This window comes from Streptomyces sp. NPDC086549 (assembly GCF_044746205.1).
Classification (GTDB): domain Bacteria; phylum Actinomycetota; class Actinomycetes; order Streptomycetales; family Streptomycetaceae; genus Streptomyces.
On the sequence record NZ_JBIVBS010000002.1, the window covers coordinates 226,646 to 281,956 of the forward strand.

Below are 55,311 nucleotides of genomic sequence, written 5' to 3' on the forward strand. Positions count from 1 at the left end.
CCCGGGTCGAGGCGTCCGGTGCGGATGTGCTCCAGGAGCCGATGGACCAGCCGTACGGGGCGCGGGACTGCGCGTTCCGGGACCCGGCGGGAAACATGCTGCGGTTCATGGAGCGCGCGGACAAGTGACCGGGCAGGTGATGCGCGGAGCCGCCGTGCCTACGATCAACCCATGACGATCCGCTGGACCTACGCCTTCGTCGACCGCCCCACCGCACGCCTCGCCGAGGCCCGCGCGTTCTGGACGGCTGTCACCCACACCCGTCTCTCCGAACTCCGGGGTGACCGGGACGAGTTCGTGACGCTCGTGCCGGAATCCGGCACCGACGCCTGTGTGAAGGTCCAGGGAGTCGTCTCCGGCGAGGGCGGCGCACATCTCGACTTCTCGGTCGAGGACGTGCCGGAGTTCGTGAAGTCGGCCCGGGAGTCGGGCGCGCAGGTGGCCGCCGAGCACGAGGGGTGGGCCGTACTGCGGTCGCCCGCCGGGCAGTTGTTCTGTGCGGTGCCGTGGCACGGGGAGTCGGTGCGGCCGCCGGTGGTGGCGGGCAGCCGGCTGGACCAGGTGTGCCTCGACATCGCACCGTCCGCGTACGAGGCCGAGGCCGCCTTCTGGGCCGGGCTGACCGGCTGGGACCTGCTGTCCGGCTCGCTGCCGGAGTTCCGGGTGCTCAAGCCGCCGCCCGGCCTTCCGGTCCGTGTCCTGCTGCAACGGCTGGGCGACGAGCGGCCCGCCGCCGCACACCTCGACGTCGCCTGTACGGACCTGGAGGCGGTCCGGGCCCGTCACGAGCGGCTCGGGGCCGTCCTCGTCGCCCGTGGCACCCACTGGACGGTGATGCGCGACCCGGCGGGCGGCACGTACTGCCTGACCGGGCGCGATCCGGAGACGGGCGCGCTCCCGTCGTCGGCGGTCAGCGACGCATAGCGAACAGCGACGCGTAGCGGTCAGCGACGCATAGCCGAGTGCGCGCAGACGATCAGCACCGGCGCGTCGGACCGGGGCGTGGCTGACGGCGGGCACCCGCTGTCGTCCACGTCCTGCCCGAACAGCGGCGCCGGCGAGTCGTGGTTCTCCTGCCAGCTGTACGGCCCCCGCGGCTCCGTCGAGTCCTGGAGCCAGAGCGTGAGTCCTCCCCCGACGCCGACGGCCACCGCCCACACCACGACGGCCCACCGCCACGCCCGACGGCGGCTTCCCCCCTGCCCCGTCACCCCCAGGGCTCCACATCCACCACGGCATCCACCGGGACGGGCCCGTACACGTGCGGGAACTCCTCGCCGCCCGGCTCCATCGCCTCGTACTTCACCGGTACGCCGACCTTCACGGGGTCCACGACCAGGACCACCAGGTCGTCCGGGCTGTCGTAGGAGCCGTACAGGAACGCGGCCACGCGCGGGAGCTGGTCGCGGGTGGAGAAGTGGATGAAGCCCACCTCCTGGAGCGTGCGGCCGCGGGTCGCGATCTCGTAGGTGCCGCGGTCGCGGGCCGCGTCCCAGAGGGAGCGTTCGGTGATGTGGAGGATGTACGGCAGTTTCGGCATGCGGCCACGCTACGGCCTCAGCCGGGTCTTCGCGGGCTCGTCCCGGCCTCCTTCGGCTCCGGCCGCCCCGCGTGGGCGACTCTCGCGGAGGGGGCGTCGGAGCCGGTCCGGGACTCTCGACACGGGCTCAGGACTTTTTCGCGGCGGACCCCTCGGGCTGCTGTTCCTGTCGGGTGGCGTGCTCCGCGGCGGCCGGGCACTTGGGGTTGTGACACGGGCCGGGGACCCACCGCGGGACCCAGGCGCCCAGCGTCTTGTGCCGCTTGACGACGGTTTCGACGGGCTGTCCGCAGACGGGACAGACGTGTTCTTCGCTGTCCATGTCCTCAGGGTAGGGCGGACGGGAGGTCAGCGCTTCCTGCCGTACGTCCGTACGAGCACCCCGTTCCCGAACGTGCGCACCGACTCCAGGACGAAGTCGGTGACGGCGAAGCCGCTGCCGAACATCGGCATGCCGGAGCCGTAGACCTGCGGGTAGGTCTTGATGACGAGTTCGTCGATCTCGTCGACCAGTTCGCCGGCGAGCCGGGAGCCACCGCAGAGCCAGATGCCGAGTTCGCTGTCCTCGGCCTTCAACTCACGGACGGCGGCGACCAGATCACCGTCGATCAGTGTCACGGCGGGGTCGGGCGAGGTGCCGAGGCTGCGGGAGGCGACGTACTGGCGCAGATGCCCGTAGGGGCTGGTGACGCCGATGTCGAGGGCGAGCTGGTAGCTTCCGCGGCCCTGGATCATGGTGTCGAAGTGTCTGTTCTCGGCATTCTCGACGCCGAGCGGCTGCCGGGCCTGGGCCGCGATGGTCTCGGGATATGCCGAGGTCAGGTAGCCGAGGAACTCCTCGTCCAGGAAGGTGAACATGGACGAGGCGTCGCCGCCCGGATCCCCGATGAAGCCGTCGATGGAGCAGGCGACAAAGTAGGTGAGCTTTCGCAAGCGGGTCTCTTTTCGTAGGCTGCGCTGCAGTGACCACTCCAGTTGTAGTACTTCACTTGTAGTGGTCGCAAGGACCTTTCCTGAAGCCGGAACAAGTGGGAGAGAGGACTCCGCATGGCCGGAAATCCCGAGCGGCGGGCCGCCCTGGTGGACGCCGGGATCGAGGTGCTCGCGAGCGAAGGGGCGCGCGGGCTGACCTTCCGCGCAGTGGATGCCAGGGCCGGCGTGCCGGTGGGCACCGCCTCGAACTACTTCACCGGGCGCGACGACCTGCTCCGCCAGATCGACACCCGGCTGCACACCCGGCTCGCACCGGACCCCGAGGTGCTCACCGGTCTGATGCGGGCACCCAAGGACCGCGCGCTGGTGACGGCCCTGATGCGCGACCTCATGCGACGCGTGACCCGGGACCGCACGGGCTATCTGGCGCTGCTGGAAATGCGGCTGGAGGCCACCCGGCGCCCACCGCTCCGCGACTCCTTCACCACGTCGGCGCGCGGCGAACTCGAGTACGGCATGGAGTTCCACCGGCAGGCCGGCCTGCCCGGCGGCGACGAGACCGTCGCCGTGCTCTATCTCGCGATGCTCGGCCTGCTCCTGGAGCACCTGACGCTGCCGGGCGTCCTGGACGGCGTACTGCCCGGGGTGGACGTCCCCGACGGGCTGGTCGAGCGGATGGTGGCGAGGATCGTCCCCGCGGAGTAGCCCGCCGGCTCAGCCGCGCGGCTCCCGCCACATCGGCCACATCCGTGGGCCGTCCGGGAGGTCGAGAGGCTCGCGGGTGACGAAGCCGAGGCGCTCGTACAGTCCGCGGCTGCGGGCGTTGCTCGCCTCCAGATAGGCCGGGCGGGCCTCGCGGTCGCAGCGGTCGAGGACGGACCGGACAAGCGCGGTGCCCATCCCCCGGCCTTGGCGGTCCGGTGCCACAGCGATCATCCAGAGGTATTCGTGGGCGCGGCCGCGCGGGTGCATTCCGGCGGTCAGCCGGGTGATCAGCGCAAGGCGTTCGTTGTCCGGATCGACTGCCTCCTGGAGCCGGGCCGCGGCCTCGTCGTCAGGGTGGCCGTCGTCGGGGTGGTTGTCGTCGGGGTGGTCGTCCTCGGGCACGGACAGCCACAGCGCGCAGGCCGAGCCGTCCTCGGTGACGTCGATCCGGCCCTCGTCGAGCACGACCCCGGTGAACTCGGCCATCAGGCGCGGATGCGTCGCCCGGCGGTACTCCGTGCCCGGGAAGATCCAGCCACTGACCGGATCGTCCTGGAAGGCCGCGTCCAGCAGCCGGACCACCGGCTCGCGGTCGTCCTCGCCCGCCGTCCGGATCGCCACGTCCACGTGCGGCCCCTTCGCCTCAACCCGCCTTGTCCGTCCGGCCGTTGAGCCTAGGGCCTGTCGGTGGCATCCCGCGAGTGAGCCGCGGGGACGCGCCCCGGAGCGAACCGGGCCCGCGAGTACCCGCGAGTGAGGGGCGGGCCCCGCACACCGTGGGGATGTGCGGGACCCGCCGGGCCGGAGCCGCCGACGGCGGCCGGGCGGGGTCAGGAACCGCGCGGTCCCGGAGGCTCCGGGGTCTGTGGGGGCCGACGGGCGTCGGCCTCAGGTGCTGCGCCGCGTCACGAACTCGGCCAGGGCGAGCAGGCCGCCCGCCGACTCCGGGTCGGGAACCGCGCGGGCCAGCTCCTGCATCGCCCGGCCCATCCGGTCGGCCGCCTGGGCCTGCGCCCAGTCACGGCCGCCCGCCCGCTCCACGGCCAGCGTGGTGCGTTCCAGGTCCTTCTCGTCGTAGGGCAGTGCGTACAGCTCGGCGAGTTCGGCCGCCGCCGGGGTGCCGGAGGCGAGCGCCGCGACCACCGGCAGCGACTTCTTGCGGGCGGCGAGGTCCGCACCGGCCGGCTTGCCGGTGCGGCTCGGGTCACCCCATATGCCGATGACGTCGTCGATCAGCTGGAAGGCGAGTCCGGCCTGGCGGCCGAACGCGTCCAGTGCCGCCACGTCGGCCTCGTCGGCGCCCGCGTACAGCGCGCCGAGGGCACAGGCGCACCCGAGGAGCGCGCCGGTCTTGGCCTCGGCCATGGCGAGCACCTCGTCGAGGGTGACCTCGGCGGGGCCGCGCTTCTCCAGGGCCGTGTCCGCGTGCTGGCCCGCGCACAGTTCGACGACGCAGTCGGCGAGCCGTGCGGCGGCCGCGCCGGAGGCCGGGTGCGGATCCTCGGCGAGCAGCCTGAACGCCAGCGCCTGGAGGGCGTTCCCGGCGAGTATCGCGTCGGCGTCGCCGAACACGGTCCACGCCGTGGGCCGGTGCCTGCGGGAGGTGTCCCGGTCCATGACGTCGTCGTGCAGCAGCGTGAAGTTGTGCACCAGCTCCACCGCCGCGGCCGCCCGCACGGCCGCCGACCGCGCCCCCGGTCCGCCCAGCGCGGCGGCCGCGGCGAGGACGAGCGCGGGCCTTATCGCCTTGCCCGCGCTGCCCGCCGCCGGGGTGCCGTCCGCGTGCTCCCACCCGAAGTGGTGAAGCGCGATCCGGCGCATCGAGGCGGGCAGCGACTCGACGGCCGCGCGCAGCTCGGGGTCGACGGACGACCGGGCCCGGTCCAGGATCACCGTGGCCTCGTGCCCGTCGGCCGGGCCCGGCCCGCCCTCCCGGGCGGGCCGTCGCCGCTGAGGTGTCTCCAGCACCTCGGTGACCTGCGGTGCCCCCGTGGGGCGCTGTTCCGTCTCCGTCATGAACTCGGTCATGGGTCCCCCTCGCGGCGTCCGCGGACGGTGGCACTTCCTCTCCGGCTGGGCTCGTACCCGGGGGAACTACCCGCCCGGAGGGGCGGAGACACGGCAGCGAAATGCGGAAACGTCACCTCCAGCGGCCGATCTCGACATTCTCCAGCACACCGAGCGCGTCCGGTACCAGCACAGCTGCCGAGTAATAGGCCGTGACCAGGTAGTTGATGATGGCCTGTTCGTTGATCCCCATGAAGCGGACGGACAGGCTCGGCTCGATCTCGTCGGGGATCCCGGACTGCCTCAGCCCGATGACGCCCTGGTCCTCCTCGCCCGTACGCATGGCGATGATCGACGTCGTGCGCTCCGGGGTGACCGGGATCTTGTTGCACGGGTAGATCGGCACCCCGCGCCAGGTGGGGATGCGGTTGCCGCCGATCTCGACGCTCTCCGGGACGAGTCCGCGCTTGTTGAGCTCGCGGCCGAACGCGGCGATCGCGCGCGGGTGGGCCAGGAACAGCTTGGTGCCGCGCCGGCGGCTGAGCAGCTCGTCCATGTCGTCCGGGCTGGGCACGCCGTCATGCGGCTGGAGCCGCTGGTCGTACTCGCAGTTGTTCAGCAGTCCGAAGTCCCGGTTGTTGACCAGCTCGTGCTCCTGGCGCTCCTTCAACGCCTCTACCGTCAGCCTGAGCTGCTGTTCGGTCTGGTTCATCGGCTGGTTGTAGAGGTCGGCCACGCGCGTGTGGATGCGCAGTACGGTCTGGGCGATGCTGAGCTCGTACTCGCGCGGCCTGGCCTCGTAGTCGACGAAGGTGTGCGGGATGTCCGGCTCGCCGCTGTGGCCGGCCGCGAGTTCGACCGCCTTCTCGCCGTACTTGTTGGTGCGCTGTTCGGGGATCGCGCGCAGCCGCTGGACGTGCTCGCGCAGCGAGTCGGCGCGCTCGGCGACCTGCTCGAAGTCCTGGCGGGACAGGACCAGCACCGTGCAGGCGGTGTCCGCGCGGGCCGTGTACTCCCAGATGGCGTCGGGGTCGAGCAGCGCCTGCTCGCCGAAGTACGACCCGTCGGCGAGGACTCCGAGGACCGCGTCGTCGCCGTACGGGCCCGTGCCGATCTTCTCGACCCTGCCGTGGGCCAGCAGATACACCTCGCCGGTCTGGCTGCCGAAGGAGGCGATCATCTCGCCCGGGGCGAAGTCCCGCTGCCGGCAGCGCTGGGCCAGCTCCGACAGCACCTCCCCGTCCTCGTACGACCGCAGGGCCGGCAGCTCGCCCAGTTCGGCCGGGATGACCTCGACGCGGTCACCGGTCTTCACGAAGGTGATACGGCCGTCGCCGACCGCGTACGTCAGTCGCCGGTTCACCCGGTACGTGCCGCCCTGCACGTTCACCCATGGCAGCGTCCGCAACAGCCAGCGGGAGCTGATCTCCTGCATCTGAGGTGCGGACTTGGTGGTGGTGGCCAGGTTCCGCGCGGCCGCCGTGTCCAGAGACTGCTGCGGCTTGCCCTGATCCGTGCGGACCTCTTCGCCTACCGACATAACGACATACCCTCCCGGTCATGCGCTGGTACCGAACTGCGCCAGGCATCGGCACGACACCCACCCTCCCTCACCCAGCGTGCTCACACCATTACCCGAAAGAGCGGGAATGGATCATCGTACGACTGGGCAGAGTGCGGGACCCTGTCCAATCTCGGCCCGTGACGCGGCAGTTGTCCGGATCGGCTCGCACAGCGTACGAATGACCTGGTTCGCGGCGTCCGGCTTGCGATAGAAGCAGCGTTACCAAACGGTCACGCTCAGTGGCCACGGAGTACAGCGCGAAGGAGGCATGCATGGCCTCACCCATGTCCGCGAGCGGCTTTCTGGACGCCTTGAGAGCGGAGGGCATCACGGTCGTCGAGGTAGGCGACTGGGAGCACCACAACCGCAACCACAAGGGGCCGTGGGGTCCCGTCCACGGCGTGATGATTCACCACACGGTGACCAGCGGCGTCGATCGGACGGTGAACCTCTGCCGGGACGGCCGCTCGGACCTGCCGGGCCCCCTGTGCCACGGTGTGATCACCAAGGACGGCACGGTCCACCTCGTCGGCTACGGCCGCGCCAACCACGCCGGCCCCGGCGACGACGACGTGCTGCGCGCGGTGATCGACGAGCGGAGGCTGCCGCCGGACAACGAGAAGAACACCGACGGCAACCGGCACTTCTACGGCTTCGAGTGCGAGAACCTCGGCGACGGGGACGACCCCTGGCCCGAGGCCCAGCTGGAGGCGATCGAGCGGGCGGCCGCGGCGGTATGCCGCCACCACGGGTGGACGGAGCGGTCGGTCATCGGACACCTGGAGTGGCAGCCCGGGAAGATCGATCCCCGCGGGTTCACCATGGCTTCGCTGCGCGACCGGATCGGAGCACGGCTGAACCACGGCCCCGAGGACGGCCGCGCCGGGACCCGGACGGCGACCGAGGCGGGGATCGGAGAACGACTGGCCCGGGGGCTGGAGGGCGACTGATCCGCCGATCGGAACGACGGCTGATCCGACGATCGGAAGACGGCTGATCCGACGACCGCGGAGCGGCTGATCCGGGAACCGCAGAGCAACTGACCCGGAAACCGCACAGCGGCCGGCCCGGGAACCGCAGAGCGGCTGAGGCAGTCGCCGCCGCGCGGCCCGCCCACCCGCGGGCCGGGCGGGCGACAATGGCCGGGTGACCAGCGCCGACACCCCGGATCCCGCCACCCTGCGCCCCCGGCTCCCCTCACCCCTTCAGGAGATCGACGACGACCGTTTCGCACGCAACGGCCTGCGTCTCCTGCTCAAGCGCGACGATCTGATCCACCTGGAGCTGATCGGCAACAAGTGGCGCAAGCTGGTGCCGAACATCGCGGCTGCGGCGGGGCGCGCGCTGGTCACCTTCGGCGGGGCGTACTCCAACCATCTGCGGGCCACGGCCGCCGCGGGCCGCCTTCTCGGCCTGCCCACGGTGGGTGTGGTCCGCGGCCAGGAACTGGCCGGCCGTCCCCTCAACCCCTCCCTGGCCCGGTGCGCGGCCGACGGCATGCGGCTGTATTTCATCGACAGGGCGACATATCGCCGCAAGACCGATCCGGAGACCCTGGACGCCGTCCTGCGCGCCGCCGGCGCCGGGGACGCGTACGTCGTCCCCGAGGGCGGTAGCAACACCGAGGCCGTGCGCGGCTGCCGTGCCCTCGGCGAGGAACTGCGGGGCCACGCCGACGTCGTCGCCCTCGCCTGCGGCACCGGTGGCACGCTGGCGGGCCTCGCCGCCGGACTCGCCCCGGAGCAGAGCGTGCTCGGCATACCCGTCCTCAAGGGTGGCTTTCTGGCCGCCGACATACGGGCACTGCAGGAGCGGGCCTTCGGCGCCCGCAGCGGGACCTGGTCCCTCGACGACCGCTTCCACTTCGGCGGCTATGCGCGCACCACGCCCGCGCTCGACGCCTTCGCCGAGGACTTCGGACAGCGGCACGGCCTGCCCGTCGAACGTCTCTATGTCGCCAAAATGCTGTACGGGCTCGTCACCCTGGCGGACGAGGGGGCCTTCCCGTCCGGCACGACCGTCGCGGCGGTCGTCACCGGCCGGCCCTTCCCCGAACCCCAGGTCCTGGGCCGGCCCTAGGCCGCCTCCCGGTATGCAGCCGCCTCCTCCAGGTCCAGCCTGCGCAGCAGGGTGCGGAGCATCTCGTCGTCGATGTAGCGGTGGTCCCGCAGCCTGACGAACACCTCGCGCTCGGCGCTGATCATTTCCCGGGACAGCCGGCGGTAGGTGTCGTCGACCGACTCGCCGGTGACGGGGTTGACCTGGCCGAGGCGCTCCCAGACGGCGTTGCGGCGGCGTTCCAGGACCATGCGGAGGCGGTCGGCGAGCGGTGGGGGCAGCGCGTTGCGCTCGTCGGTGAGGAGTTCGTCGAGGCGCCGCTCCGCGGCCCTGGAGGCCTGCGCCTGCGCGTTGGCCTCGGCGAGCGTCTCGGCCTGCGCGTCGCGGCCGGGGAACTTCAGCAGGCGGATCAGCGGCGGCAGTGTCAGGCCCTGCAGCACCAGCGTCCCGATGACCGTCGTGAAGGTCAGGAACAGGACCAGGTTGCGCTGCGGGAAGGGGGTGCCGCCGTGCACCGTGAGCGGGATGGAGAAGGCGATGGCCAGGGACACCACACCCCGCATTCCCGCCCACGAGGTGACCATCGCACCCTTCCAGGTGGGGTTCTCCTCGCGCTCCCTGATCCGCGCCGACAACAGCCGCGGCACGAAGGTCGCCGGATAGACCCAGACGAACCGGGCCACGACGACGACGAGGAAGACGGCCACCGCGTACCAGGTGGCGTCGGCACCCTCGTACTCCCCGAGGCCCTTGAGGACGACCGGTAGCTGCAGGCCGATGAGCGCGAAGACCGCCGACTCCAGGACGAAGGCGACCATCCTCCACACCGCCTCCTCCTGGAGGCGGGTGGCGAAGTCGACCTCCCACGCACGGTGGCCGAGGTAGAGGGCGACGACCACGACCGCGAGGACGCCGGAGGCGTGCAGCTGCTCGGCGATGCCGTACGCGACGAACGGGATCAGCAGGGAGAGCGTGTTCTGGAGCAGCGGCTCCTTCAGATGCGTGCGCAGCCAGTGGATGGGGGCCATCAGCACCAGGCCGACCCCGACGCCGCCGACCGCCGCGAGCAGGAACTCGCCGATCCCTCCGACCCAGGTGGCACTCTCGCCGACGGCGGCGGCCAGGGCCACCCTGTAGGCGGTGATCGCGGTGGCGTCGTTCAGCAGCGACTCGCCCTGGAGGATGGTCGTGATGCGGGAGGGCAGCCCCACCCGGCGCGCGACCGCCGTCGCCGCCACCGCGTCCGGCGGCGCCACCACCGCGCCCAGCACCAGCGCCGCGGTCAGCGGTATCCCGGGCACGATCCCGTAGACCGCCCAGCCGACGACGAAGGTCGAGAAGAGCACGTACCCGACCGACAGCAGGGCCACCGGCCGCAGCTGCGCACGCAGGTCGAGGTACGAACTGTCGCTTGCCGAGGTGTACAGCAGTGGGGGCAGCAGGAGCGGGAGCACGACGTCGGGGTCGAGGGTGTAGTCGGGCACCCCGGGGACGTACGAGACCACCAGGCCGACCGCGACCAGCAGCAGCGGCGCGGGCACCGGGGTGCGCCGGGCCGCCGCGGCGACCGCCGCGCTACCCGCCACCAGCAACAGCAGCGGCATCACGTCCATGTCCTCGCCGTCCTCTTTTTCCGCGCGGTCACCCGCACAGCCGTCGTAACCTGGCAATCATGAAACAGTGCACGCACGCCGACGCGCTGCCGCACCCCGAACCGGAGCCGCAGAACGAGACCTGTCCGGAGTGTCTCGCGCGCGGCACGCATCCGGTGCAGTTGCGGTTGTGTCTGAGCTGTGGCCACGTCGGCTGCTGCGACTCCTCGCCGGGCAGACACGCGACGGAGCACCATGAGAAGTCCGGTCACCCCGTGATGCGGACCTTCGAGCCCGGTGAGAACTGGCGGTGGTGCTTCGTGGACCACGTACTCGTGTGACCCTGGTTCCGGAAGGTTCGACGGTCTGACGTCTGGGTACGTCAACCCGGCGCGCGCTCTTCCCATTTGGGCCAGCGGACCCTCTAGACACGGAGCGTATTCACAGCTTTACTGTGAGTGACGCCAGGGGGTTGGGGTCCCGGGGACAGGAAAGTTCAGAGCGCGATAGCGTCACCGCTGAACCACGTTTCGCGTTACCCCGAGGGGCGACCCTCGGCCCCGAAAAGCTTGTACCACCATGGAGGTGAGGGTGTCCCAGATCGCAGGCGAGCCCGCGACCCAGGACTTCGTGGAAGTCCGGCTGCCGGCTGCGGGTGCCTACCTGTCGGTGCTGCGGACGGCCACGGCCGGTCTCGCGGCCCGTTTGGACTTCACCCTGGACGAGATCGAGGACCTGCGCATCGCGGTGGACGAGGCCTGCGCGATCCTGCTCCAGCAGGCCGTGCCCGGCTCGGTGCTCAGCTGTGTCTTCCGGCTCGTCGACGACTCACTGGAGGTCACGGTGTCGGCCCCGACGACGGACGGCCACGCGCCCTCCCGGGACACCTTCGCCTGGACCGTACTGTCGGCCCTGGCGGGCAAGGTCTCCTCGGCCGTCGACGAGGACAAGACCGTGTCGATCAGCCTCTACAAACAGCGCGGCGCGGGACCCGGGCCGGCGTGAGGAACGGGGACGGGCCGGTGCGGGACGAAGAGCGCGGCACACGGGAGCTGCCGACCGAGGGCGCGGACCCTGCGGGCGGCCCCCGACGCATGGCGGACGGCATCGACGGCATCGACGGCATCCCCGAACAGGCCAGGCCGCATCCGGAGGACGACTCCGAGGAGGCCGGCTTCGAAGGTGCCGTGCAGAGCGCGCCTCTGGAAGGACGGAACGGGGGCGTGTCCCCAATCCATGAGGGTCCCCCCGCTCGCGCGAAGCCGAGAGTGGGGGAGGAGGCGAGGGCTCGGGGAAGGGCGACGGGCGGGACGATGAGCGAGCACGAACGGGACGACGAGCAGAGCGCGCCGGGCGTACCGGGTCTGCAGAGCACGCGGCACGACCCGCAGGACCGCAGCGGAGCGCGCGCGATGTTCGTCGAGCTGCGCAAGCTGAAGGACGGCAGCCCCGAGTACGCGGAGCTGCGCAACCAGCTGGTCCGCATGCACCTGCCGCTCGTCGAGCACCTCGCGCGCCGGTTCCGGAACCGCGGCGAGCCGCTGGACGACCTGACCCAGGTCGCCACCATCGGCCTGATCAAGTCGGTGGACCGCTTCGACCCGGAGCGCGGCGTCGAGTTCTCCACGTACGCCACCCCGACGGTCGTCGGCGAGATCAAGCGGCACTTCCGGGACAAGGGCTGGGCGGTCCGCGTCCCCCGTCGCCTCCAGGAACTGCGCCTGGCGCTCACCACGGCCACGGCCGAGCTCTCCCAGCAGCACGGCCGCTCCCCCACGGTCCACGAACTCGCCGAGAAGCTCGCCATCTCGGAGGAGGAGGTCCTGGAGGGCCTGGAGTCGGCCAACGCCTACTCCACCCTTTCCCTGGACGTCCCCGACACCGATGACGAGTCCCCGGCCGTCGCCGACACTCTCGGCGCCGAGGACGAGGCCCTGGAGGGCGTCGAGTACCGCGAGTCCCTGAAGCCGCTCCTGGAGGACCTCCCGCCTCGCGAGAAGCGGATCCTTCTCCTGCGCTTCTTCGGCAACATGACCCAGTCCCAGATCGCCCAGGAGGTCGGCATCTCCCAGATGCACGTCTCCCGCCTGCTGGCCCGGACCCTGGCCCAGCTCCGGGAGAAGCTGCTGGTCGAGGAGTAGCGGGACACAGCCGGACGAGAGCGACCGTCCGTCTCGATCACCCTGTAGGTTCCGCCCCACCACACCACGGGGACAAGCCCAGCCACGGCCGCCACAACCGCCACGGCTGGGCGCCGACAGCCCGGTCACGACCACGACGACCGGCACACGCCGCGGAGAATCACACCGGCCGCCACGACGACACTTCGCGCGCGGCTACGAACGGCCCGGACCCCGGTCCAGCTCCGGGAGAAGCAACCGACGGCGGCGGTCGGCTACTGCTTGGGCTCCTGCGCACGCCCCGGTCCCCGGATCCCCAGGGCCTCGGTCGTGGCCGGGTTCACCAGCAGCACCAGCGCCGCCACCGCGACGACGGCCAGCGCGATGCCGGCCGGGACGGCCACGCTGTCGGCCTGGAGGAGGTTGTAGGCCACGGGGAGGGCCATGATCTGGGTGATCACGGCGGGGCCCCGGCTCCAGCCGCGCCTCAGGAGCAGCCCACGGGCGGCCAGCAGCGGGAGAAGCGCGAGGACGACCAGTGTGACGCCCCCGGTCACAGCCTGCTGCCGGTCGTCAGGGTCGCCGGTGAGGCCGAGGACGAGCATCCACACGCCCCCGACCGCGAGCGCGAACCCCTCCAGCGCGGCCAGCGCCGCCGCGTACGTCAGACGGCGCGGGCGGGGTCCGTCGGCTTCGGCGGTGTCCGGCGTGGGGTTCTGCTCGCTGCTCACCCATGCAGGGTAGCCCTCGCCCCACGGGCCCGAGTGTCCAGGCTCACGGCCCCGTCTCTTACCTGATCCCTAACTCGGTCTGGGCCCAGTACCCCCCAGTAGGTACGCTGCAACCCATGCGTGCACTTCTCGTGGTCAATCCGGCGGCAACCACCACAAGCGCACGTAGGCGTGACGTGCTGATCCACGCGCTGGCGAGTGAGATGAAGCTGGAGGCGGTCACCACCGAGTACCGCGGCCACGCGCGCGACCTGGGCCGGCAGGCGGCCGAGAGCGACGACATCGACCTGGTGGTGGCCCTCGGCGGCGACGGCACGGTCAACGAGGTCGTCAACGGACTGCTGCACAACGGCCCCGACCCCGAGCGCCTCCCCGGCCTCGCCGTCGTCCCCGGCGGCTCCACCAACGTCTTCGCCCGCGCCCTGGGCCTGCCCAACGACCCCGTGGAGGCAACCGGCGCCCTGCTGGACGCCCTGCGCGAGGAACGGGAACGCGTCGTCGGCCTGGGACTCACCTCGGGCACGCCGGGTACCGAGGACGAGGCCGTCCCGGCCCGCTGGTTCACCTTCAACGCCGGCCTCGGCTTCGACGCGGGCGTCGTCGGCCGCGTCGAGCAGCAGCGCGAGCGCGGCAAGAAGTCGACCCACGCGCTCTACGTCCGTCAGGTCGTCCGGCAGTTCTTCGGCGAGCAGCACCGGCGACACGGCACGATCACGCTCGAACGGCCCGGCGCGGACCCGGTCACCGATCTTGTCGTCGCCATAGTCTCGAACACGTCCCCTTGGACCTATCTCGGCAATCGCCCGATGTACACGTCGCCTAAGGCCTCGTTCGATAAAGGCATCGACGTACTCGGTCTCAGCCGTCTGTCCACGGCCGCGGTTGCCCGGTATGGCACCCAGTTGCTCACTTCGTCCCCCGAGCGCGGCCCCCATGGCAGGCATGCGGTCTCCCTGCACGACCTGGACCAGTTCACCTTGCATTCGAAGGCGCCGCTGCCGCTCCAGATGGACGGAGACCACCTCGGACTGCGTACGAGCGTGACGTTCACAGGCGTACGCCGCGCACTGCGTGTGATTGTGTGAGCGGAACGGGCTAAAGTCCTTTCACTCGAACGTTTAGGCCAGGATCCACCCCATGGAAGTACGGCTGTGACCCAGTCGACACCGAGGAATCAAAAAAAACTTTCCGGAAGGGGTTGTATCCGCCGCTGAGGTTTGCGAGTCTCTACGTGGCGATCGGGACGGCCCGCAAGACCGGCCTCCACTGATCACCAGAACCCCTCTTCACATCACAGGACCCACGCTGGCGAACCTGGCGGTAGGCCCTTCACTTGTTGAGGGATTCGTGAAAGCGTTCACATTCACAAGCAACCTGCACGTAATACCAAGGAGAGGTAGCAGCCATGGACTGGCGTCACAACGCCGTTTGCCGCGAGGAAGACCCCGAGCTCTTCTTCCCCATCGGCAACACCGGTCCTGCGCTGCTGCAGATCGAGGAAGCCAAGGCCGTCTGCCGTCGCTGCCCTGTCATGGAGCAGTGCCTGCAGTGGGCGCTTGAGTCCGGCCAGGACTCCGGCGTCTGGGGTGGTCTCAGCGAGGACGAGCGCCGCGCCATGAAGCGCCGCGCCGCCCGCAACCGGGCCCGTCAGGCCTCCGCCTGACAACAACCCACCCCGCTCTGACAGCCTGAGCTTGGCGGCGCGTACAGCGAGTACGCATCTCCCGCCCCCGAGCCGCAGCGCGCAGTACCCCCGATGCGCTTAGCAGTAAACGAGCAGCAACGAGCACTGGCCCCGGACCTGATCAAGGTCCGGGGCTCTTTGCTGTTCGGAGCCGATGCCGCTGAGTCGTATTGCTGAGTCGTATTGCCGTTCGGAACTCCTGCCACGGCATTCGGGTGACGGAGTCGTCCAGCACCGGCACCTCGATGTCCGCTACTTCTGTGCCCTCACCGGGATGTCCAGGATCACCCGCGTCCCCCGCTCCGGCGCCGGGACCATGTCGAACGTCCCGCCCAACTCGCCCTCGACCAGGGTCCGTACGATCTGCAGTCCCAGATTGCCCGCGGTCTGCGGGTCGAAGCCCTCGGGCAGGCCCACGCCGTCGTCCTGGACGGTGACGAGGAGACGGGCCTCCTTGCTGGTGCCGCCGCGGACCGCCGAGACCTCGACCGTGCCCGTGTCCCCCTCACGGAAGCCGTGTTCGAGGGCGTTCTGCAGGATTTCGGTCAGAACCATCGACAGCGGGGTCGCGACCTCGGCGTCGAGCACGCCGAAGACGCCGCTGCGCCGGCCGGTGACCTTGCCGGGCGAGATCTCCGCGACCATCGCGAGCACACGGTCGGCGATCTCGTCGAACTCCACGCGCTCGTCCAGATTCTGGGACAGCGTCTCGTGCACGATCGCGATCGAGCCGACACGCCGTACGGCCTCCTCCAGAGCCTCCCGGCCCCGTTCGGACTCGATGCGCCTGGCCTGGAGGCGAAGCAGGGCGGCGACCGTCTGGAGGTTGTTCTTCACCCGGTGGTGGATCTCCCGGATGGTCGCGTCCTTGGTGATCAACTCGCGTTCACGGCGGCGCAGTTCGGTGACGTCCCGCAGCAGTACCAGCGAACCGATGCGGGTGCCCTTGGGCTTGAGCGGGATCGCCCGGAACTGGATCACCCCGTCGTTCGACTCGATCTCGAACTCACGGGGCGCCCAGCCGCTGGCGACCTTGGCCAGCGCCTCGTCGACCGGCCCCCGGGTCGGGGCGAGTTCGGCGGTGGTCGTGCCCAGCTCCTGGCCGACCAGGTCGGCGGCGAGGCCGAGGCGATGGTAGGCGGACAGGGCGTTCGGGGAGGCGTACTGGACGATGCCGTCGGCGTCGAGCCGGAGCAGGCCGTCGCCGACACGCGGCGAGGCGTCCATGTCGACCTGCTGGTTCGGGAAGGGGAAGGAGCCGGCCGCGATCATCTGGGCCAGGTCGGACGCGCTCTGGAGGTAGGTCAGCTCCAGGCGGCTCGGGGTCCGGACGGTGAGCAGGTTGGTGTTGCGGGCGATGACGCCCAGGACCCGCCCCTCCCGTCGCACGGGGATGGACTCGACCCGGACGGGGACCTCCTCGCGCCACTCCGGGTCGCCCTCGCGCACGATCCGGCCCTCGTCGAGCGCCGCGTCCAGCATGGGGCGGCGGCCGCGCGGGACCAGGTGGCCGACCATGTCGTCCTGGTAGGAGGTGGGGCCGGTGTTGGGCCGCATCTGGGCGACCGAGACATAGCGGGTTCCGTCACGGGTGGGAACCCACAGGACCAGGTCGGCGAAGGACAGGTCGGAGAGCAGCTGCCACTCCGAGACCAGCAGGTGGAGCCACTCGAGATCGGAGTCGTCGAGGGCGGTGTGCTGGCGTACGAGTTCGTTCATGGAGGGCACGTGTGCGAGCGTACCCGGGCATTTGTACGTGGCCGAAAAACACCCGCGGGCCGCGGCGCCTGGGAGGGACCCTCAACCCTCCCGGCACCGCAGCCCGGAGCAGTATCGGCCGCGGGGTGTGCGGTCCCGGTCGGCCGAAGGATGAGGAGCCGGGGCAGTCAGGGCAGAGAGCTCCGGATCCTCGGTCCGCCCTCCTGTGCGGGGAAGACGGAAGAGTGCGGTTGCGTCACGGTCGTACCGCACGCATTCCTCCTACGCATTGTGGACTAGACCATGATGTGTGTCCATGCGTTGGAGGCTGTTCACAGTTGACGGATTGCAGCCTAGCCCGCCCGGGTCACCTACGGGGACAGATAGCCATGGCAATTTCCGCGAGGGCTTGGAGTTCCGCGCGGCTCGCTCCGTCGCGCGCCTGCTGGGACATGCCCTGGAAGACGGCACCGGCATGGCGGGCGAGCACGGCGGCGTCGGTGTCCGGCGGCAGCTCGCCGCCGGCGACGTCCGCCTTCATACGGCTCTCGATGGCGGTGATGTCCGCGTTGCGCTGCCGGCGCAGGGCATCCTCCACCTCGGGGGTCGTGCAGTTGGTGGCCGCTTGGATCACCAGGCAGCCGTGCGGGTGGCCGGGGTCGGTGAACTCGGCCGCGGCCTCACGCAGCGGCCGGGCGACCCCGGCGCGGGCGGTCGCCTCCTCGTCCAGGGCGCGGCGCGAGAACGAGCCGTACGACCCGGCATGGACCAGCACCACCGCAGGGGAATCGGGCGCGGGATCGCCGAGCGGCTGGGGCGGGACGGGGCCCGGGTCGCGGTGCACCACGGACGCGACAAGGAGGCGGCGGAGAAGGCGGTCGCCGCCGTCGAGGGGCCCCGCCCGCCCATTTTTCACTGTCAGCGAGTCTCCGTCACCTTCGCGAGGGCGCGGGGCGCGTCCGGGTCCTGGCCCCGGGCGATGGTGACCTCATAGGCCAGCAGCTGCAGCGGGATGATCTCCAGGATCGGCTGGACCTCCTCGGCGACCCCTTCGGTGGGCAGGGCGAAGCCGGCGGAGGCCTGCTCGACCTGACTCTCGGGCCCGATGACGACCAGGTCGGCACCCCGGTCGCGCAGCCGGTCGAGCACGGGCTGCAGAGCCTCGCCGCCCTTGCCGTCGGTGACGACCGCGATGACCGGCGAGACGTTGTCGACCATGGCGAGCGGACCGTGCAGGAGGTCGGCTCCGGAGTAGGAGAGCGCGGGGATGTAGCTGGTCTCCATCAGCTTGAGGGCCGCTTCCTTGGCCGTGGGGTAGCCGTAGCCGCGTGAGGTGATGACCATGCGCTCGGCGAAGCGGTAGCGGGCGGCCAGCGCGCGGATCTCGTTCTGCCGGGCGAGGAGCTGCTCGGCGAGCTCGGGCAGCACCTTGGCGGCGGCGCCGTCGCCGCCGCGCAGGCCTTCGACGAAGAGATGGAGAGCAAGGAGGGAGGCCGTGTAGGTCTTGGTGGCCGGGAGGGCCTTCTCCGGTCCGGCCAGGATGTCGATGTGGTACTCGGAGACGCCGGCCAGCGGGGAGTCCGGGTTGTTGGTCACGGCGAGGGTGATCGCCCCGGCCTCGCGGGCGGCCCGGGTGGAGGCGACCAGGTCGGGTGAGCCGCCGGACTGACTGACGGTGACGACGAGGACATCGGTGAGGTCGGGGCGGGCGCCGTAGGCCGTGGTGGTCGACATGGAGGTGAGACCGCAGGGCAGGCCGAGGCGGATCTCCAGGAGGTACTTGGCGTACAGGGCGGCGTTGTCGGAGGTGCCGCGGGCGGTCAGCAGGACGAAACGGGGCCGGCGGGCGGCGATCTCCTGGGCCACCTGCCGGATGGCCGGGGCTCCCTCGTCCAGGATCCTGCGGAGCACGGCGGGCTGTTCGGCCATCTCGCGGGCCATGATCCGGCCCGGGGGCTCGACGAGGGGGTCCGGAGTCGTGACGGTCATGGTGAGTCCTCCCGGAGCACGCTGGGCGCTGCGGATCGCTGTCGGATCAGTGTCGGATCGGTGTCGGATCGCGGAACGTCGACGGGTCGTGTTTCCCTATTTCACCCCCTTGGAGGGGCGCCGTCCGTGCGGGGTGAATGTTAGATTGGTCTAAACCACATAGACCTTCCAGCCCTCTTCAGAACGGCAGGCCCAGCGTGGAAGTTGTCATCGTTCCGGATGCCGCGGCGGGTGGCGAGCTGATCGCCGAGGCCATGGCCCAGTTGCTGCGACGCAAGCCCGAAGCGCTGCTCGGTGTGGCCACCGGCTCGACCCCGCTGCCCGTCTACCAGGCATTGACGGCCAAGGTGCGCTCCGGCGCGGTGGACGCCTCGCGGGCCCGGATCGCTCAGCTCGACGAGTACGTGGGGCTGCCCGCGGAGCACACGGAGTCCTACCGCTCGGTGCTGCGGCGGGAGGTGCTGGAGCCGCTCGGGATCGGGATGGACGCGTTCATGGGGCCGGACGGCACGGCGCAGGACGTGCAGGCGGCGTGCGAGGCGTACGACACGGCGCTCGCCGCGGCCGGCGGTGTGGATCTGCAGCTGCTCGGGATCGGTACCGACGGGCATATCGGGTTCAACGAACCGTGTTCCTCGCTCGCCTCGCGCACGCGGATCAAGACGCTGACCGAGCAGACCCGGATCGACAACGCGCGCTTCTTCGACGGAGACATCGAGCAGGTGCCGCACCACGTCATCACCCAGGGCATAGGCACGATCCTGGAGGCGCGGCACCTGGTGCTGCTGGCCACCGGTGAGGGCAAGGCGGACGCGGTCGCGGCGACCGTGGAGGGACCGGTGGCCGCGGTCTGCCCTGCCTCCGCCCTCCAGCTCCACCCGCACGCGACCGTGGTCGTCGACGAGGCGGCCGCGTCCAAGCTGAAGCTGGCGGACTACTTCCGGCACACCTACGTCAACAAGCCGGACTGGCAGGGGATCTGACCTCCGGGGGGAGGGCGCTGCGGGACTAAGCGGGTCCTGGGAAGTCCGGTGCGGTTCGGCAGCGCCCTGAAGGGGCGCGGAGCGCTGTCGACATGCGGCTCCGCCGCGATGGAGGTCCCCCCTGTTCGAGCGAAGCCGAGAACTTGGGGGAGCGACCAGCCACGACGGACCCGCGGACGACACACCGGACTTCCAGCGGAGCGCTCAGGCGCCCGCGATGACCTCCGCGGAGCGCTCAGGCGCCCGCGATGACCTCCGCCGCGGCCCGGCCGCACACCCGGGCCGCGCCGTGGGTGGCGATGTGGAGAGCGCCTCTGGGCGGGACCTGGGGGACGCCCATCTCGACCACGATCGTGTCCGGGCGGGCCGCCAGGAGGGCGTCGAGGGCCGCGGTCATCCAAGGGTGCCGGTGCTCGTCGCGGACGACGGCCACGATGCGACGGGCGTCCGCCGCGATCAGCGCCGCCGGCCCCGCGTCCTCCCCCGCGAAGCTCCCCGTCTCCGTGCCGGGCAGCAGGCGGCCCAGCTCCGCGGCGACACCCCACGGGGTCTCGTCACCGACGGCGATGTTCGCGACGGGAGTGAAGGCGGCTACATAGGGGGCCGAGGTCAGGGGCTCGTACGACCCGGCGTCCGTCACGGTGAGCGCGCGTCGGGCGGCGACGAGGCCGATGTCGGCCCGGACACCTCCGCCGGTCTCGTCGGTGGGGGCTCCCACCGCCCAGCGCGCCAGTCCCCGCACCCGTTCCGCCGCGTCCACCAGGCGTTCCTCGGGGAGTTCCCCGGAGCGGACCGCCGTGACCAGGGCGTCGCGCAGGCGCCGTACCGTCTCGGCGTCCGCCAGGCCGCCGCCCACGCAGATGGCGTCGGCACCGGCGGCGATGGCGAGGACGCTGCCGCGTTCGATGCCGTAGGTGGCGGCGATGGCCTGCATCTCCATGCCGTCGGTGACGATCAGGCCGTCGTAGCCGAGTTCGCCGCGGAGTAGCTCGGTGAGCACCCGGTGGGACAGCGTCGCCGGGCGGTCCGGGTCAAGGGCCGGCACCAGGATGTGGGCGCTCATCACGGCCCGCGTGCCGGCCGCGATCGCGGCGCGGAAGGGGGCCAGTTCGCGGGAGGCCAGCACCGCGGCGTCCGCCTCGATGCGGGGCAGCGCGTGGTGCGAGTCGATCGCCGTGTCGCCGTGGCCGGGAAAGTGCTTCGTGCAGGCGGCCACTCCGGCCGACTGCAGACCCGTGACATAGGCCGCCGTGTGCCGGGCGACCAGGTCGGTGTCGGCACCGAAGGACCGTACGCCGATGACCGGGTTGGCGGGGTTGGAGTTCACGTCGGCGGACGGGGCCCAGTTGAGGTTCACCCCGCAGGCGGCGAGGCGACGGCCGAGTTCGAGGGCCACCTCGCGGGTCAGTTCGACGTCGTCGACCGCGCCCAGGGCGTGGTTGCCGGGAAAGGAGGAACCGGTCCGCACCTCCAGGCGGGTCACGTCCCCGCCCTCCTCATCGACGGCGACGAGGACGTCCTCCCGCTCCACGCGCAACTGCGCGGTCAGACGGGCCAGTTGTTCCGGCGAGGCTATGTTGCGGCCGAACAGACCCACGGACGCGAGGCCCTCGCCGAGGCGGCGCAGCAGCCAGTCGGGGGCCGTGGTGCCGGTGAAGCCGGGCTGGAGGACGGTGAGGGCGTCTCGCGTCAGGCGGTCCTTTGAATTGGACGCAGTGGTACCGCTGGCGAATGTCGTCATCGAGTGGCGTTATCCCTTCACGGCGCCCGCGGTCAGGCCCGCGGCCATCTTGCGCTGGACGAGGAGGAACAGGACGACGATCGGCACGGCCATCATCGTGGCGCCGGCCATCATCGGGGCGTATTCGGTGCCGTGCTTGGTGGTGAAGTTGCCGAGCCAGACTGTCGCGGTCTGGTTCTCCTGGCTCATGAGCATCAGGGCGTACAGGTACTCGTTCCAGGCCAGGATGAAGCCGTAGACCGAGGTGGCGACCATGCCGGGGGCGAGGAGGGGGAGGACGACGCGGATGAAGGCGCCGGTGCGCGAGCAGCCGTCCACCATGGCGGCCTCCTCCAGCTCCTTCGGGACGTTGACGATGAATCCGCGCAGCGTCCACACCGTGAAGGGCAGGATGAAGGTCAGGTAGGTGATGATCAGACCGGAGAGCTTGTCGTACTGGTCCAGATCGTTCAGGAGCAGGAAGACCGGGATGATCATGGAGACCAGCGGGACCATCTGGACCGCCAGGATGCCCACGATCACGACCTTGCGGCCGCGGAAGGCGAACCGGGAGATGGCGAGCGCGGCCAGCATGCCGACGACCACGCCGATCACCACCACCGAGAGGGAGACGATCAGGCTGCGGCCGACCGGGCCCCAGAAGTCCGCGATGTCCAGCGCCCGGCGGAAGTTGTCCAGCGTGAGGCCGGTCGGCAGCAGGCTGGGGTCCGGGTCGATGGCGTCCTTCGCGGGCTTGAACGCCGTGTCGACCATCCAGTAGACGGGGAAGCCCGCCACGGCGAAGACGAGGAGACCGAGGAGGTTCCAGCCGAGCCTCGACCTCCGGCGCGCCTGGGGAGCGAGGGCACTCATTCGACCTCTCCGATCTTCAGCATCTGACGCATGTAGACGGCGACCACTCCGAGCAGCAGCACCACGGTGATCAGGGCGATCGCCGAGCCCTGCGCGTAGTCGTTGATCACGAAGGCGCGGTCGTACGAGTAGGTGGTGAGGAGCTGGAACTCGGCCTCCGGGTGTCCGTTCCGCATCACGAAGACCTGCGGGAAGACGCCCATGTCCCAGATGACCGACAGGGTCGTGAGCATCACGACGATCGGCTTGAGGATCGGGAGGGTGACGTAGCGGAAGACGCCCCAGGCACCCGCGCCGTCCAGCCGGGCCGCCTCCTCCAGTTCCTTCGGGACCTGGGTGAGACCGGCGCTGAGTGTGATGACCACGAAGGGGACCGCGCCCCAGACCACCAGGAGCATGATCACGGCCAGCCCCTCGGGCCCGCTCGCGAACCAGTTGTGGCCGATCAGGTCGACGCCCGGCAGCTTGCTCAGCAGCGCGTTGAGGATGCCGTAGTCCGCGTCGAAGAGCCATTTGAAGACCGTGGTGGCGACGATGACGGGCATGCCCCAGCTCGCCACCAGCGCGATGTTGACGAGGGTCTTCACCCAGCCGGAGACGCGCTGGAGCAGCAGGGCGATCAGCATGCCGAGGACCATCGTGATGACGACCGAGCCGGCCGCGAACACGATGGTGCGCACGACGACCTGCCAGAACTCGTCGTCGTCCAGCACCGTGGAGAAGTTGGCGAACCCGACGGACTCGGCCGGCTTGAATCCCCATAGCTGGGCCTTCCCGAACTCCTGGAAGGACAGGGTGACCAGGCGGACCAGCGGGTAGCCCATGACCAGGGCCAGGATCAGCAGACACGGCGCGAGCAGCAGCCAGGGGGTGGCCGCGCCGCCCGACGTCCGCTTTCCGCGTGGCCGTTCCGGGGGTCCCGGTGGCGGCGCCTGCCGCGCCGGCGGCACCTTGGCGGGGGTGGTCGTGTCTGCGGCACTCATCGCGCGCTCCTCAGCGGGTCCCTCGGGTCGTACGAGAAGCAGGGCCCTGTCGGCGGACAGGGCCCCGCGCCCGGGGCCTGTCTTCCGGATCTTGCCGGGGTCGCGGGGTCTGGCACGCACTCCCCCAAGCTCTTCGAGCAGGGGGACCCCCAGGCGTTGTCGTCGGTCGCCGACGCTCCGCGTCGACTCCCTCCTCCGCCTGCAGCTGCACGCACCAGACCCCGCTCGGCCGGAAGGCTCGGTCGGCTGGAGCCGGCCTGATCCGGAAGACAGGCCCCAGGTCACTTGGTGTTGATGACCTTGTCGATCGCGGCGTCCGCGTCCTTCGCGGCGGCCTCGACCGACTTCTTGCCGGTGCCGATGTTCTGCAGCATGGTCTGCAGGACCTGGGCCTTCTCGACCTGGCCCCAGCCGGGGGCCATCGGGACGAACCAGTTGGACTCGGCCGCGGTGGCCGGGACCGCGGTCGCCGGGTTGCTCTTCAGGGTGGCGAGGTCGGTCTTGTTGTTGGGCAGGTTGCCCTTGGCCATCAGGCCCTTCTGCCCGGCGGGACCGGTGAAGGCGTTGATCCACTCGGCGGCGACGCCCTGGGCCTTGGACTTCGCCGGGATGGCGAGGTCGGAGCCGCCCAGGAAGACCGGCATGTTCTTGCCGGACGGGCCGGGCATCACGAAGTTCTCGAGGTTGTCCTTGAGCTTGCCCGTCTTGTCGTTCTTCGGATCGGCCGCGGTCGCGCCCTCCCAGGCCGCGCCGAAGATCATGGCGGACTTGCCCTGGCCGTAGACGATGTAGCGGTCGGACTCGTCCTTGGTCTTGTCGCCGTGCATGTACTTGTCGACGACGTTCTTGAAGTCCTTGAGGCCCTTGACGGACTCGGGCGAGGAGAGGTTGGCCTTCCACTGGCCGCCGGACTCGACGGCGATGGAGCCGCCCGCGTCGTAGACGAAGGACATAGCCGCGTACCAGTCGCGGGTGGGCTGGTACCAGGCGTTGAACTTGCTGCCCTCCTTCTTCTGGATCTTGTCCAGGGCGGCGGTCAGCTCGGCGTAGGTCTTCGGGGGCGTCTTGACGCCGACCGAAGCCGCCACGTCCTTGCGCCAGTTGGCGACGCGGCCGCCGGCGTAGTACGGGACGCCGTAGGTCTTGCCGTCGTACGTCACGGAGGCCTTGAGGCCGTCCAGCCAGGCGGAGGAGTTGCTGAACTTCGAGGCATCGACCGGCGCGAAGGCGCCCGTGACCATGTAGCTCAGCATCTCGGTGTTGCCCATCTCGACCACGTCGGGGGCCTTGTCCGTGGCGAGGACGGCGTCCAGCTTGGTGTTCTTGTCCGGCCAGCCGTAGTACTCGTGCTTGATCTTGATGCCGGGGTGCTTCTTCTGCACCGCGGCGTCGGCGGCCTTCACCAGGTCGGGCCAGTTGTTCTGGGCGTCCACGGTGAGCCAGACGGTCAGCTCCTTGGCGTCCGCCCCCTGTGCCTTGCCGTCGTCCTTCTTGCCACTGCCACACGCCGCGATGGAGACGACCATGCCCGCGATACCGATCGCGGCTATCAGCCTGCGCTTCACGCCACCCTCCTCAGGGATGCCACAAACCCCCCTGCCTCCCCGCGGTTCCGTTCAACACGCCGTACCGCCCATGGGGCCGGGACCTGGACCAATGGTGTAGACCAGCACCCGGAGCTTGGCCCAGACCAATAGGCCTGTCAAGGGTGTTCAGGCAGGCTCCGGGCGTCCGTGATACGACCGAGATATGCAGGGACCTTTCATTCCTCAAGCGACAGATCGGACGGACCAGTTCCGGTGGACCACTGACGCCGAGGGGGTCGATGGACTAGACCAACGGGGGGCGCAAAGGTATACAGGGAGACCACGGAGCGTGCGGGCGGACCCCTGTCACACGAAGCCGTGCCACGATGTGAGCCGTGGCCGATGGGATGTCGGTCGCTTCGGCATACGGAGCCGGGAAGGCAGAGCATGAGCACCGACGTCAGCAGTGCGGAGAACGAGGGTGGGGCGACCGTCCGTACCGCGCGTGTGCCCAAGTACTACCGCTTGAAGAAGCATCTGCTCGACATGACGGAGACGCTGCCGCCGGGCACGCCGGTCCCGCCCGAGCGCACCCTCGCCGCCGAGTTCGACACCTCGCGCACCACCGTCCGCCAGGCCCTCCAGGAGCTGGTCGTCGAGGGCCGGCTGGAGCGGATCCAGGGCAAGGGCACCTTCGTCGCCAAGCCGAAGGTCTCCCAGGCGCTGCAACTCACCTCCTACACCGAGGACATGCGCGCCCAGGGCCTGGAGCCGACCTCGCAGCTGCTGGACATCGGGTACATCACCGCCGACGACCGCCTCGCCGAGCTGCTCGACATCGCAGCCGGCGGCCGAGTGCTGCGCATCGAGCGGCTGCGCATGGCCAACGGCGAGCCGATGGCCATCGAGACCACGCACCTGTCCGCCAAGCGCTTCCCGGCGCTGCGCCGCAGCCTCGTCAAGTACACGTCCCTCTACACCGCCCTCGCGGAGGTGTACGACGTCCACCTCGCGGAGGCAGAGGAGACCATCGAGACCTCGCTGGCCACACCGCGCGAGGCGGGCCTGCTCGGCACCGACGTGGGCCTGCCGATGCTGATGCTCTCCCGCCACTCGCTGGACCGGGAGGGCAAGCCGGTGGAGTGGGTCCGTTCCGTCTACCGGGGCGACCGGTACAAGTTCGTGGCCAGGCTCAAGCGCCCCCAGGACTGACCCGGGCCGAAGTCTTCACGCCACCACCCCGAAATCGACATACCGATATCCGAATTAGGTCTTCCGCTGCCACGACGCCGTCACCTAAATTGCCTGCGCATTACACAGGTGATCAGCGAGGGGACGGAGCCTTGGCATGTCCGAAACGCCTGAAGTGAGACCACCGGTGGTGACACCGGTCCGCGTGGTCATCGGTCTGTGTCTCGTCGCGCCCTTCGTGGCGATGCTGTGGGTGGGCTCCTACGCCAAGACCGACCCCGCATTCGTCGGGATCCCGTTCTTCTACTGGTACCAGATGCTGTGGGTGGTCATCTCCACCGCGCTGACGGCGACCGCGTACAAGCTGTGGGAGCGTGACCGGCGCGCCCGCACGTCGGCCCGGCAGGGCGGGGGTGCGTCGAAGTGAAGGACGGCGTGAACGGCGTCGCGCTCGGCGTCTTCATCTTCTTCTTCCTGGCCGTCACGGTCATGGGCTTCCTGGCCGCGCGCTGGCGCCGGGCCGAGAACGAGCACAGCCTCGACGAATGGGGCCTGGGCGGACGGTCGTTCGGCACCTGGGTCACCTGGTTCCTGCTCGGCGGCGACCTGTACACGGCGTACACCTTCGTCGCCGTACCGGCGGCGATCTACGCGGCGGGCGCGGCCGGCTTCTTCGCCGTCCCGTACACCATCCTCGTCTACCCCCTGATCTTCGTCTTCCTCCCGCGCCTGTGGTCGGTGTCCCACCGGCACGGCTATGTGACGACCTCGGACTTCGTGCGCGGCCGCTTCGGCTCCAAGGGCCTGTCGCTGGCGGTGGCGCTCACCGGAATCCTGGCGACGATGCCGTACATCGCGCTCCAGCTGGTCGGAATCCAGGCCGTTCTCGACGTGATGGGCGTCGGCGGCGGCGAGAACACCAACTGGTTCGTGAAGGACCTGCCGCTGCTCATAGCCTTCGGCGTGCTGGCCGCGTACACGTACTCCTCGGGCCTGCGGGCGCCCGCCCTGATCGCGTTCGTGAAGGACGCGCTGATCTACATCGTCATCACGGTGGCCATCATCTACATCCCGATCAAGCTGGGCGGCTTCGACGACGTCTTCGCGAAGGCGGGCGAGGCGTTCGGGCAGGTCAACCCGGCGACCGGCAAGCCGCGCGGCGCTCTCGTCCCGCCGGAGGCCGGGCAGTGGACGTACGCCACACTGGCGCTGGGCTCCGCGCTCGCGCTCTTCATGTACCCGCACTCGGTCACCGCGACGCTCTCCTCGCGCAGCCGTGACGTGATCCGCCGCAACACCACGATCCTGCCGCTGTACTCCCTCATGCTCGGCCTGCTGGCCCTGCTGGGCTTCATGGCGATCGCGGCGGGCGTGAAGGTGCAGAACGGCCAGCTGGCCATCCCGCAGCTGTTCGAGAACATGTTCCCGGACTGGTTCGCGGGCGTGGCCTTCGCGGCGATCGGCATCGGCGCCCTGGTCCCCGCGGCCATCATGTCCATCGCGGCCGCGAACCTCTTCACCCGCAACATCTACAAGGACTTCATCAAGCCGGACGCGACGCCGCAGCAGGAGACGAAGGTCTCCAAGCTGGTCTCCCTGCTGGTGAAGGTCGGCGCCCTGGTCTTCGTCCTGACCATGGACAAGACCGTCGCGATCAACTTCCAGCTGCTCGGCGGCATCTGGATCCTGCAGACCTTCCCGGCCCTGGTCGGCGGCCTGTTCACCCGCTGGTTCCACCGCTGGGCGCTGCTCGCGGGCTGGGCCGTCGGCATGGCGTACGGCACCGTCGCCGCCTACGGTGTCGCCTCGCCGACGCAGAACCACTTCGGCGGCTCGGCGAAGGAGATCCCGGGCATCGGCGAGATCGGCTACATCGGACTGACCGCCTTCGTGCTCAACGTGGTCGTCACGGTGGTCCTGACCTTCGTCCTGAAGGCGCTGAAGGCCCCCGAGGGCATCGACGAGACCAGCCCGGAGGACTACACGGCGGACGCGGGCGACCCCGGAGTCCAGGTGGAACTGCCGCCGGCCACGGCGGAGAGCGCACACTGAGGTCACCGGGTACCCCCTGACGCCACCGGGTACCCCTGAGGCCACCGGGTACGACGACGGGCCGCCGGAGGAAAATCCGGAGGCCCGTTGTCATACCCGTCCCGCACACTCGATCCATGGACATCGTGATCCGGCCCGCGGCCCCCGCCGAATACACCACCCTCGGCGAGATCACCGCCCAGGCCTACCTCCAGGACGGCCTGCTGACCTTCGGTGAGAGCGACTGGTACCTCGGCGAACTCAAGGACGTGGCCAAGCGGGCGGCCGCCGCCGACGTGCTGGTCGCCGTCGCGGACGACGAGGTGCTCGGCGGGGTCACCTTCGTGCCGTCCGGCGGCCCCATGGCCGACATCGCCCGTCCCGGCGAGGCCGAGATACGAATGCTGGCGGTCGGTCACTCGGCGCGGGGCCGTGGTGCCGGTGAGGCGCTCGTGCGGGCCTGTGTCGAGCGCGCACGGGCCGTCGAGGGGTGTACGGGGATCGTCCTGTCGACCCAGCACGTGATGCACGCCGCCCACCGCATCTACGAGCGCCTCGGTTTCGTCCGGGTCCCCGAGCGCGACTGGAACCCGATCCCGCACGTCGACGACCTCCTGCTGCTCACCTACGAGCTGACGCTCTGACACGCTCCGGAGTCGCACCAACACACCACAGACACAACATATGGGGGTGCTGCCCTCACGCGACACCAGATGTATGCTCATGCTCGCTGTCACCACAGGGGAATCCGGTGCGAATCCGGAACTGTCCCGCAACGGTGTACTTGCGCGCATCCGCACGCTTGTTCAGTCCGAGGACCTGTCGACAGTGCGCCCGGCCGTCCGGTCCGGGTGCCCTGACGTCCGGGCCTCGTGGAGTGGGCCGGTGGACGCGACGCCGTGTGCGCTCGTGTGCTGCCCCCTGCCCTCCGCCAGGCCCCGTGCCGAGCGAGGGAGAGCCCCCCCGTGACCATCGCGCCAGCCGAACCGGCTTCAGCGACACGCCTGGAGACCGACGGTCCCGGTACCGCGCTGCTGCGGACCCTGACCGAGCTGACCGCCGACCTCCCCGACGCCGACCCCGGCCGGGTCGCCGCCGCCGCGCTGCGCGGCCGCTCCACCCGGGCCGACGAGGTGGAGTTGCGCGAACTGGCCACGGAGGCGGCCGCCGGGCTCATCTCCGAGGACCCCGCCTACTCGAAGCTCGCCGCACGGCTGCTGGCCGTCTCCATCCATGCCGAGGCCGCCTCACAGGGCGTCACCTCCTTCACCGAGTCCGTCGCCGTGGGGCACCGCGAGGGGCTGATCGCCGACCGGACCGCCGAGTTCGTACGGCTGTACGCCGAGCGGCTCGACTCGCTGATCGACCCGTCCGCCGACGACCGATTCGGCTACTTCGGCCTGCGGACGCTGCACAGCCGCTACCTCCTGCGCCACCCCATCACCCGCAAGGTCGTCGAGACGCCCCAGCACTTCATGCTGCGCGTCGCCGCCGGTCTCGCCGAGGACGACAACAGCCGCTCGGTGGACGAGGTCGCCGCGCTCTACGGGCTCATGAGCCGCCTCGACTACCTCCCCTCCTCCCCCACGCTCTTCAACTCCGGCACGCGGCACCCCCAGATGTCGTCCTGCTACCTCCTCGACTCCCCGCTGGACGAGCTGGACTCCATCTACGACCGCTACCACCAGGTGGCCCGGCTCTCGAAGCACGCCGGCGGCATCGGGCTGTCGTACTCCCGGATCCGCAGCCGTGGTTCGCTGATCCGCGGCACCAACGGGCACTCCAACGGCATCGTCCCGTTCCTGAAGACCCTCGACGCCTCCGTCGCCGCCGTGAACCAGGGCGGCCGGCGCAAGGGCGCGGCCGCGGTCTACCTGGAGACCTGGCACTCCGACATCGAGGAGTTCCTGGAGCTGCGCGACAACACCGGTGAGGACGCCCGCCGTACGCACAACCTGAACCTCGCGCACTGGATCCCGGACGAGTTCATGCGCCGCGTCAACGCCGACGAGCGGTGGTCGCTGTTCTCCCCGTCGGACGTGCCGGAGCTGGTCGACCTGTGGGGCGCGGAGTTCGAGGCCGCGTACCGCAAGGCCGAGGCCGCCGGGCTGGCCAAGAAGACGATCCCCGCCCGCGACCTGTACGGCCGCATGATGCGCACCCTGGCGCAGACCGGCAACGGCTGGATGACCTTCAAGGACGCCGCCAACCGCACCGCCAACCAGACGGCGGAGCCGGGCCACGTCGTCCACTCCTCCAACCTCTGCACGGAGATCCTGGAGGTCACGAACGACGGCGAGACGGCGGTCTGCAACCTGGGTTCGGTGAACCTGGGCGCCTTCGTCACGGACGGCGACCTCGACTGGAAGCGCCTCGACGAGACGGTCCGCACCGCCGTGACCTTCCTCGACCGCGTCGTCGACATCAACTTCTACCCGACCGAGCAGGCGGGCCGCTCCAACGCCAAGTGGCGTCCGGTCGGGCTCGGCGCGATGGGTCTGCAGGACGTCTTCTTCAAGCTGCGCCTGCCGTTCGACTCGCCGGAGGCGCGTGCCCTGTCCACCCGTATCGCGGAGCGCATCATGCTCGCCGCGTACGAGGCCTCCGCCGACCTCGCCGAGCGCAGCGGCCCGCTCCCGGCCTGGGAGAAGACCCGTACCGCCAGGGGTGTCCTGCACCCCGACCACTACGACGCCGAGCTCAACTGGCCGGAGCGCTGGGCCGCTCTGCGCGAGCGGATCGCCGCCGTCGGCATGCGCAACTCGCTCCTGCTGGCGATCGCGCCGACCGCCACCATCGCCTCGATCGCGGGCGTCTACGAGTGCATCGAGCCACAGGTCTCCAACCTCTTCAAGCGCGAGACGCTGTCCGGTGAGTTCCTCCAGGTCAACTCGTACCTGGTGAAGGACCTCAAGGAGCTCGGCGTCTGGGACGCGCGCACCCGTGAGGCGCTGCGCGACTCCAACGGCTCGGTGCAGGACTTCGCCTGGGTCCCGGCCGACGTACGGGCGCTCTACCGCACGGCGTGGGAGATCCCGCAGCGCGGCCTGATCGACATGGCGGCGGCGCGGACCCCGTTCCTCGACCAGTCCCAGTCCCTGAACCTCTTCATGGAGACGCCGACCATCGGCAAGCTCTCCTCGATGTACGCGTACGCCTGGAAGCAGGGTCTGAAGACGACGTACTACCTGCGCTCGCGCCCGGCGACCCGTATCGCCCGTGCCGCCCAGGCGCAGGCGACCATCCCCGTCCAGCAGGCCGCCGACCCCGACGCGGTCGCCTGCTCCCTTGAGAACCCCGAGTCCTGCGAGGCCTGCCAGTAATGACCACCGAAGCCAAGAACCTGCTCGACCCGGGCTTCGAGCTGACGCTCCGCCCGATGCGCTACCCGGACTTCTACGAGCGCTACCGGGACGCCATCAAGAACACCTGGACCGTGGAGGAGGTCGACCTCCACTCGGACGTGGCCGACCTCGCGAAGCTGACGCCGGCGGAGCAGCACCTGATCGGCCGTCTGGTGGCCTTCTTCGCGACGGGCGACTCGATCGTCGCGAACAACCTGGTGCTGACGCTGTACAAGCACATCAACTCCCCGGAGGCGCGCCTGTACCTGTCGCGCCAGCTGTTCGAGGAGGCCGTGCACGTCCAGTTCTATCTGACGCTCCTGGACACCTACCTTCCCGACCCGGACGACCGTGCCGCCGCCTTCGCGGCCGTCGAGAACATCCCCTCCATCCGGGAGAAGGCCGAGTTCTGCTTCAGGTGGATCAACGAGGTCGAGAAGCTGGACCGGCTGGAGACGAAGGCCGACCGCCGCCGGTTCCTGCTCAATCTGATCTGCTTCGCCGCGTGCATCGAGGGCCTGTTCTTCTACGGCGCCTTCGCGTACGTCTACTGGTTCCGCAGCCGGGGTCTGCTGCACGGTCTGGCGACCGGCACCAACTGGGTGTTCCGCGACGAGACGATGCACATGTCCTTCGCCTTCGACGTGGTGGACACCGTCCGCAAGGAGGAGCCGGAGCTCTTCGACGACGAGCTCCAGCTGCAGGTCACCGACATGCTGCGGGAGGCCGTCGAGGCCGAGCTGCAGTTCGCGCGCGACCTGTGCGGTGACGGCCTCCCGGGCATGAACACCGAGTCGATGCGGCAGTACCTGGAGTGCGTCGCCGACCAGCGGCTGAGTCGGCTCGGCTTCGCTCCGGTGTACGGCTCCGAGAACCCCTTCTCCTTCATGGAGCTCCAGGGGGTTCAGGAGCTGACCAACTTCTTCGAGCGGCGTCCGTCGGCGTACCAGGTGGCGGTGGAGGGCACCGTCGACCTGGACGAGGACTTCTGATCCCGTCCGGTCTCCCGGAGCTCCTGGGCCTCCCTGATCTGTCGGTCGATGCGCCGGTCGCGCACGATGCCGATCAGTGAGGGGAGGACCAGGAGGACCAGGATCCCGAGGGTGACGGTCATTCCGACCAGGGCTTCTGTCTGCGCTGTAGTCATGACACCACTGTCGCGCCGAATACTCCTTACAAACAGTGGCAGGACTGCCGCACACCCTCGAATTACTGCCACTTCCCATGGCACACTGGAAGCATGCTGAGGAACGTGGCCACCGTCCTCCTCGACGGCGTGCATCCCTTCGAGCTCGGCGTCGTCTGCGAGGTGTTCGGCCTCGACCGCAGCGACGAGGGGCTGCCGGTGTACGACTTCGCCGTGGTCTCCGCCGAGGGCCCGCGGCTCGGGACCCATGTCGGCGGGCTCACCGTCTCGACGCCGTACGGACTGGACCGGCTGGACGAGGCCGACCTGATCGCCGTACCGGCCTCGGACGTAAACGTCGACCGCGACTATCCGCCCGAACTGCTCGCCGCCCTGCGCCGGGCCGTGGACCGGGGCGCCCGGGTGCTCAGCGTCTGCTCCGGCGTCTTCGTGCTGGGCGCCGCCGGACTGCTCGACGGGCGGCGCTGCGCCGCGCACTGGCGGCACGCGGACCTGCTCGCCCGGCGCTTCCCGCGCACCCGCGTCGAACCGGACGTCCTCTACGTCGACGAGGACCCGGTGATCACCTCCGCCGGCACCGCGGCCGGGATCGACGCCTGTCTGCACATCGTGCGCAAGGAGCAGGGGCCGGAGGTCGCCAACAGGATCGCCCGGCGGATGGTGGTGCCGCCGCACCGGGACGGCGGACAGGCACAGTACATCGAACGGCCGCTGCCCCGGAACTCGTGCGACACGGTCGGCGAGGTGCTGGGATGGATGGAGCAGCACCTCGACGAGGAGGTCACCGTCGAACAGCTGGCCGCCCGCGCCCACATGGCGCCGCGCACCTTCGCCCGCCGCTTCCAGCAGGAGACGGGCACCACGCCCTATCGCTGGATCCTGCGCCAACGTGTGCTGCTGGCACAGGAGTTGCTGGAGGGAACGGACGAGACGGTGGACGCGGTGGCCGCGCGGACCGGGTTCGGTACGGCGGCCGCGCTGCGCCACCAGTTCGTACGGGCGCTGGGGACCACCCCCAACGCCTACCGACGCGCGTTCCGGGGCCCGGAGGCCGCCTGAGCACGCGCCGGCAGCGGGTGTCTCACCACGGCACCGGCTTCAGCAGCAGCCGCCGGGGCCGGAGAATGATGCCCACACGGGTCGCGTCGTTCGATCCGCCGACCCGTTCGAAGCGGTACTTCGGCGCCAACGCCGCCGGTGATCAGGGTCAGTTGAGCCATGGTCTGGGAACGGATTTGCTCCACTCACTACGCCACGGTGCCGAGAATCCCCTCTTACGTGACTGATTGGGGTTCGCTAGAGACGCACAATGGATCGAATGTGCGACGGGCAAACGAAAGACGCCTGGCCAGGAAAGTCCCTGACCAGGCGCCACGAGAGGTCTCGCGGGTCTCAGTCGTTGGCGACCACGGGGTAGCGTGGCTCGTTCTCCGCCATCTGCCGCAGCGCGTCCTTGCGCTCGCGCTTGGAGAGCCGGTCGATGTAGAGGTAGCCGTACAGGTGGTCGGTCTCGTGCTGCAAACACCGAGCGAAGTAGCCGGTGCCGCGCACCTTGACCGGGTTGCCCTTCTCGTCCTGGCCGGTCACCTCGGCGTAGTCGGGACGGGCTAGCGGCGCGTAGGCGGTCGGCACGGACAGGCAGCCCTCGTTGCTGTCGTCCAGGCGGCGCTTGTCGGCGGGCAGGTCGACCAGCTTCGGGTTGCACACCACGCCGACGTGCCGGACGCCCTCGTCGTCCATGCAGTCGTAGACGAAGACCTTCAGGTCGACGCCGATCTGGTTGGCGGCCAGGCCCACGCCCTCGGCGGTGCACTGGCTGGCGAACATGTCCGCGACCAGCTGGTCGAGCTCCTCGCCGAACTCGGTGACGTCCTTGCACTCCTTGTGCAGCACCGGGTTCCCGACGACCGTGATCGGCCGAGAGGTGCCGCGCTCGCGCCAGGCGTTCTCGCGCTCCTCCGTGTCCTCGGTGTCGATGACGAAGCCCTCGTCGTCCACGGGGAGCACGCCCGCGTGCTGCTGATCGGTGTCCTGCTGCGCCATGACCGACGATGCCTTCCTCAAAAACCGGGGGTGAAGTTGCTGATACAGGGTACGTGGACGCGCTCCCTCGGGGGCGCGACCAGCCACGACGAACCCGCGCTCGGCAACGGCCCTTAGCAGACCTCTTCGAGATCCCGCCAGTCCCTGGAGTCCGGGCTGTCCGCAACCCACCCGTCCAGCAACCCCCTCACCAGCGAAGCCGGCGCAGCCACCCCGCACTCCCGCTCGGGCATCCACAGCTGCCCATCGGTCCGGTGCCCCAGGGGGCCCGGGTGACCCGGCTCACTGTGGTCGTGCGGGTCGAGATGAACCCCGTCGCCCTCGTCGGACGGCATGCGCGACTCCGAGCACATACGGCACAGCAGCCGCACGGACGACGACCAGTCCTCCGCCGCGAAGCCGGCGTCGGCGGCCAGCTGCTCCAGTGCGTCCCGGTCGGCCTCGGTCGCGGCCTCCAGAAGGACCACCCAGGTCGGGACGGGGGACGGGGCCCACAGCTCGATCTCGTCGAAGACCGGGTACGCGTGCCCGGTGGCCGTGGTCCGCTCCCCGTGGGGCACCCCGTCGTGCAGCACGACCTCGCCCCAGCGTCGCCCGGACGAGGGAAGCGGAATGGACAGCACCTCGATCCGCGCCGGATCGAGCCTGCGTCCCCACACGACCTCGGCCTCGCCCTCGGGCGACAGCCGTACCGCCGCGCTGCCCAGCTCCATGCCGAGCGGCTCCCCGGAGACGGTGGCTCCGCCCGGCACCCGCAGCCCGTAGGCCTGCCAGGCCCGCCGGGCCAGTGGCCAGTCCTGCAGGGCGGTGGCGGCGATGCCGACGTTCCACCAGTCGGGCGCCCCGGACTCCCGGTCCAGCAGCGCCACGGCCCGGAGCCCGGCGGCGCGCGCCTGCTCCCAGTCGTGCCGGAACTTGTGCAGCAGGGCGAGGTTGAACCAGGACTCGGACAGCCAGGGCTCCAGGTCGGCGGCGCGTGTCAGCAGCTCGCCCGCGTCCTCGTACCGGCCGTCGCCGATCAGCGTGAACGCGCGGTCGGTGGCCTGCCGCCAGGAGGCGGAGGGCCGGTGCCGTCCCTTGCCGAAGATCCTCACGATTCCCGCCTGCCAGTTCCAGTTCCGCACAGTGGGCTGGCTTGTGCCCCCGGACACCCTCTCCCTCGCATCCAACCACGTACGGCGTGGAGGGCGCTCATTACCCATGGGTTACCCAGGAAGCGGCAGGGTCAGACAGTCCCTGGACAGCACGCGGGCGAGTGACTCCACCACCTCGGGCGCGTAGTTCCCGGCCGTTCCCAGCCGCAGTTCCTCCAGCGCCGTCAGCGGCCCGCCGGGCCCCGCGTCCCGGGCCTTCTCCTCGTAGGCGTTCACCGCCCGGACGATCCGCGCGGCCAGCGGCTGCTCCCGGTACGGGTCGGCCTGTCGCTCCACCACCACGGCGACCGCCGCGTCCACCCCGGTCTGCCGTACGACGGCCCCGCCGAGCAGCGCTATGCGCTGCTGCTCCGCCGGCGGCAGCCCGGCGGTGGCCCCGGCCGGCACCGGGTCGACCAGGCTGAGCTGGCCGATGTCGTGCATCAGGGCGGCGTACTCCAGCACGGTCAGCTCGGCCCCGGACAGCCCGAGATCCCGGCCGACGGCCAGGCTGAGCGTGGCGACGCGCCGGGCGTGCCCGGCCGGGGTGTACCCCGCGACCTCGGTGGACCGGGCGAGGGAGGCGATGGTCTGCCGGTAGGTGGCGCGCACGGCGGCGTACCGGCGCAGCGAGAGCTGGGTGAGCAGCAGCGGCAGGCAGAACACGGGCAGCGCCCACAGGCCCGCGACGGCGACCGCCAGTGCCATCACCGCGCCTGTCGCGCACACCGCCGACCCGATGCCGAGCAGCCCGCGCAGTTCGTCCCGCAGCAGCGGGCCGAACGGCCACCGGGTGCGGGAGTGGGCCAGTACGGCGGCCAGGACGGCGTCGCACAGCTCGGTGAGCACGAGGAGGGTGAGTACCAGGAGCGCGTAGGCGGGGCCGTCGAGCGTCTCGAACACGCCCCGGCTGTAGAGCGGTTGGAAGCAGACGGCGGCGAAGCCGACGGTGAGGACGCGGCGGGCCAGGTGGTCGAGGGTGGGGCCGCGTCCCTGCCAGATGTGCGGCACGCTGCCGAGCAGGGAGGCGGCGAGGACGACGGTGACGACCTGTGCCGCTCCGTGCTGGGCGGGGCGGCCGGCGACCTCGCCGAGCAGGGCGTAGGAGAGTGCTCCGGCGGCGCCGATGGGCGCGGCCTCCCGAGCGCGGGCGCCGGTCATGGAGGTCCCTATTGCCCGAACAGAGTTGCGAGCTTGGGGGCGGGTGAGTTCGCCGACGGCTATGAGGAGGCCGAAGGCGAGGGCGACTCCCCGCTCGTCGACGCCGGTCCACAGGGTGACGGCCAGGGAGCCGAGGGCGAGTGCGCCGGCGGAGCCGCATATCAGGCGGGGCGCCGTCATCGCCCCGCTCCGGGCCGGCTGGGGACGGGCGCGGGCGGTGACGTGGCGCACGGTGTCTCGTCGGCGGTGACGGCGGGATGCCAGCCGTGTCGTGCCAGGGCCCGCGCCAGGGCGGTGACCATCCTGGGGTCGAACTGGGCCCCGGCGCACCGCTCCAGCTCCTCCAGCGCCGTCGGGACGGGCCGGGCCCTGCTGTAGGACCGCGTGGACGTCATCGCGTCGAAGGCGTCGGCGACGGCCACCACCCGCGCGCACTCCGGGATCTGGTTGCCGACGAGCCCGTAGGGATAGCCGCTTCCGTCCAGCCGTTCGTGATGGTGCAGGATCGCGGCGCGGGCCTCGCCGAGGAAGGAGATGCCCCGCACCATCTCGTGACCGTACTCGGGGTGCAGTTCGATGACCCGCCGCTCCTCGGGGGTGAGCGGTCCGTCCTTGCGGAGCAGACGGGTGGGGACGCCCAGCTTCCCCACGTCGTGCAGGATCCCGGCGAACCGCAGCACCTCGATGCGCTCGTCGTCCATGCCCAGTTCACGGGCGATCATCACGGAGGCCTGTCCGACGCGCTCGCTGTGCCCGCGTGTGTACCCGTCCTTGATGTCGACGGCCTGCACCAGCGCGCGGATGGTGGCCTGATGGGCGGCCCGCTCCCGGTGGTACTGGGCGAACACCCACCAGGACACGCACATCGGCAGCAGCACGAGCAGCGCGGCGACGGGCCCGTAGGGGCTGCGCCAGAGCACGGCCATCATCAGCCCGGCCAGTCCGTGCGCGGCGATCGGCGCGAGCGACCGCGACAGCAGCCCGCGCCAGGCCCGCCGGGCCGGCACCCGCTCGGCGAGGGCGAGGACCCCGCCGTCGAGCGCGGCCAGCACCAGGCAGAAGACCAGCACGGCCGCCCCGGCGGGCACGAGCACGTACGGGAAGTCGGACGCCACGACGGCGTCACGTCCGCCCAGCGCCCAGTGCACCCGGGACGCGCCCCACACGGCGAGCGCCGGCTGGGCGGCCCGCCAGACGCGCCGGAGCGGTGTGGGCGGCTGTCCGCCGTGGGAGAGCAGGGCGGCCGGCAGCGGCACCAGCACGGCGGCGGGCGGGGGCAGCAGAAAGGCCCCGGCCAGGAGGACGGGGTAGAAGGTGCCCCCGAAGCGGCGCCGGACGAGGTGCTCGCAGGCCGCGTACACCGCCGCGAGCAGCGCGACCGCCCACCAGGGCGCGTGGGTCCGGGGCAGCGGCAGCAGACAGAGCAGGGTGAGAAGGGCGACACAGGCCACGTACACACGTGCCCGTGCCGGAACCGCCTCCATGACGCCCCTCCCCCGACCACACCTGTCCAGGCTCCGGAGCCTAGGGCGGAGGTCGGGGGGTCTGTGGGCTTATGACCCGCGGATTAGCACATTCGGGTGATGACTCCGGGGTCAGGAGGCGGGGTCAGGAGGCGCTGTCAGGACTCCTGCGGCGTGACCGGCGCGGCCGTCACGTCGTGGTCGGGCACGGTCTGTCCGGAACGGATCAGGTCGAGCCGCCCCAGGACCTTGGAGCGCAGGTCGGTCGGCACGTCGTCATGCCCGCAGCACCGCTTGACCAGCTTCTTCACGGCCTCTTCCAGGCCGTACTTCTCCAGGCACGGCGAGCACTCCTGGAAGTGCTGCTTGAACTTGTCGCGATCGACGTCCGGCATCTCACTGTCGAGGAACTCGTACAGATGGTCCAGGACCTCACTGCAGTCCGTCTCGTGCGGCTCTCCGCAGCTCATGAGCCCGAGCCTTTCGCTTCGTTCGACTCTCCGGCGCCCGCCGGGACCAGCCCGCGCTCACGGGCGTAATCCTCCAGCATGCCGCGCAGCTGACGGCGGCCCCGGTGCAGCCGGGACATCACCGTACCGATGGGTGTCCCCATGATGTCGGCGATCTCCTTGTAGGCAAAGCCCTCTACGTCCGCGAGGTAGACGGCGATGCGGAATTCCTCGGGGATCGCCTGCAGCGCTTCCTTGACGTCCGAGTCGGGCAGGTGGTCGAGCGCCTGCGACTCGGCGGAGCGCAGACCCGTCGACATGTGCGACTCGGCACGGGCGAGCTGCCAGTCCTCGATCTCGTCGGCCGCGCTGCGCTGGGGCTCGCGCTGCTTCTTGCGGTACGAGTTGATGAAGGTGTTCGTGAGGATCCGGTACAGCCACGCCTTGAGGTTGGTGCCCTCGCGGAACTGGTGGAAGGACGCGTACGCCTTGGCGTACGTCTCCTGCACCAGGTCCTCGGCATCGGCCGGGTTGCGCGTCATGCGCAGCGCGGCCGAGTACATCTGGTCGAGGAATTCCAGCGCGTCCCGCTCGAAGCGCGCGCTGCGCTCCGTGGACGACTCCGCGCTCATGCCCTGGCCCTCGGGCAGCTCCGCCTGGCCGTTGTCGGTCCCTGCGTCGGTCCCAGTGACCGGACCCACCTCCTCAAGATCACGGGCGAGACCGAAACCGGTCCCACTCGATTCGGAGGATAGAACACGACCCGTGCCTGCCGCCGCTCGAATAGGAGTGGCCTTGGCCGCATGCAGCACCGACCAGTCCAGGTCAACGCGGCTGCTGCGGCTCGGGCAGATCGTCGAACCCATGCGGCGGATTTCCTCTCCTGCGACGTCGGTGCCGGTGCTTCAGCACTTCTGTCCCGCACAACAGTGGTCCGCCTCGCAACATTCCCGGGGGTCACCCGAGTGACGTGGCCCACTCCACGACACCGGCGGTGATGATCTCCAGCGCCCGCTCCTGGGTGATCTCCGCGCGCTTGGGTACGGCGAACCCGTGATCGCCGTACTCCACCTCGACCAGCTGGAAGTCCCCGTCGGGGAACTCGTCCGGCTTCCCGAAGGGGTCATTGCCGCCCTGTACGACGAGCGTGGGCACACCGGCGCCGAGCAGCTCGTCGGCGCGGGACTTCTCCGGCTTGCCCGGAGGGTGGAGCGGGAAGCTGAGGGCGAGCACGGCGTGAGCGCCGAGCTCGGTCGCCGTGCGGCACGCGACGCGGGCACCGGCGCTCCGCCCACCGGAGATCACCGGCAGGCCCTCCTCGGCCAGCGTGGGCCAGATCCCGCGCCACCCGGCGTCGAGGGTCTTCGGCGCGGGCGCGACCTTCTTGCCGGCGACCCGCCAGGGCTGCTCGACGAGGGCCACGGTCACCCCGTGCCCCGGCAGGACCTGCGCCAGCGCCTGCAGGTCCCGCGCCTCGATGCCGCCACCGGCGCCATGGCTCACGGCCAGCACCAGCCGCGCCTTCTTCGCCTTGTGCCAGGTGACACGGGCGTCCCCCGCTTCCGTGCCCATGGTCTCGGTCGTCACGTCAGACTCGGTCGTCACGTCAGAAGAGTGTGCTCTCTTCCGGCCCCTCCAGCTCCTTCAGCAGCTCCGGGCCGTTGTTGCGGACGTTGCTGACGGCGGTGGAGACCGGGTACGCGCGCATCAGACCGGCCGGGGGCGGTGCCAGCAGGGACCGCAGGTCCTCCGGGTCCGTGCGGGAGGGGTCCAGCCAGGCGTCCCAGCGGTCCGGCGTCAGCATCAGCGGCATCCGGGGGTGGATCTCGGCGAGCGAGTGCGGTCCCTCGGCCGGGGCGACGGCCAGGGGTGTCGTCTCCGCCTCCGTGGTGATCACGGAGCAGGTGACCCACCAGGCCTGCGGGTGGTCGTCGGGCAGCGTGCGGTCGCGCCAGAACTCGTACAGCCCGGCCATGGCGAAGACCGACCCGTCGGCGGGCAGCACGAAGTACGGCTGCTTGCGCGGGCGCTTCTTCTTGCCCTCGACCTCCAGGTCCCGCTCCTGCTGTCCGGTCACCCACTCGTAGTAGCCGTCGGCCGGGACGATGCAGCGCCGGGCGGCGAAGGCGCGGCGGTACGACGGCTTCTCGTGCACGGTCTCGGCACGCGCGTTGATCATCCGGGCGCCGCCCTCGGGGGTCTTGGACCAGGAGGGGACGAGCCCCCACCTGAGCCTGCGCAGCTGCCGAACCGGCCGCGGGTCCGCGGCGTCTTTCACCGGACGGTCGAGGACGGCGTAGACCTCCTTGGTCGGGGCCACGTTGTAGTCCGGCTCCAAGGTCTCTTCGGGCTCCCACTTCTCGATCTCAAAGACTCCTGCGAGATCCTCGGGCCTACGACTGGATGCATACCGTCCGCACATACGTGCCACACTGCCAGGCCCACCCGTCGCCCGACCACCACCCCCCAACGACGGCACTACGCGCCGACCCCTTTCGATTCCGCCAGAGGGAGCAACCTGCACATATGGACAGCACCGCCGCCACCGCGCTGCCCGACCTCTGGGACCGTCTCGTAGGCACCCAGCCCGACCCCGACCTCTGGGTGGTGGTCGCCACCCTCGCCGCCGCGGTCGCGGCGGTGGTCCCGCCCAACGTGTGGCGCCTCTCGCGCAACGCCATCACCATCGCCCACGAGGGTGGCCACGGCCTGGTGGCGCTGCTCACGGGCCGGCAGCTCACGGGCATACGCCTGCACTCCGACACCAGCGGCCTCACCGTCAGCCGGGGCAAGCCCACCGGCATGGGCATGATCCTGACCGCGGCGGCCGGCTACACCGCTCCCCCGCTGCTGGGCCTGGGCGGAGCCGCGCTGCTGGCGGCCGGGCACATCACGCTGCTGCTGTGGCTGGCCACGGCGCTGCTCGTGGCCATGCTGGTGATGATCCGCAACGCGTACGGTGCGCTGACCGTGATCCTCACGGGCGGCGCGTTCCTGCTGGTGTCCTGGCTGGCCGGACCGCAGGTGCAGGCGGCGTTCGCCTACGCGGTGGTGTGGTTCCTGCTGCTCGGCGGGGTGCGCCCGGCCTTCGAGCTGCAGGCCAAGCGGGCACGCGGCGGCGCCGGGGACTCGGACGCGGACCAGCTGGCCCGGCTCACGAACGTTCCGGCCGGGATGTGGCTGTTCCTGTTCCACGTGGTGTCGCTGAGCTCGCTGGTCGGCGGGGGGCGCTGGCTGCTGGAGGTCTGAGCCAGGTCCGGACCAGCCGGGGGCCGATGGCCCGCACATATATGCACGGCATTTACCCTGTCGATGTTTCGCTCCGGTTTCACCGCTTTTCGATCAAGATCCCCGTTGTTCCCCAGCCACTAAAGTGGGGCGCATGACCGTTAACCCCGCACACACCGCCCTCTGGCCCGCCCCGCACGCGAGCGGAGCCGTCGACGCGACGGTCCACGTGCCCGGGTCCAAGTCGGTCACCAACCGCGCGCTGGTGCTCGCCGCCCTCGCCTCCGAGCCCGGCTGGCTGCGCCGCCCGCTGCGCTCCCGCGACACGCTGCTGATGGCCGGTGCCCTGCGCGCCATGGGCGTCGGCATCGAGGAGACCGTGTCTTCGAGCTCCTCCGTCGCGGGGGGCCCGGACGGCTCCGGCGAGGCCTGGCGCGTGCTCCCCGCAGGCCTGCGCGGCCCGGCCACGGTCGACGTCGGCAACGCCGGCACGGTCATGCGCTTCCTGCCGCCGGTCGCCGCGCTGGCCGACGGCCCCATCCGCTTCGACGGCGACCCGAGGTCGTACGAGCGCCCTCTGAACGGTGTGATCGACGCGCTGCGCGTGCTCGGCGCCCGGATCGACGACGACGGCCGGGGCGCGCTGCCGCTGACCGTGCACGGCGGCGGCGCGCTGGAGGGCGGCCCGGTGTCCATCGACGCCTCGTCCTCGTCCCAGTTCGTGTCCGCGCTGCTGCTGTCCGGCCCGCGCTTCAACCAGGGCGTCGAGGTCCGCCACACCGGCGCCTCGCTGCCCTCCATGCCGCACATCCGGATGACCGTCGACATGCTGCGCGCGGTCGGCGCCCAGGTGGACACCCCGGAGTCGGGCGGCGAGCCGAACGTCTGGCGGGTCACCCCGGGCGCCCTGCTGGGCCGCGACCTGACCATCGAGCCGGACCTGTCGAACGCCCAGCCGTTCCTGGCGGCGGCCCTGGTGACCGGCGGCAAGGTGCTCGTCCCGGACTGGCCGTCCCGGACGACCCAGCCGGGTGACCGGCTGCGCGAGATCTTCACCGAGATGGGCGGTTCCTGCCACCTGACCGAGTACGGCCTGGAGTTCACCGGCTCCGGCGCGATCCACGGCATCGACGTCGACCTGGGCGACGTCGGCGAGCTGACCCCGGGCATCGCGGCGGTCGCCGCCCTCGCGGACTCCCCCTCCACCCTGCGGGGCGTGGCCCACCTGCGCCTGCACGAGACGGACCGCCTGGCCGCGCTCACCAAGGAGATCAACGAGCTGGGCGGCGACGTCACCGAGACCGCCGACGGCCTGCACATCCGCCCGCGCCGCCTGCACGGCGGTGTCTTCCACACCTACGAGGACCACCGCATGGCGACCGCCGGCGCGATCATCGGCCTGGCGGTCGAGGGCGTGCAGATCGAGAACGTGGCGACGACGGCGAAGACCCTCCCGGACTTCCCCGAGATGTGGACCGGGATGCTCGGGAGCGACAGGGCGTAGGGGACTCACCGCCATGCGCCGCTACGGCAAGCACACCGACGAGGACGACATCCGCAGCCGCCCGAACCGCAAGGGCAACCGACCCCGGACGAACATCCGGCCCAAGCACGAGGACGCGGCCGAGGGCCTGGTCCTCACCGTGGACCGGGGCCGCCTGACCTGCCTCGTCGACGACCGGCCGATCATGGCGATGAAGGCCCGCGAACTGGGCCGCAAGGCGGCGGTGGTCGGCGACCGGGTGGCCCTCGTCGGCGACCTGTCCGGCAAGAAGGACACCCTCGCCCGCATCGTCCGCATCGAGGAGCGCACCTCGGTGCTGCGCCGGACCGCGGACGACGACGACCCGTACGAGCGCGTGGTCGTCGCCAACGCCGACCAGCTGGCCATCGTCACGGCCCTGGCCGACCCCGAGCCCCGCCCGCGCCTGATCGACCGGTGTCTGGTCGCCGCCTACGACGGCGGCCTGGACCCCCTCCTGGTCATGACCAAGTCGGATCTGGCCCCACCGGACAAGATTCTGGAGCTCTACGGCGACCTGGACATCCCCTATGTCGTCACCAGCCGCGAGGAACTGGAGAACGGCAACGCGGCCGACCGCGTCCGTGAGCACCTCGACGGCAAGGTCACAGCGTTCGTGGGCCACTCGGGCGTGGGCAAGACGACGCTGGTCAACGCGCTGGTCCCGGAGGAGCGTCGCCGTACGACGGGCCGTGTGAACGCGGTGACGGGCCGCGGCCGCCACACCACGACGTCGGCGCTCGCGCTGCCGCTCAGCGCCGCGGACGGCTGGGTCGTCGACACCCCGGGCGTACGGTCCTTCGGCCTCGCCCACGTCGACCCGTCCCGCGTCATCCTCGCCTTCCCCGACCTGGAGCCGGGCACCGAGGGCTGCCCGCGCGCGTGCAGTCACGACGAGCCGGACTGCGCACTGGACGAGTGGGTGGCCGAGGGCCATGCGGACCCGGCGCGGCTGTACTCGCTGCGCCGGCTGCTGGCGACCCGGGAGCGCAAGGAAGGCGACTGACCACCGCGGTGTTTGGCTGTACGCGGGCCCGGTAAGTGCATAATCGCACCGAGCCGGACATACGGGAGGACAGCACATGGCGTGGCTGCTGGTCATCGTGGCCGGAATGCTGGAGACCGGTTTCGCCGTGTGCCTGAAGCTCTCCCACGGGTTCACCCGCCTGTGGCCCACCGTCGCGTTCTGCGTCTTCGCGCTCGGCAGCTTCGGCCTGCTGACCCTCTCCCTGAAGAAGCTGGACGTGGGCCCCGCCTACGCCGTGTGGACCGGCATCGGCGCGGCGGGCACCGCGATCTACGGCATGATCTTCCTCGGCGACCTGGTGTCGACATTGAAGATCGTGTCGATCAGCCTGGTCATCATCGGCGTGATCGGACTGCAGCTGTCGGGCTCGGCCCGCTAGGACCTGCCCGGGCCGTCCCGTTCCTATCCGGCCCTGTCCTGTCCTGTGGATCCTCCTTCAACTCCGGCTCGCCGGCCGGTGGTTGCGGCTCGCGCGGGGAGTCGACGCACGGGACGGACGCCGTGTGCCGTCGGAGCACTCGTGCGGGGACGCCCTTGCCCGCGGGGCGGGCGGGTTCGGCGGGTTCGGCGTTGAGTTCGGCGGGTTCGCCGTCGAGCCGTACCGACCCGCGCGCGGTGACGTTCTGTCAGACCAGCTGCCAGGGCAGGGCGCCACGGACCAGTTCGGCGACCCCGCCCTCCCCGGGCGGAGCGGCCACGCAGGACAGTGCGAGCCGTACGACGAGCTCACAGGACCGGGCCAGCTCGGTGCCGTCGCCCCGCGCACCGCCGGGACCGGCGAGCACCGCCACCGCCCGGTCCCGCACGATGTGCACGAAGTCGCCGGGCGACGGCAGCGGGCCGTCTGCCCGGCGCTGTGCCGGTACGGCCGAGGAGGAGGGCACGGCGGAGAGCGTCGGCGAGGGCAGACGCTCGCTCCAGCAGCCGGTCAGCATGGCGCGCACCAGGGCGTTGCCGCGGGCGGCCGAGGCGGTCCACTCGGCGGCGGCGGTGAGCCGCTCGCGGGGCTCGGAGGAGCCGGCGAGGGCGCGCTCCACCCCCGCGAGGTATCCGTCGGCCTCCCTGCGCACCAGCGCCCTGGCCAGCCCCTCCTTGCTCCCGAACTCGTTGTACAACGTCTGCCGGGACACCCCGGCCGCCGCGGCCACGTCCACCATCCGCACGGCGGACCACGGCCGGCACGCGAGCGCCGAATACGCGGCGTCCAGTAGGGATTCCCGCGCTGCAGGCATCATCGCCTCCCTGGGGCGAGCGGCTCTGCGCCCAGATTTGACGCGCATGAATGCACTGTCAAGGGTTTGCGAGGGCACCGGGGGGCGCCCTTCGGCCACCGCACGCGGGTCACCCCCCGGCCGCGGCTCCGCGCACGCTCCGGAACCGATCCCGAACAGTCACGCAACGCTCTCGCCGGTAACCACGAACCGATCCCCTGTAGCCGCGTACCGACCACGACGGATACCGTTCGTTTCATGCCCGACTACCTCGACGACCTGCGCCTCGCCCACGTCCTCGCGGACGCGGCCGACGCCGCGACGACCTCCCGTTTCAAGGCACTCGACCTGAAGGTCGAGACGAAGCCGGACATGACCCCGGTGAGCGAAGCGGACAAGGCCGCCGAGGAGCTCATCCGCGGACAGCTCCAACGCGCCCGCCCCAGGGACGCGGTCCTGGGCGAGGAGTACGGCATCGAGGGCACGGGCCCCCGACGCTGGGTGATCGACCCGATCGACGGCACCAAGAACTACGTACGCGGCGTCCCCGTCTGGGCCACCCTGATCTCCCTGATGGAGGCGGGCGAGGGCGGCTACCACCCGGTCGTCGGCGTCGTCTCGGCCCCCGCCCTCGGCCGCCGCTGGTGGGCCGCGAAGGGCCACGGCGCCTTCACCGGCCGCAGCCTGTCCTCTGCGTCCCGCATCCACGTCTCCAAAGTCGCCAAGCTGTCGGACGCCTCGTTCGCGTACTCCTCCCTCTCCGGCTGGGAGGAGCGGGGCCACCTGAACGGCTTCCTCGACCTCACCCGCGAGGTCTGGCGCACGCGCGCGTACGGCGACTTCTGGCCCTACATGATGGTCGCCGAGGGTTCGGTGGACATCTGCGCCGAACCTGAGCTGTCGCTCTGGGACATGGCCGCCAACGCGATCATCGTCACGGAGGCCGGCGGCACCTTCACCGGCCTCGACGGCCGCCCCGGCCCGCACAGCGGCAACGCGGCCGCGTCGAACGGCCTGCTGCACGACGAGTTGCTGGGGTATCTCAACCAGCGCTACTGAGGGGCATGGGGCGATCTCGCGCGCCCTCATCTGGCCACGCGCGCCCTCTTGTTGACCCCCGCTTTACCTGCCACTCTGAAGGGACCCCCACTTGTGAATTTGTGAATCGCTGAACTATCTCAGCGATTCTTAGGAGGTGGCTCCAGACCATGCTCGTCCGCGACGCCATGAGCACGGTGGTCCTCACCATCGGCCCAGCACACACCCTCCGCCAAGCCGCCGCCCTGATGTCCGCCCGTCGGGTCGGCGCCGCCATAGTCCTCGATCCCGACGCGGGCGGCATCGGGATCCTCACCGAACGCGACATCCTCAACTCCGTGGGCCTGGGGCAGAACCCGGACACCGAGCGCACCCATGCCCACACCACCAACAACGTCGTGTTCGCGGCCCCCACCTGGACCCTGGAGGAGGCGGCCCGCGCCATGGCTCACGGCGGCTTCCGGCACCTCATCGTCCTGGACCGCGGCGAGCCCGCCGGAATCGTCTCGGTCCGCGACATCATCCGCTGCTGGGCCCCCGCGCGGGAGCCGGCACCCGCGCTCTGAGCACGCCGAACGGGCCGGACCCCGACCTCCTGGGGATCCGGCCCGCCGCCACGGCAAGCGATCCGGTGCTGGTGCGTGTCAGCCCGTGTGTCCGCCGCGCAGGGCCTGGACCGCGGCGTCCAGCCGCTTGCCGAAGTCGTCGTCCGCCCGGCGGAAGTTGTCGATCGCGCGCTCGGCGATGTCGTCGCGCGAGACCTTGGCGATGAAGCCCGCCAGGTTCTCGATCAGCCGGCCCTTCTCGTCCTCGGACATCAGACGGTAGAGGTTGCCCGCCTGGACGAAGTCGTCGTCCTCGGCGTGCACGGGGGCGGCGTGGTTGCCGGTCCCGCCGGCCACCGGGGTGGACTGCCACAGCGGCCGGTCCGTCTGGAAGGGGCCGCCGAAGCTGTTGGGCTCGTAGTTCTTCGCACCGCCGTGGCGGCCGTCGTAAAGGAAGCCGTCACGGGAGTTGGTGCGCGCCTCGGTGGCGTGCGGACGGTTCACCGGCAGGTGGTCGGCGTTGATGCCGACGCGGTAGCGGTGGGCGTCGCCGTACGCGAAGAGGCGGCCCTGGAGCATCTTGTCGGGCGAGGGGCCGATGCCCGGCACGAAGTGCGCGGGCGAGAAGATGCTCTGCTCGACCTCGGCGAAGATGTTCTGCGGGTTGCGGTTGAGCTCCAGCCTGCCGATCTCGATCGGCGGGTAGTCCGCGTGCGGCCACACCTTGGTGAGGTCGAACGGGTTGAAGCGGTACGTCGCCGCGTCCGCCGCCGGCATGATCTGCACCTGCACGGTCCAGGTCGGAAACTCGCCGCGCTCGATGGCCTCGCGCAGGTCACGCTGATGCGAGTCCGGGTCCTCACCGGCGATCCGGTTGGCCTCGGCCTGGCCGAGGTTCTTGATGCCCTGGTCGGTCTTGAAGTGGTACTTGACCCAGAAGACCTCGCCGGCCTCGTTGTTCCACTGGAAGGTGTGCGAGCCGTAGCCGTTCATGTGACGGTACGACGCCGGGATGCCCCGGTCGCCGAACAGCCAGGTCACCTGGTGGGTGGACTCGGGCGACAGCCCCCAGAAGTCCCACACGTTGTCGGCTTCCTGGGAGCCCGTGTACGGGTCGCGCTTCTGGGTGTGGATGAAGTCCGGGAACTTGATGGCGTCCTTGATGAAGAACACCGGCGTGTTGTTGCCGACGAGGTCGTAGTTGCCCTCCTCGGTGTAGAACTTCAGCGCCCAGCCTCGTGGGTCACGGACGGCGTCCGCGGCACCCAGGTTGCCGGCCACGGTCGAGAAGCGCAGGAAGGTCTCGGTCTGCTTGCCGACCTCGGAGAGGAAAGCGGCGCGCGTGTAGGACGTGACATCGGCTGTCACCGTGAAGGTGCCATACGCACCCGCGCCGCGGGCATGCACCACCCGCTCCGGGATGCGCTCGCGGTTGAAATGGGCCAGCTTCTCCAGGAGCAACTGGTCCTGGACGAGGACGGGGCCGCCAACGCCCGCGGTCTCGCTGTTCTGGTTGTCGGCCACCGGTGCACCGGCCTCCGTAGTGAGCGGTCCCTGCGTCACGTACGCCTCCTGCGTCATGTCCGACCATTCCTGTTGCTTGGCCAAATCCAGTCTCGATCCTACAATAGACAAAATCCAAAACAAGCCCACCTCCAAACTCACACCCATTCGGGACTTAGGCCACTCTGCTGTTAGGCTGGTCCTCATGAGCGACCTTCTGGAACGGCTGCGCGAACGCGGATGGCGGATGACCGCGCAGCGGCGCGTCGTGGCCGAGGTTCTCGACGGCGAGCACGTCCATCTGACGGCCGACGAGGTCCACGCCAGGGCCGTCTCCAAGCTGCCCGAGATCTCCCGGGCAACCGTCTACAACACGTTGGGCGAACTGGTCTCCCTGGGCGAGGTGCTCGAGGTCAGTACGGACAAGCGCGCGAAGCGGTACGACCCGAACGCGCATCGCCCGCACCACCACCTGGTCTGCGCCCAGTGCGGCGCGATCCGCGACGTCCACCCGATCGGCAACCCGCTCGCCGACCTCCCCGACTCGGAGCGCTTCGGCTTCATGGTCTCGGACGTAGAGGTGACGTACCGGGGCACCTGCCCCAACTGCGCGTCCGCCTGAAACCGCTTCCCGAAGCCCCGGCCGCCGACGGCGCCGGGGCTTCACGCTGCGCAATGAAACGCCCAACACACCCAAAACGCCGAAGGGCCCGGATCTCACGATCCGGGCCCTTCGGCCTTCAGTAGCGGGGACAGGATTTGAACCTGCGACCTCTGGGTTATGAGCCCAGCGAGCTACCGAGCTGCTCCACCCCGCGTCGGTGAACGCAACATTACGTCAAGGACGCCGAGAGAGGCAAATCGCTTGTCGGGACGCCTGGGGCAGAGGGGGAACGGAACCCCGCCGAAGCCTGCGGCAGACCCCAGGCAGGGGTGCGGGGGCGAGACCCCCCGCCGGGCTTGGGGCCAAGCCCAGGCAGAGTGCAGGGTGCGAAGCCGCCGCCGAGCTTGAGACGGAGCCCTGCCGGAGCCTGAGGCGAAGCCCCGCCAGGGCCCAGGGCGGAACCCAGACAGGGGTGCAGGGGGCGAAGCCGCCGCCGGGCTTGAGGCGAAGCCTCGCCTGAGCCTGAGGCGGAACCCAGACAGGAGTGCAGGGGGCAGAGCCCCGCCGGGGTCTGGGGCGGAGCCCCAGGAGGAGGGGACCGTTCAGCCGACCGAGTCGGGCGGGCGGGTGGGCAAAGCCCCGCCAAAGCCCAGCGCAGCGCCCGTCACGCCGACAGTTCCTCCCGCAGCACATCCCCCAGCCGAGCCGCCCGCTCCGCGACCTCCTCCGGCCCCAGCGACACCGCCCGGTCGGCCCACCGCTGCCCCTCCGCCAGCTCACCCCGACGCGCGTAGACGAGGGCCAGCCGAAGCGCCGCCCGCCCGTGCCCGGCGTCAGCGGCCCGCGTCCACCACACCGCCGCCTCCGGCTCGCTCCCCTCCCGCGCCAACAGCAGCCCCAGATTGAACGCCCCGTTCCGCGACCCGGCCTCAGCGGCCTCCCGGTACCACCGCGCGGCCTCCACGACGTCACCCCGAGCCGCGGCCAGCATCCCGACCCGCACCTGCGCCCGCCGATGCCCCTGAGAAGCCGCCCGCTCGTACCACTCCTCGCACTCGGTCTTCTCGTGCACCGACTCCCCGAGCTCGTGCGCGGACGCCGTCGGTCGTCGCGCGTCCAGCACGGCGGCCAGCCGGTACGCGGCCTCCGCGCTCCCCCCGCCCGCGGCGCACCGCAGATGCCGCTCCGCCTCCTGCTCGTCCCCGTCCCGCAGCCGCGCCATACCGACCTGCAACGCCGCCTCCGTGTGCCCGGCGGCGGCAGCCCGCTCGTACCACCGCAGCGCGGCCGCGGCGTCCTCCTCGGTGTCCCGCCCGGCGTACAGGATGCCCAGGTTGAACGCGGCGTCAACGCTCCCCGCCTCCGCTGCCTTGGAGAACCAGGGCTCCGCCCCTGTCGCGTCACCCCCCTGCAGCAGCAGGATCGCCAGCGCGTTCGCCGCCTCCCGGTGCCCGGCGTACGCGGCCCGTCGGTACCACTGCTCGGCCTGCCCGGTCCGCCCCTGCTCGGCACAGAGCAGCCCGAGGTTGAACGCCCCGTTGTCGTCCCCGGCGTCCATGGCCGCCCGGTACCACCGCTCGGCGGTCTGCGTCTCCCCGCGCTCCGCGTGCAGCGCGCCGAGCGCATTGGCCGCGTTGCCGTCGCCGTCCTGCGCGGCCCGCAGCCACCACACGGCGGCACTCTCGGTGTCCCCGGCGTCACGCAGCAGGAACCCGAGCGCGCAGGCGGCCCGCGCCTCCCCGTCCTTGGCGGAGGTCAGGTACCAGCGCCCGGCCTCCTTGAGCTCGCCCCGCTTCTCCAGGATCGCCCCGAGATGCAGGGCGGCCCGCCGGTGCCCGCGCGCGGCGGCCTGCCGGTACCACTGCTCGGCCTCCTCCAGGAAGACCGACGCGACACCGTTGTCAGTCCCGGCGTCCGCCTCGGACCCGGCCTTGCGATCGAGCGCGCGCGCCAGCCGGTACGCCGCCTCACGATGCCCCCGCTCCGCCGCGGCCCGCATCCACTGCTCGGCACCGGCGACCCCACGGTGCTCCAGCAGGTCGGCGAGCGCGTACGCGCCCAGCGCATGTCCCTGTTCGGCGGACTGCCGCAGCCAGTACTCGGCGGCGGGCTCGTCCCCGCGCTCACGGTGATGGCGCCCCAGCGCGTGCGCGGCGGCCGCGGAGCCGGCTACAGCGGCGATCCGCCACCATCCGGCGGCCTCCTCGGGGTATCCGCGCTGATGCAGCAGGACACCGAGGTTGTTCGCGGCGGCACGGTCACCGACGGCGGTGGCGGCACGCAGATGCGGCTCGGCTCCGTCAAGATCGCCACGGCGCAGCAACATGGCGCCGAGGACACTCATCGCCTCGACGTCGCCGGCCTCCACGGCGAGCCGCTGACGCGCCTCCTCGGCGGCCTCGCCGGGCTCGTCCGGGCCGGAAGGCCGCACAAAGTCAGCAGGCTCCACGAAGTCAGAAGGCCGCGCTTGGTCAGAAGTCTGCGCAAAACGCCCTGTCTCCAACAGAGTTGCCTTGTCCCCCATAACGTCCATCGTCGCACCACCTGCAACCTCGGTACACCCGGTATACCGCAGCCCGGGAGGTCACTTCAGCGTTTTGTCGACATGCCCACAGAGAGACAAGTCAAACACAGATGTGCCAACTCCCCACGGCGGCGCGGCGGCGTGGTCGACCGGTACATGCGTTCGCACACCACGAAGGCCCGGATCCTGTGAGGATCCGGGCCTTCGACTGCAGTAGCGGGGACAGGATTTGAACCTGCGACCTCTGGGTTATGAGCCCAGCGAGCTACCGAGCTGCTCCACCCCGCGCCGTTGTGTGCCAACCGTATCACGGCGCGAAGCGGGCTTGATCAGCTCTTGGTTCCGCTCTTGTCGCCTCCGCCGCTGCTCTGGCCGCTGCCGCCACTGCTCTGGCCGCTGCCGCCGCTGGTCTTGTCGGCCTTGGACTGAGCGTCCTTGGCCCGCTTCAGCGCGTCCTCCAGGTCCTTCTGCGCCTGGCCGTACGCCTCCCAGTCACCCTTCTTCAGGGCTTCCTGCCCCGCGTCGAAGGCCTTCTGGGCGTCGCTCAGCGCCTGCTGGACGGTGGGATCGCCGGACGTCGGCGGGTTGCCGGTGCCGCTGTCCGGTGGCGTGCTGGTCGAACCATCCACCCCGAAGACCTTGTCGAGGGCCTTGTCGAGCGTGTCCTCGAAGGCGTAGCTGGTGCCGTAGCTCACCAGCACCTTCCGCAGCAGCGGGTACTTGAGCCCGCCACCGCGTACATAGACGGGTTCCACGTACAGCAGCCCGCCGTCGAGCGGCACCGCCAGCAGGTTGCCGTACTCGACGTCCGAGTGACCGCGGCTCAGCAGGCTGATGGCCGAGGCGATGTCCTGTTCCGAGTTGAACTGGCTCTGAACCTGTTTGGGCCCGTTGACCGTTGTGCTCGTGGGCAGTTTCAGGATTCTGATCTTGCCGTAGTCGGGCGTGCCGGCCTCGGCGTCTACCGACATGAAGGCGCTGAGGTTGTCCCGGCCGTTGGGCGTGAACGTCGTCGACAGCGAGAACGACTGCGCGGACTGGTCGGGCATCTTCATGCTCAGGTAGTACGGCGGCACCGCGTTGCCCGACTTGTTGGTCGGGTCGTCCGGCACCTGCCACACCTCGCTGCCGGTCAGGAAGGTCTGCGCGTCCGTCACGTGGTAGCGGGTGAGGAGCTCGCGCTGGACCTTGAACAGGTCCTGCGGGTAGCGCAGATGGGCCATCAGCGAGGCGGAGATGTCTGTCTTCGGCTTCACTGTGCCGGGGAAGGCCTTCATCCAGGTCTTCAGCACCGGGTCCTGGGTGTCCCACTGGTAGAGCTTGACGTCGCCGGTGTACGCGTCGACGGTCGCCTTCACCGAGTTGCGGATGTAGTTGACCTGGTTCTGCTGGGCCACGACCGCGCGTGAGTTGTTGGTGGCGGTCAGCGAGTCCGCCGTCGTATCGCCGAGGGTCGTACGGGAGGCGTAGGGGTACCCGTTGGTGGTCGTGTACGCGTCCACGATCCACTGGATGTGGCCGTCGACGACCGCCGGGTAGGCGTCGCCGTCGATGGTCAGCCAAGGGGCGACCGCCTCGACGCGCGCCTTGGGCGTGCGGTTGTACAGGATCCGCGAGCCCTCGCCGATCGCACCGGAGTAGAGGATCTGCGGCTCGTTGAACGCCACCGCGTACGCGGCCCGGTTGATCGGGTTGGAGAGGTCGACCCCGCTCTTCGCCTTGTAGCTGGTGGTCTTCTCGCCGCTGTCGTCGGAGTAGTCGATCTCCTTCTGGGGACCGCCGACGATCGAGTACGTGGTGGTCTTCTCGCCGTAGTAGATCCGCTGCTGGTACGTCGGCAGGTCGCCCTGCGACGGCAGGTCGTACTCGGTGAAGACCGGGCGGCCCTCGGAGTCGGCCTCGGTGCCCTTGGCGGCGACCACGCCGTAGCCGTGGGTGTAGCGGAAGTGGTCGTTGATCCAGTTGTTCTTCGGGATGCCGTCGAGGTTCAGCTCGCGCAGACCGATGACGGTGTCCTGGTCCTTGCCGTCCTTGGTGGGGTACCGGTCGACGTCGAGGTTGGTCGGGAACCCGTAGTAGTTGCGCATCTGCTGGAGCTGCTGGAACGTCGGCGAGACGATGTTCGGGTCCATGATCCGGATGCTCGCCGCGCCGTCGACGTCGCCACGCAGCCTGGTCATGTCCGTGGTGGTGCTCTTGCCCTCGTACTCGGTGACCTTGGCGTCGTCGATGCCGTACGCCTCACGGGTCGCCTTGAGGTTCTTCTGGACGTACGGGGCTTCCTTGGCCTGCTCGTTGGGCTGGACCTGGAACTTCTGGACGATGGCCGGGTACAGGCCGCCGATGAGGATCGCGGAGAGCACCATCAGGCCGAAGCCGATGACGGGCAGTTGCCAGGTGCGCCGCCACAGAGTGGCGAAGAACAGCAACGCGCAGATGACGGCGATGCAGAACAGGATCGTCTTGGCGGGCAGGTAGGCGTTCGCGTCGACGTATCTGAGGCCCGTCCAGTTCCCGGTCGCCTTGAAGTCGCTGGACTTGACGGCGAGCCCGTAACGGTCGAGCCAGTAGGCGACCGCCTTCAGGGCGACGAAGATGCCGAGGAGCACCGAGAGGTGCCCGGTGGCCGCGGCCGTGGCGCGCGCGCCCGGGCTGGTCACGCGCAGCCCGCCGTACAGGTAGTGGGTCAGCGCGGCGGCGATCAGGGACAGGATCGCGGTGGCGAAGCCGAAGCCCAGCAGGAAGCGGTACCAGGGCAGCTCGAAGGCGTAGAAGGAGACGTCGAGGTGGAACTGCGGGTCCTTCTGGTGGAAGGGCACGCCGTTGACCCACATCAGCCAGGTCCGCCACTGGCCTGCCGCGGATGCGCCCGCGATGAGGCCCACCAGCGCGGTGATGCCGAGCAGCAGCCACGTCTTGTACGGGGCGATGCCCATCCGGTAGCGGTCGAGGCTCTGCTGCTCCATGGACATGGCGCTCAGCGGGGGCCGCATCCGGTGCGCGAGCCAGATGTTGAAGCCGACCGCGGCCGCCATCAGCAGCCCGAAGACGAAGAAGAGCCCGATCTTGGTCCACAGCGTGGTGGTGAACACGGACGAGTAGTGCACCGAGCGGTACCACAGCCAGTCCGTCCAGAAGCCCGCGAACATGGTGAACGCCATGCCGAGGACGGCCAGGACGCCCAGTGTCATGAGCAGGGTCCGGGCGCGCCGGGACGGGCGGCCCGCTCTGATCCGCGGCCCCGTCGGGCCCCCGCCGCGGTCCGGCATCTGGAAAGCCAAGGTGCGCACCTCGAAGTTCGCTGTTGATCCGTCAGGCCCTCGTGTTCGTGGACCGTCCGTGGCCCCCCGTGATCGCGGGCCCACACCTATGCAACTTACTCACGGTTTGGTCGGTTCCCGATTCCGGCCGGGAACGAGGCAGGATTGTGACCATGTCCAA

General features: G+C 70.4%; 54 protein-coding genes, 2 tRNA genes, 1 pseudogene and 1 riboswitch (2 of these 58 only partly in view). Of the genes and pseudogenes, 27 read left to right on the top strand and 30 right to left on the bottom strand.

Going from position 1 to position 55,311, the window contains the following annotated elements; all coding sequences use genetic code 11:
* Together ACIPSA_RS07695 and ACIPSA_RS07700 are read left to right on the top strand one after the other, a co-directional pair.
* Positions 1-128: the 3' portion of a VOC family protein gene (locus ACIPSA_RS07695; RefSeq protein ID WP_402630046.1), read on the top strand. 289 nt of this gene lie to the left of the window's left edge; 128 of the gene's 417 nt are visible here — the last part of the coding sequence; its start codon lies beyond the left edge, outside the window; its stop codon occupies positions 126-128.
* A 43-nt stretch (positions 129-171) separates the two neighbouring features.
* Positions 172-924 (top strand): VOC family protein, encoded by a 753-nt coding sequence (locus ACIPSA_RS07700; protein ID WP_402630049.1) that lies wholly within the window; start codon positions 172-174, stop codon positions 922-924.
* Positions 925-944: 20 nt separating this feature from the next.
* On the opposite strand, the gene ACIPSA_RS07705 is transcribed toward ACIPSA_RS07700, so the two are convergent.
* The 4 genes from ACIPSA_RS07705 to ACIPSA_RS07720 form a co-directional block, all read right to left on the bottom strand.
* On the bottom strand, positions 945-1,211 hold the full coding sequence (locus ACIPSA_RS07705) for a hypothetical protein (protein ID WP_402630052.1): 267 nt from the start codon (positions 1,209-1,211) through the stop codon (positions 945-947).
* A complete protein-coding gene (locus tag ACIPSA_RS07710; RefSeq protein ID WP_402630055.1) occupies positions 1,208-1,540 on the bottom strand; it encodes a DUF952 domain-containing protein in 333 nt (110 codons plus the stop codon). The genes ACIPSA_RS07705 and ACIPSA_RS07710 overlap by 4 nt, the downstream gene beginning before the upstream one ends.
* A 127-nt stretch (positions 1,541-1,667) precedes the next feature.
* Complete coding sequence (locus ACIPSA_RS07715) at positions 1,668-1,862, bottom strand: hypothetical protein (protein WP_402630057.1); 195 nt, start codon at positions 1,860-1,862, stop codon at positions 1,668-1,670.
* Positions 1,863-1,888: 26 nt separating this feature from the next.
* Positions 1,889-2,473, bottom strand: coding sequence for a dihydrofolate reductase family protein (locus tag ACIPSA_RS07720; RefSeq protein WP_402630060.1), 585 nt, complete (start codon positions 2,471-2,473; stop codon positions 1,889-1,891).
* A 114-nt stretch (positions 2,474-2,587) separates the two neighbouring features.
* Here ACIPSA_RS07720 and ACIPSA_RS07725 point away from each other — a divergent pair, with 114 nt between their 5' ends.
* Positions 2,588-3,178, top strand: a complete 591-nt coding sequence (locus ACIPSA_RS07725) for a TetR/AcrR family transcriptional regulator (protein ID WP_402630063.1) — start codon at positions 2,588-2,590, stop codon at positions 3,176-3,178.
* A 9-nt stretch (positions 3,179-3,187) separates the two neighbouring features.
* Here the strand turns inward: ACIPSA_RS07725 and ACIPSA_RS07730 are convergent, their stop codons facing one another.
* The 3 genes from ACIPSA_RS07730 to ACIPSA_RS07740 all read right to left on the bottom strand — a co-directional run bounded on the left by ACIPSA_RS07730 (position 3,188) and on the right by ACIPSA_RS07740 (position 6,725).
* Positions 3,188-3,805: a GNAT family N-acetyltransferase gene (locus tag ACIPSA_RS07730; RefSeq protein WP_402630066.1), complete on the bottom strand. Its 618-nt coding sequence runs from the start codon at positions 3,803-3,805 to the stop codon at positions 3,188-3,190.
* A 261-nt stretch (positions 3,806-4,066) separates the two neighbouring features.
* The gene (locus tag ACIPSA_RS07735; protein WP_402630069.1) at positions 4,067-5,206 is read right to left on the bottom strand and encodes a family 2 encapsulin nanocompartment cargo protein polyprenyl transferase; all 1,140 of its coding nucleotides are present in this window, start codon (positions 5,204-5,206) and stop codon (positions 4,067-4,069) included.
* Between the two features lie 112 nt (positions 5,207-5,318).
* Positions 5,319-6,725: a family 2B encapsulin nanocompartment shell protein gene (locus ACIPSA_RS07740; protein WP_402630072.1), complete on the bottom strand. Its 1,407-nt coding sequence runs from the start codon at positions 6,723-6,725 to the stop codon at positions 5,319-5,321.
* A gap of 296 nt (positions 6,726-7,021) precedes the next feature.
* On the opposite strand from ACIPSA_RS07740, the gene ACIPSA_RS07745 reads away from it, so the two are divergent.
* Both ACIPSA_RS07745 and ACIPSA_RS07750 read left to right on the top strand, forming a co-directional pair.
* Positions 7,022-7,699 carry an N-acetylmuramoyl-L-alanine amidase gene (locus ACIPSA_RS07745; RefSeq protein ID WP_402630075.1) on the top strand — a complete coding sequence of 226 codons (678 nt, stop codon included), beginning with the start codon at positions 7,022-7,024 and terminating at the stop codon, positions 7,697-7,699.
* Between the two features lie 196 nt (positions 7,700-7,895).
* Entirely contained in the window at positions 7,896-8,828 is a 933-nt protein-coding gene (locus ACIPSA_RS07750; protein ID WP_402630077.1) for a 1-aminocyclopropane-1-carboxylate deaminase/D-cysteine desulfhydrase, read from the top strand.
* On the opposite strand, the gene ACIPSA_RS07755 is transcribed toward ACIPSA_RS07750, so the two are convergent.
* On the bottom strand, positions 8,825-10,420 hold the full coding sequence (locus ACIPSA_RS07755; protein ID WP_402630080.1) for a Na+/H+ antiporter: 1,596 nt from the start codon (positions 10,418-10,420) through the stop codon (positions 8,825-8,827). The genes ACIPSA_RS07750 and ACIPSA_RS07755 overlap by 4 nt on opposite strands.
* 59 nt (positions 10,421-10,479) lie before the next feature.
* Here ACIPSA_RS07755 and ACIPSA_RS07760 point away from each other — a divergent pair, with 59 nt between their 5' ends.
* The 3 genes from ACIPSA_RS07760 to ACIPSA_RS07770 all read left to right on the top strand — a co-directional run bounded on the left by ACIPSA_RS07760 (position 10,480) and on the right by ACIPSA_RS07770 (position 12,540).
* Entirely contained in the window at positions 10,480-10,740 is a 261-nt protein-coding gene (locus tag ACIPSA_RS07760; protein WP_402630082.1) for a UBP-type zinc finger domain-containing protein, read from the top strand.
* Positions 10,741-10,990: 250 nt separating this feature from the next.
* The gene (locus tag ACIPSA_RS07765) at positions 10,991-11,404 is read left to right on the top strand and encodes an anti-sigma regulatory factor (protein WP_004925829.1); all 414 of its coding nucleotides are present in this window, start codon (positions 10,991-10,993) and stop codon (positions 11,402-11,404) included.
* A 17-nt stretch (positions 11,405-11,421) separates the two neighbouring features.
* The gene (locus ACIPSA_RS07770) at positions 11,422-12,540 is read left to right on the top strand and encodes an RNA polymerase sigma factor SigF (protein ID WP_402630085.1); all 1,119 of its coding nucleotides are present in this window, start codon (positions 11,422-11,424) and stop codon (positions 12,538-12,540) included.
* 254 nt (positions 12,541-12,794) lie between these two features.
* On the opposite strand, the gene ACIPSA_RS07775 is transcribed toward ACIPSA_RS07770, so the two are convergent.
* Positions 12,795-13,250, bottom strand: a complete 456-nt coding sequence (locus ACIPSA_RS07775) for a hypothetical protein (RefSeq protein WP_402630088.1) — start codon at positions 13,248-13,250, stop codon at positions 12,795-12,797.
* 116 nt (positions 13,251-13,366) lie between these two features.
* Here ACIPSA_RS07775 and ACIPSA_RS07780 point away from each other — a divergent pair, with 116 nt between their 5' ends.
* Positions 13,367-14,335 carry a diacylglycerol/lipid kinase family protein gene (locus tag ACIPSA_RS07780; protein ID WP_402630091.1) on the top strand — a complete coding sequence of 323 codons (969 nt, stop codon included), beginning with the start codon at positions 13,367-13,369 and terminating at the stop codon, positions 14,333-14,335.
* 320 nt (positions 14,336-14,655) lie between these two features.
* The gene (locus ACIPSA_RS07785) at positions 14,656-14,913 is read left to right on the top strand and encodes a WhiB family transcriptional regulator (RefSeq protein ID WP_016639615.1); all 258 of its coding nucleotides are present in this window, start codon (positions 14,656-14,658) and stop codon (positions 14,911-14,913) included.
* A 273-nt stretch (positions 14,914-15,186) separates the two neighbouring features.
* Here ACIPSA_RS07785 and ACIPSA_RS07790 read toward each other — a convergent pair whose 3' ends face one another.
* Both ACIPSA_RS07790 and ACIPSA_RS07795 read right to left on the bottom strand, forming a co-directional pair.
* A complete protein-coding gene (locus ACIPSA_RS07790) occupies positions 15,187-16,653 on the bottom strand; it encodes a sensor histidine kinase (RefSeq protein ID WP_402631684.1) in 1,467 nt (488 codons plus the stop codon).
* A 346-nt stretch (positions 16,654-16,999) separates the two neighbouring features.
* Positions 17,000-17,476: a TetR family transcriptional regulator C-terminal domain-containing protein gene (locus tag ACIPSA_RS07795; RefSeq protein ID WP_402630093.1), complete on the bottom strand. Its 477-nt coding sequence runs from the start codon at positions 17,474-17,476 to the stop codon at positions 17,000-17,002.
* On the opposite strand from ACIPSA_RS07795, the pseudogene ACIPSA_RS07800 reads away from it, so the two are divergent.
* A pseudogene (locus tag ACIPSA_RS07800) lies at positions 17,432-17,524 on the top strand (short-chain dehydrogenase); the annotation flags it as partial. The gene ACIPSA_RS07795 and the pseudogene ACIPSA_RS07800 overlap by 45 nt on opposite strands.
* A 26-nt stretch (positions 17,525-17,550) precedes the next feature.
* Here the strand turns inward: ACIPSA_RS07800 and ACIPSA_RS07805 are convergent.
* Positions 17,551-18,621, bottom strand: a complete 1,071-nt coding sequence (locus ACIPSA_RS07805) for an SIS domain-containing protein (RefSeq protein ID WP_402630096.1) — start codon at positions 18,619-18,621, stop codon at positions 17,551-17,553.
* Between the two features lie 197 nt (positions 18,622-18,818).
* Here ACIPSA_RS07805 and nagB point away from each other — a divergent pair, with 197 nt between their 5' ends.
* The gene (nagB, locus tag ACIPSA_RS07810; RefSeq protein WP_402630099.1) at positions 18,819-19,604 is read left to right on the top strand and encodes a glucosamine-6-phosphate deaminase; all 786 of its coding nucleotides are present in this window, start codon (positions 18,819-18,821) and stop codon (positions 19,602-19,604) included.
* Between the two features lie 235 nt (positions 19,605-19,839).
* Here the strand turns inward: nagB and ACIPSA_RS07815 are convergent, their stop codons facing one another.
* The 4 genes from ACIPSA_RS07815 to ACIPSA_RS07830 all read right to left on the bottom strand — a co-directional run bounded on the left by ACIPSA_RS07815 (position 19,840) and on the right by ACIPSA_RS07830 (position 24,745).
* A complete protein-coding gene (locus tag ACIPSA_RS07815; RefSeq protein WP_402630101.1) occupies positions 19,840-21,345 on the bottom strand; it encodes a glycoside hydrolase family 3 protein in 1,506 nt (501 codons plus the stop codon).
* Positions 21,346-21,354: 9 nt separating this feature from the next.
* Positions 21,355-22,197, bottom strand: a complete 843-nt coding sequence (locus ACIPSA_RS07820) for a carbohydrate ABC transporter permease (RefSeq protein ID WP_402630106.1) — start codon at positions 22,195-22,197, stop codon at positions 21,355-21,357.
* Positions 22,194-23,180, bottom strand: a complete 987-nt coding sequence (locus ACIPSA_RS07825; RefSeq protein ID WP_402630109.1) for a carbohydrate ABC transporter permease — start codon at positions 23,178-23,180, stop codon at positions 22,194-22,196. The genes ACIPSA_RS07820 and ACIPSA_RS07825 overlap by 4 nt, the downstream gene beginning before the upstream one ends.
* Positions 23,181-23,461: 281 nt before the next feature.
* Positions 23,462-24,745, bottom strand: a complete 1,284-nt coding sequence (locus ACIPSA_RS07830) for an extracellular solute-binding protein (RefSeq protein ID WP_402630112.1) — start codon at positions 24,743-24,745, stop codon at positions 23,462-23,464.
* Positions 24,746-25,153: 408 nt separating this feature from the next.
* Between ACIPSA_RS07830 and ACIPSA_RS07835 the strand changes: the two genes are divergently transcribed.
* The 7 genes from ACIPSA_RS07835 (at position 25,154) to ACIPSA_RS07865 (ending at position 33,478) form a co-directional block, all read left to right on the top strand.
* On the top strand, positions 25,154-25,918 hold the full coding sequence (locus ACIPSA_RS07835) for a GntR family transcriptional regulator (RefSeq protein WP_402630115.1): 765 nt from the start codon (positions 25,154-25,156) through the stop codon (positions 25,916-25,918).
* 136 nt (positions 25,919-26,054) lie between these two features.
* The gene (locus ACIPSA_RS07840; protein WP_402630117.1) at positions 26,055-26,324 is read left to right on the top strand and encodes a DUF3311 domain-containing protein; all 270 of its coding nucleotides are present in this window, start codon (positions 26,055-26,057) and stop codon (positions 26,322-26,324) included.
* A complete protein-coding gene (gene mctP / locus ACIPSA_RS07845) occupies positions 26,321-27,949 on the top strand; it encodes a monocarboxylate uptake permease MctP (RefSeq protein WP_402630120.1) in 1,629 nt (542 codons plus the stop codon). The genes ACIPSA_RS07840 and mctP overlap by 4 nt, the downstream gene beginning before the upstream one ends.
* 116 nt (positions 27,950-28,065) lie before the next feature.
* The gene (locus ACIPSA_RS07850; protein WP_402630123.1) at positions 28,066-28,572 is read left to right on the top strand and encodes a GNAT family N-acetyltransferase; all 507 of its coding nucleotides are present in this window, start codon (positions 28,066-28,068) and stop codon (positions 28,570-28,572) included.
* Between the two features lie 98 nt (positions 28,573-28,670).
* Positions 28,671-28,748, top strand: a riboswitch (cobalamin riboswitch).
* A gap of 145 nt (positions 28,749-28,893) precedes the next feature.
* Complete coding sequence (locus ACIPSA_RS07855) at positions 28,894-31,251, top strand: ribonucleoside-diphosphate reductase subunit alpha (RefSeq protein ID WP_402630126.1); 2,358 nt, start codon at positions 28,894-28,896, stop codon at positions 31,249-31,251.
* A complete protein-coding gene (locus ACIPSA_RS07860) occupies positions 31,251-32,264 on the top strand; it encodes a ribonucleotide-diphosphate reductase subunit beta (protein ID WP_402630129.1) in 1,014 nt (337 codons plus the stop codon). The genes ACIPSA_RS07855 and ACIPSA_RS07860 overlap by 1 nt, the downstream gene beginning before the upstream one ends.
* Positions 32,265-32,512: 248 nt before the next feature.
* Complete coding sequence (locus ACIPSA_RS07865; RefSeq protein ID WP_402630131.1) at positions 32,513-33,478, top strand: helix-turn-helix domain-containing protein; 966 nt, start codon at positions 32,513-32,515, stop codon at positions 33,476-33,478.
* A 333-nt stretch (positions 33,479-33,811) separates the two neighbouring features.
* On the opposite strand, the gene def is transcribed toward ACIPSA_RS07865, so the two are convergent.
* The 8 genes from def to ACIPSA_RS07905 all read right to left on the bottom strand — a co-directional run bounded on the left by def (position 33,812) and on the right by ACIPSA_RS07905 (position 41,090).
* Positions 33,812-34,462, bottom strand: coding sequence for a peptide deformylase (gene def, locus ACIPSA_RS07870; protein WP_402630133.1), 651 nt, complete (start codon positions 34,460-34,462; stop codon positions 33,812-33,814).
* Between the two features lie 113 nt (positions 34,463-34,575).
* Positions 34,576-35,556: a tetratricopeptide repeat protein gene (locus ACIPSA_RS07875; RefSeq protein ID WP_402631686.1), complete on the bottom strand. Its 981-nt coding sequence runs from the start codon at positions 35,554-35,556 to the stop codon at positions 34,576-34,578.
* Positions 35,557-35,667: 111 nt separating this feature from the next.
* The gene (locus ACIPSA_RS07880) at positions 35,668-36,936 is read right to left on the bottom strand and encodes an HD-GYP domain-containing protein (RefSeq protein WP_402630135.1); all 1,269 of its coding nucleotides are present in this window, start codon (positions 36,934-36,936) and stop codon (positions 35,668-35,670) included.
* On the bottom strand, positions 36,933-38,240 hold the full coding sequence (locus ACIPSA_RS07885) for an HD-GYP domain-containing protein (protein ID WP_402630138.1): 1,308 nt from the start codon (positions 38,238-38,240) through the stop codon (positions 36,933-36,935). Before ACIPSA_RS07885 ends, ACIPSA_RS07880 begins: the two co-directional genes overlap by 4 nt.
* Before the next feature lie 137 nt (positions 38,241-38,377).
* The gene (rsrA, locus tag ACIPSA_RS07890; RefSeq protein ID WP_402630141.1) at positions 38,378-38,689 is read right to left on the bottom strand and encodes a mycothiol system anti-sigma-R factor; all 312 of its coding nucleotides are present in this window, start codon (positions 38,687-38,689) and stop codon (positions 38,378-38,380) included.
* Positions 38,686-39,369, bottom strand: coding sequence for an RNA polymerase sigma factor SigR (gene sigR / locus ACIPSA_RS07895; RefSeq protein ID WP_402630144.1), 684 nt, complete (start codon positions 39,367-39,369; stop codon positions 38,686-38,688). Before sigR ends, rsrA begins: the two co-directional genes overlap by 4 nt.
* Positions 39,370-39,625: 256 nt before the next feature.
* On the bottom strand, positions 39,626-40,240 hold the full coding sequence (locus ACIPSA_RS07900; protein WP_402631689.1) for an alpha/beta family hydrolase: 615 nt from the start codon (positions 40,238-40,240) through the stop codon (positions 39,626-39,628).
* Positions 40,241-40,274: 34 nt separating this feature from the next.
* Entirely contained in the window at positions 40,275-41,090 is an 816-nt protein-coding gene (locus tag ACIPSA_RS07905) for an SOS response-associated peptidase (protein ID WP_402630147.1), read from the bottom strand.
* Positions 41,091-41,194: 104 nt separating this feature from the next.
* Between ACIPSA_RS07905 and ACIPSA_RS07910 the strand changes: the two genes are divergently transcribed.
* The 4 genes from ACIPSA_RS07910 (at position 41,195) to ACIPSA_RS07925 (ending at position 44,824) form a co-directional block, all read left to right on the top strand.
* A complete protein-coding gene (locus ACIPSA_RS07910) occupies positions 41,195-41,917 on the top strand; it encodes a M50 family metallopeptidase (protein ID WP_402630150.1) in 723 nt (240 codons plus the stop codon).
* Positions 41,918-42,050: 133 nt separating this feature from the next.
* On the top strand, positions 42,051-43,400 hold the full coding sequence (aroA, locus tag ACIPSA_RS07915; protein ID WP_402630152.1) for a 3-phosphoshikimate 1-carboxyvinyltransferase: 1,350 nt from the start codon (positions 42,051-42,053) through the stop codon (positions 43,398-43,400).
* 13 nt (positions 43,401-43,413) lie between these two features.
* Positions 43,414-44,424 (top strand): ribosome small subunit-dependent GTPase A, encoded by a 1,011-nt coding sequence (rsgA, locus tag ACIPSA_RS07920; RefSeq protein WP_402630155.1) that lies wholly within the window; start codon positions 43,414-43,416, stop codon positions 44,422-44,424.
* Between the two features lie 76 nt (positions 44,425-44,500).
* Positions 44,501-44,824 (top strand): DMT family transporter, encoded by a 324-nt coding sequence (locus ACIPSA_RS07925; protein ID WP_402630158.1) that lies wholly within the window; start codon positions 44,501-44,503, stop codon positions 44,822-44,824.
* Positions 44,825-45,071: 247 nt separating this feature from the next.
* On the opposite strand, the gene ACIPSA_RS07930 is transcribed toward ACIPSA_RS07925, so the two are convergent.
* On the bottom strand, positions 45,072-45,677 hold the full coding sequence (locus ACIPSA_RS07930) for a TetR/AcrR family transcriptional regulator (RefSeq protein ID WP_402631691.1): 606 nt from the start codon (positions 45,675-45,677) through the stop codon (positions 45,072-45,074).
* A gap of 237 nt (positions 45,678-45,914) precedes the next feature.
* On the opposite strand from ACIPSA_RS07930, the gene hisN reads away from it, so the two are divergent.
* The gene (hisN, locus tag ACIPSA_RS07935) at positions 45,915-46,715 is read left to right on the top strand and encodes a histidinol-phosphatase (RefSeq protein WP_402630161.1); all 801 of its coding nucleotides are present in this window, start codon (positions 45,915-45,917) and stop codon (positions 46,713-46,715) included.
* A 149-nt stretch (positions 46,716-46,864) separates the two neighbouring features.
* The gene (locus ACIPSA_RS07940) at positions 46,865-47,260 is read left to right on the top strand and encodes a cyclic nucleotide-binding/CBS domain-containing protein (RefSeq protein ID WP_402630163.1); all 396 of its coding nucleotides are present in this window, start codon (positions 46,865-46,867) and stop codon (positions 47,258-47,260) included.
* Positions 47,261-47,338: 78 nt separating this feature from the next.
* On the opposite strand, the gene ACIPSA_RS07945 is transcribed toward ACIPSA_RS07940, so the two are convergent.
* Positions 47,339-48,820, bottom strand: a complete 1,482-nt coding sequence (locus ACIPSA_RS07945; protein ID WP_402630166.1) for a catalase — start codon at positions 48,818-48,820, stop codon at positions 47,339-47,341.
* A gap of 127 nt (positions 48,821-48,947) precedes the next feature.
* Between ACIPSA_RS07945 and ACIPSA_RS07950 the strand changes: the two genes are divergently transcribed.
* Complete coding sequence (locus ACIPSA_RS07950) at positions 48,948-49,364, top strand: Fur family transcriptional regulator (RefSeq protein WP_402630169.1); 417 nt, start codon at positions 48,948-48,950, stop codon at positions 49,362-49,364.
* Positions 49,365-49,486: 122 nt separating this feature from the next.
* Here the strand turns inward: ACIPSA_RS07950 and ACIPSA_RS07955 are convergent.
* The 4 genes from ACIPSA_RS07955 to ACIPSA_RS07970 all read right to left on the bottom strand — a co-directional run bounded on the left by ACIPSA_RS07955 (position 49,487) and on the right by ACIPSA_RS07970 (position 55,139).
* Positions 49,487-49,560, bottom strand: a tRNA-Met gene (locus ACIPSA_RS07955).
* Positions 49,561-50,010: 450 nt separating this feature from the next.
* A complete protein-coding gene (locus ACIPSA_RS07960; protein ID WP_402630171.1) occupies positions 50,011-51,879 on the bottom strand; it encodes a tetratricopeptide repeat protein in 1,869 nt (622 codons plus the stop codon).
* A gap of 205 nt (positions 51,880-52,084) precedes the next feature.
* Positions 52,085-52,158 (bottom strand) — tRNA-Met (locus ACIPSA_RS07965).
* Between the two features lie 41 nt (positions 52,159-52,199).
* On the bottom strand, positions 52,200-55,139 hold the full coding sequence (locus ACIPSA_RS07970) for a UPF0182 family protein (protein ID WP_402631694.1): 2,940 nt from the start codon (positions 55,137-55,139) through the stop codon (positions 52,200-52,202).
* A gap of 164 nt (positions 55,140-55,303) precedes the next feature.
* On the opposite strand from ACIPSA_RS07970, the gene ACIPSA_RS07975 reads away from it, so the two are divergent.
* Positions 55,304-55,311, top strand: the 5' end (the start) of a protein-coding gene (locus ACIPSA_RS07975; protein ID WP_402630173.1) for a PPA1309 family protein. 535 nt of this gene lie beyond the right edge of the window; the window shows 8 of its 543 coding nt (coding positions 1-8); its start codon is at positions 55,304-55,306; its stop codon lies off the right edge, out of view.

Coding starts and splice junctions, on each gene's coding strand:
- ACIPSA_RS07745 (WP_402630075.1), top strand. CDS start 7,022: ATGGCCTCACCCATGTCCGCGAGCGGCTTTCTGGACGCCTTGAGAGCG.
- ACIPSA_RS07910 (WP_402630150.1), top strand. CDS start 41,195: ATGGACAGCACCGCCGCCACCGCGCTGCCCGACCTCTGGGACCGTCTC.
- ACIPSA_RS07960 (WP_402630171.1), bottom strand. CDS start 51,879: ATGGACGTTATGGGGGACAAGGCAACTCTGTTGGAGACAGGGCGTTTT.
- ACIPSA_RS07825 (WP_402630109.1), bottom strand. CDS start 23,180: ATGAGTGCCGCAGACACGACCACCCCCGCCAAGGTGCCGCCGGCGCGG.
- ACIPSA_RS07805 (WP_402630096.1), bottom strand. CDS start 18,621: ATGACCGTCACGACTCCGGACCCCCTCGTCGAGCCCCCGGGCCGGATC.
- ACIPSA_RS07945 (WP_402630166.1), bottom strand. CDS start 48,820: ATGACGCAGGAGGCGTACGTGACGCAGGGACCGCTCACTACGGAGGCC.
- ACIPSA_RS07710 (WP_402630055.1), bottom strand. CDS start 1,540: ATGCCGAAACTGCCGTACATCCTCCACATCACCGAACGCTCCCTCTGG.
- ACIPSA_RS07755 (WP_402630080.1), bottom strand. CDS start 10,420: ATGGACGTGATGCCGCTGCTGTTGCTGGTGGCGGGTAGCGCGGCGGTC.
- ACIPSA_RS07815 (WP_402630101.1), bottom strand. CDS start 21,345: ATGACGACATTCGCCAGCGGTACCACTGCGTCCAATTCAAAGGACCGC.
- def (WP_402630133.1), bottom strand. CDS start 34,462: ATGGCGCAGCAGGACACCGATCAGCAGCACGCGGGCGTGCTCCCCGTG.
- ACIPSA_RS07925 (WP_402630158.1), top strand. CDS start 44,501: ATGGCGTGGCTGCTGGTCATCGTGGCCGGAATGCTGGAGACCGGTTTC.
- ACIPSA_RS07905 (WP_402630147.1), bottom strand. CDS start 41,090: ATGTGCGGACGGTATGCATCCAGTCGTAGGCCCGAGGATCTCGCAGGA.
- aroA (WP_402630152.1), top strand. CDS start 42,051: ATGACCGTTAACCCCGCACACACCGCCCTCTGGCCCGCCCCGCACGCG.
- rsrA (WP_402630141.1), bottom strand. CDS start 38,689: ATGAGCTGCGGAGAGCCGCACGAGACGGACTGCAGTGAGGTCCTGGAC.
- ACIPSA_RS07700 (WP_402630049.1), top strand. CDS start 172: ATGACGATCCGCTGGACCTACGCCTTCGTCGACCGCCCCACCGCACGC.
- ACIPSA_RS07790 (WP_402631684.1), bottom strand. CDS start 16,653: ATGAACGAACTCGTACGCCAGCACACCGCCCTCGACGACTCCGATCTC.
- hisN (WP_402630161.1), top strand. CDS start 45,915: ATGCCCGACTACCTCGACGACCTGCGCCTCGCCCACGTCCTCGCGGAC.
- rsgA (WP_402630155.1), top strand. CDS start 43,414: ATGCGCCGCTACGGCAAGCACACCGACGAGGACGACATCCGCAGCCGC.
- ACIPSA_RS07740 (WP_402630072.1), bottom strand. CDS start 6,725: ATGTCGGTAGGCGAAGAGGTCCGCACGGATCAGGGCAAGCCGCAGCAG.
- ACIPSA_RS07725 (WP_402630063.1), top strand. CDS start 2,588: ATGGCCGGAAATCCCGAGCGGCGGGCCGCCCTGGTGGACGCCGGGATC.
- ACIPSA_RS07850 (WP_402630123.1), top strand. CDS start 28,066: ATGGACATCGTGATCCGGCCCGCGGCCCCCGCCGAATACACCACCCTC.
- ACIPSA_RS07860 (WP_402630129.1), top strand. CDS start 31,251: ATGACCACCGAAGCCAAGAACCTGCTCGACCCGGGCTTCGAGCTGACG.
- ACIPSA_RS07785 (WP_016639615.1), top strand. CDS start 14,656: ATGGACTGGCGTCACAACGCCGTTTGCCGCGAGGAAGACCCCGAGCTC.
- ACIPSA_RS07835 (WP_402630115.1), top strand. CDS start 25,154: ATGAGCACCGACGTCAGCAGTGCGGAGAACGAGGGTGGGGCGACCGTC.
- ACIPSA_RS07735 (WP_402630069.1), bottom strand. CDS start 5,206: ATGACCGAGTTCATGACGGAGACGGAACAGCGCCCCACGGGGGCACCG.
- ACIPSA_RS07715 (WP_402630057.1), bottom strand. CDS start 1,862: ATGGACAGCGAAGAACACGTCTGTCCCGTCTGCGGACAGCCCGTCGAA.
- ACIPSA_RS07930 (WP_402631691.1), bottom strand. CDS start 45,677: ATGCCTGCAGCGCGGGAATCCCTACTGGACGCCGCGTATTCGGCGCTC.
- ACIPSA_RS07885 (WP_402630138.1), bottom strand. CDS start 38,240: ATGGAGGCGGTTCCGGCACGGGCACGTGTGTACGTGGCCTGTGTCGCC.
- ACIPSA_RS07865 (WP_402630131.1), top strand. CDS start 32,513: ATGCTGAGGAACGTGGCCACCGTCCTCCTCGACGGCGTGCATCCCTTC.
- ACIPSA_RS07820 (WP_402630106.1), bottom strand. CDS start 22,197: ATGAGTGCCCTCGCTCCCCAGGCGCGCCGGAGGTCGAGGCTCGGCTGG.
- ACIPSA_RS07840 (WP_402630117.1), top strand. CDS start 26,055: ATGTCCGAAACGCCTGAAGTGAGACCACCGGTGGTGACACCGGTCCGC.
- ACIPSA_RS07950 (WP_402630169.1), top strand. CDS start 48,948: ATGAGCGACCTTCTGGAACGGCTGCGCGAACGCGGATGGCGGATGACC.
- ACIPSA_RS07940 (WP_402630163.1), top strand. CDS start 46,865: ATGCTCGTCCGCGACGCCATGAGCACGGTGGTCCTCACCATCGGCCCA.
- ACIPSA_RS07970 (WP_402631694.1), bottom strand. CDS start 55,139: ATGCCGGACCGCGGCGGGGGCCCGACGGGGCCGCGGATCAGAGCGGGC.
- ACIPSA_RS07780 (WP_402630091.1), top strand. CDS start 13,367: ATGCGTGCACTTCTCGTGGTCAATCCGGCGGCAACCACCACAAGCGCA.
- ACIPSA_RS07880 (WP_402630135.1), bottom strand. CDS start 36,936: ATGACGGCGCCCCGCCTGATATGCGGCTCCGCCGGCGCACTCGCCCTC.
- ACIPSA_RS07900 (WP_402631689.1), bottom strand. CDS start 40,240: ATGGGCACGGAAGCGGGGGACGCCCGTGTCACCTGGCACAAGGCGAAG.
- ACIPSA_RS07760 (WP_402630082.1), top strand. CDS start 10,480: ATGAAACAGTGCACGCACGCCGACGCGCTGCCGCACCCCGAACCGGAG.